The organism is Arsenicicoccus dermatophilus (assembly GCF_022568795.1).
In the GTDB taxonomy this organism is placed as follows: Bacteria; Actinomycetota; Actinomycetes; order Actinomycetales; family Dermatophilaceae; genus Arsenicicoccus; species Arsenicicoccus dermatophilus.
On sequence record NZ_JAKZHU010000005.1, the window covers coordinates 1 to 57311 of the forward strand.

Sequence of the window (57311 nt, forward strand, 5' to 3'; positions counted from 1 at the left end):
TCGGCGGCGGCATCCAAGGAAGCCGTCACCTCGTCGAGGACCAGGATCGCAGGATCCAGCAGCAGCGCCCGGGCCAGGCAGACCCGCGCTCGCTCGCCTCCGGACAAGGTTGCCGCCCTCACCCAGGAGGGTGTCCAGGCCGTCGGGGAAGGTCGCCCGCGTCAGGGGCAGGCCGGCTCGCGACAGGGCGTCGGTCAGCTCCTCCGGCGATGCCTGCCACGCGCCGAGGCGCAGGTTGTCGGCCAGGGTCCCGTGCACCAGGGGGGCGTCCTGCTCGACCAGCTGCACCACCCCGGCCGCTCGTCGTCCGGGATCCGGGCCGGGGGTCGCCCCGCGACGAGCACCAGGCCCTCGTCCTGCTCCCACAGGCCCACGAGCAGCCGCGCCAAGGTGGACTTCCCGATGCCCGACGGGCCCGCGATGCCCACATGCTCCCCCGCGCCCAGGTCGAGGTCGGGCACCCGCACCCGGGACCGGTCGCCGAGCCTGACGACCGCCCCACGCGTGACCACGGCTCGCCGGTCCGCCTCCGCCGGCACCTCTGGGACGTGGTCGTCCCCCACGGCGGGAGCAGACGCGTCGCAGCCCAGGTCGATGCCGTCGGCCACCCGGCGCGCACAGGCCCGGTGCGGCTGCAGACGGGCCGTGGTGGCGATCGCCTCTGCGACCGGCGCCAGCACCGTCAGGGCCCCTGCCAGCAGGCACGGCAGCCACACCGGGTCCGTCCCCGGCTGCGCCCAGGCGGCGAGGAGCAGCGCGACGGCGGTAGCCACCACGACGGCTTCCCGGGCCGTGGTCCCCAGCGCCTCCAGCAGGCGGATGCGGCGCGCCGGCACGTCCATGTGCTCCGCCAGGGCCGACAGGTCGGTCACAGCCTGCTCGCGCCGGCCGAGGACCAGGATCTCTCTCGTGCCCGCCAGGAGGTCGACGACCGTCGAGGACAGGTCCGCCAACCTCGCCTGCTGCGCCTCGCCCCACCGGTCCCCCCGGCCCTGGACCGCGACCGTCACCAGGGCCAGCAGGGAGGTCCCCAGCAGTAGGACCACCGCCATGGCGGGAGAGAGCAGAGCGAGCAGCGGCACCGCCACCAGCACCAGCACGGCGGCGGCCGCCAGCTGGGCGACGGTATGCGCGTAGAAGAACTCGAGCCGTTCGACGTCGGACATCGCCGTGGCCGCCAACCGCCCGGAGTGCACGGCGCGTCGTGACGGCACCCCGCGGGCGTAGCCGTCATACAGGGCCATCCGCAGCCGGGCCAGCACCCGGTAGGCCACGTCGTGAGAGATGTCCATCTCGTGCCAGGTCAGCACCGGCCGCACGAGGGCCAGCAGGACGGCAGCCACCCACCATCCCGGACCGTCGACCCGGCGGTCCACGACGGCGGTGGCGACGAGGTGGGCCGTGGCCACCGACAGGCCCACGAGAGAGACGGCCGCGGCCAGGTCCACCACCGTGGTCCAGGCCAGCGCTGCTCGCTCCGGACGCAGGTGGGGCAGCAGGCGGGCCATGTCCTGGACGGTCGATCGGCCCCCGGTCGTCCCGGGCCCCTCCAGCGCCCCCCGGCCCTGCTCGTCGTCACCGCCGACGGGTGCGAGGACGCCGGTCCCCGCAGGGGACGCCGGTCCCCGACCTCGACGAGCCCTCCTCGCGGGACGTCGGATCCGCTCGACTCCTCGGCCGGTACCTCGACGACCTTGCCCTCCTCGAGGCGCAGGACCAGGTCGGCGGCGGCCAGGGCCTCGGGGCGATGGGCGATCATCACCACGATCGCACTCCGGGACCGGGCCCGCAGCGTGGCGAGGACCTGACGCGAGGCCCCCTCGTCCAGGGCGCTGGTGGGCTCGTCCAGCAGCAGGAGGTCGGCCCGGGCGAGCAGGGCCCGGGCGACCGCCAGGCGCTGACGCTGCCCGCCCGACAGGTCGTGCCCTGCCTCCCCGATGCGGGTGGCCAGCCCGTCGGGCCAGCCTCGCACCGTCCCGGCAAGCCCCACGGACTCCAGCGCCTCCCACAGCTCCGCCTCCGGGGCGGAGGGGTTGCAGCGCAACGTCTGCGCCACCGTCCCGGGGAAGAGGTAGGAGCGCTGGGACACCACGGCGACGTGGTCCGGGCGCCGGACCGACCCCCGCTGGGGCTGGAGCAGACCGAGAGCCAGGTCGAGCAGCGTCGACTTGCCGGAGCCCGAGGGGCCCGTGAGGGCGACCAGCCGGCCGGGCCGCAGCGCGAGCGTGGCACCGCGCAGGACGGGGACTTCCGGGTCGTAGCTGAACTCCACGTCCGCCAGGACGAGCTCGCGGACCTCCTGGCCCGCCAGCGGGCTCGGCTCGGCGGCCGGCCGCCCGACGCCAGCCGTGGGCGACGCCACGGCGGGCGACCCGGGCCGCAGCGCGGCGTCCAGGCTGTCCAGGGCCGACAGCCCCAGGTAGCCGGCGTGCCAGGCCCGTGCCAGGTCACGCACGGGTCGGAAGGCCTCCGACGCCAGCAGCAGCACCAGGAAGGGCCGAGCCGTCTCGCCACCGCCGGGGCCGAGGCCGACCGCGTGCAGCGCTGCCAGACCTGAGGCCAGCAGCAGACCCGCCTGGATGCCGAGATCGATCAGCCCGGTGTCCAGCAGCGACAGCCGCATCGTCGAGACCGTGTCGCGGTGCAGTGCGTCCGAGCGCGCCGCGAGGGCCGCCCGACGACGGTGCACCGCGCCCAGCACCCGCAGCGTCGGCATGACCCGCAAGGACTCCAGGTGGTCTGCGCTCAGCGCCTCGTAGCTGTCCCAGTGGCTGCGCCCACGCCGCAGGAGAAGCCGGCGCCAGGCGCGCGGCCCCAGGACGGCCACCGCGATGCACGCCGCGAGAGCCGCCGCAGCCCAAGGATCCAGCACCGCGAGCACCACGAGGATCACCGGGCACAGGCACCAGACCTGCAGCGCCGCCGGGATGTAGGTGCTGGCGTAGGCATCGACCCCCTCCACCCCCTCGGTGAGCGCCAGCCGGCGGGCGCCCAGCCGGTCGGACGCGTCATACAGCCGAGCCGGGGTGAGCAAGGACCGCAGGACCTGCTCTCGCAGGCACCCACGCACCGCCGCACCCAGACGGGCCGCCGCGCACGCCTGCGTCAGGACCAGCAGGGCCCTCGTCATCAGGCAGGCCAGCACCCCGGCCACAGGTCCCCAGACGTCCTGCGCAGCCGTTGCCCCCCGCGCCGCGCCCGCGACCCGGGCCAGGGTCAGGGCCAGGCAGATCGCCTGGACCCAGTAGGTGACGGTGACCGCCAGCTGGAGCAGCACGGTCGCGCCGAGCCGTCGAGGATGCCGCGCAGCCAGCCGCCACAGGCGGACGTCGACGACGCGGGCGACGAGCCTGGTGATCGGCGGATCGGACCGCTCCTCTGCAGCGAGCGGAGCCGGAGCCTCGACGGCGGGGCTGATCATGCGTCCTCCAGGACGAGGGCGTGGCTGACGTGGCCGTGGACCGGGCCGTGGACCCACCCGGACACGGGGCGCCCGCCCCGTCCGGTGGCCAGGGCACGGGTCAGGTCGAGGGCGGCCTGGTGGTGGGCCTGCCACTGCTGGGCCGGGTCAGGCTCGGCGTGGTAGAGCCGGACCGTGCGGCAGCCGTCGATCCAGTGCTGCCCGGAGCACCACGGCCCCAGCGGTGGCCGACCGTGCGCGGTGCCAGCGCCGCCGGCTCGGGTGCGGTCGGTCAGGCTGCGGGGATCCGGGCTGCGCCGGGTGCGGAGCACGGCGTACGACAGGGGCGGTGGCGGCTCCTGCGGCAGCGGTGGAGGTCGGTCGACACCGAGGTCGACGATGCCGGGGATCCAGGAAGGGGCAGGTGCGTCCAGCCCGACGGGGAGGGCGATGCCCAGCGGGTCCGCATCGCCCTCGACTCCCGTGTCCGGGTCGGTGGTGCCGGCACGGATCTCGACCGCCAGCAGGGCGGTCTCCGGGGCGGATCCCGGCCACACGAGGGACCAGGTGTCCACGTCGGGCAGGCCGACGGCCCGCGCGAGGGCGGCGGCATCGGCACGGACGGTCTGCCAGGGCACGCCGGCGCCCGTCAGACCCGCCCTGAGCAAGGAGTAGGCATAGGCCGCGTCGCCGATGACGCATGGTGCTGCGCGATGGTGGTAGCGCGCCGCCGTGCGCCGCGGCAGCGCGGTCAGGGTCACCCTGGCCCGGCCCGGTGCGGTCGCACCCCGTTCCGGGCCGGAGGCGCGCCGGGTGAACGACCCGGTGTCGGGGTCGAGCACGTGGTGCCCGACGGGCAGGTCGAAGCCACGTCCGCACGCCACGTGCCACTGCACGGGCTGGCACGCGCCGGCGGAGGGGGCGCCCCGGCGCCTGAGGCGGGTGGGCCGGCCCGTCCCGGGCTCGAGGTGGTGGTCGGGTCCCCAGCCGAGGATCCGGACCAGCTGCCCGAGCGGGGCCTCGCATCCGCTGCCAGGGCGTACGGCGGGTCCGAGCCACCGGTTCGCGCGGGGACCGGGGTGCGTCATGGGTCCGGGAGAGAGCGCGGTGAAGGCCCGGTCGTCCGTGGGAGAGGTCATCGCATCCTCACATGTGCGGTGCAGGGGCCAGGGTCAGGTCGTCCGGCCCGGCGGGGACGGGACGGCCCCAGGACCGGGCCGCCTGCGCGAACCGCGGCATGCCGTAGTGGGCGAACGCGGCTGGGGCGTTGGGGACCAGGTCGCCCACGAGGACCCGGGCCACGCGCAGCCCCGTGGGGGCGATGTCCGGGGTCGTGAGGTCATGGACGACGACCCGGTGCCCGGCCTCTGCCAGCCGGCGGCGCAGGATGGAGGCCGGCACCGGGGACACCTCGGTCAACGACCCCGTCCCGAGCGACGGCTGCGTGAACCTGCCTGCGAGGTGGTGGAGCCGAGGGTCCTGCCACAGCTGGACGTGGGCGCCCAGGTCTCGGACCAGGCGCAGCTGGTCCCCTGCGCTGTCCAGGTAGCGTCGGTCGCTCCGGTGCTCCAGGTGCAGGCCTTTGGCCATGAGGCCCGCCTCGACGGCCTGGTAGACCCACCCGTCGGCCTCGACGGTGCCCAGCGTGTAGATCCAGGTGTGCACCGCCTCCAGAACCGCCTTGCGGGCGGCCTCGGCCGGGTCTGCCTTGGCCGAGAAGCCTGCGGCATACACGTCCGTGAGGGGGTCGTGGACCAGGGCCGCGAAGGCCGGTGCCAGGTCGGAGGGCATCACCACGACCCAGAACCGCAGGTCACATCCCTGCATGGCCTCGGTCAGCCCGGGCACGGTGGCTGGATCGATCCCGCGGGCAGGGCCGTCCAGGTGCCACCACAGCTCGAGGGCGTCCCTCTCGACGACCTCGAAGAGTGCCCGGTCGATCGCGTCGGCCAGACCCTGACCGGTCGCGATGCCGGCGTAGTTGAGATGGTGCACCCTGGGCAGGTGGCGATAGCGGCGCAGCCGCCAGTTCAGGTGCACCAGGCTGGACGGCGCCCACACCTGCGGGCCGGCACCCCGGGCAGCCAGGTCGGGATGGTCCTCGGCGCAGGGTACCCACAGGGTCGGGGTGTCCTGCGTGAGGTCGGTGTACTCGAACCCCGGGCGGGCGAGCTGCCAGTCCGCGAACCGTGGCAGCGTCTCGAGGTCGATCACCTCCAGGCCCTCGGCACGCAGCTCCCGTGCGGTCCCCTGGCGCAGACCCTCGCCCCCGGGAGGAAGGTGGTTGCCGCAGTACCTCTCGCAGGCCTCGCCGACCGCGGCCATCCAGGCGCCTTGGGCGTCGCCGAAGGTCGTTCCGAGCGATACCCGATCGGCGGGCCACTCGCCGAGGCGGCGTGCGTCGGACACCTCTGCGGTCAGGGACGTGTAGGCCTGTGGTGCCCGCTCGGGAGTGAGGACCTCACGCACTCGGCGGATGATCCCGCACTGCTCGTCGACGAGGGCGTCCAGGGGCCAGGCCGGGCGGTCGGTGATGCTCATGCAGCTCTCCTGGGGGAGGTGGGGATCCATCCGGAGCGGGGGTCCAGGCGCAGCCAGGCCTGCAGCCGCCGTGCCTGGAGGGTGGTGGGGTGGTACGCGGCTGCCGCCTCGGCCCAGGCCGTGACGACAGGCATCAGTCCGCCCCAGGTGCGCAGCGCGGCCCTGACCGGGTGGTCCTGGGCCAGCTCGGTGCCCATCCCATGGCCCCAGCCACCCGTGACCAGGGACGCCGGGCCGGGCCACGATCCGGCGAGCAGCCGCGCGTCCTCGGCGAAGAAGTCGTCGTCGCCGGTCACCACCAGGAGAGGCAGGTTCATCGGCGACCACCGGGCGACGGGGTCAGGCCGGGGTGCGTCCCAGAGCCGTCGCCACAGCACGGGCAGGTCCGCCTGCGCGGTGGCAGCCGCTGACCGGGGCAGGACGGCGAGGATCTCCGGCGGCAGGTCGTCCAGCACCGATCGGACGCCGCCCTGCTCGGCCCGGGCGCACAGCAGGTCGAGGGCGGCCGGGGGCACGGCCGGGCCGGAGACCCGTCCGCACCCGTGCTGCAGCCACCACCCGAGGCGGTCTCGCACGCGGGGGGTCCCGTCGGGGGCATGGGCGGTGTCCCAGAGCCCGAGGGCCGGCACCATGGCGACGATCCCGGCCGGGCGGGGGCCACCCGTGCGGGTCAGCACCCGCGTGGCCTCGAGGGCGGCGTAGGCGCCGTACGACGAGCCGCTCAGCAGCAACGGGCCGTGCACCCGCCCGGCCGTCGCAAGCGCGCGCACGGTGTCGGCGCCGTCGGGCCCCTCGTGCTCGTAGGGGATCCACCGGCCGCCGGATCCGTGGCGGCCTCTCACGTCCTGGACGTAGGCGTGGTATCCCGCGCGGGCCCAGCTCGACGCCTCGGAGACGAGCCTGGACGCGTCGTAGGGGGTCCGGATCAGCACGGTGCCGCGAGCCCGGGCAGGAGAGGCCGACACGTGGAGGGTGCGCAGCGTGGTGCCGTCGCCGGCGGCGACGGCGACGGGGGTCACGTCCACGCGGCGGGCGCTCATCTCAGCGGCTCCGTCTCGGGCACCCGCAGCACGGGGTGTTCGCTGAGACGCAGGGGGGTCATCTCCAGCCGGAACAGCAGGCTCGGTCCGCGGGCGGGAACCTGGTGGAGAAGGTCCAAGCAGGATTCCAGGACGTGCGCTGCCGCCAGCGCCGCGGCGACTGGTGGCAGGTCGAGGAGCGGGTCGCCGCCCACCTCGTGCCAGGTCCGTGCGAGGTGCTCGGGTGCGGGGCTGGCCGCCATCCTCCGGGCGCGCACGTCGACGGCCCGGACGGCGCGCGGATCTGACGGGTCGGCGAGCGGGTGGACGAAGAGCACATCGTCCTCGCGGTGCACCCGGACGACTGCGAACCCGGCTGCCAGGTCCGCGTCCGCGATGTCCTCGTCGTCCTGGTTGCGGATGGCGTGCAGGGCCAGGGTGAGCGAGGCGTCGGCAGGGGCGGCACAGGTGCGGTCGGTGACCTCCTGCGGGCTCCCCACCTGCGCAAGCGCGCTCAGGACGGGGCCGAAGATCTGCGGTGCGTCCCCACGGACGCGGATCCCGGCTCGCTGAGGACGCCGACGTGCGGCGCGCTGCGCGAGAACCTCGTCCACCTGAGCGGTCGAGGCTTGGGGGGCGATGCGAAGGAAGGCTCCGTCGGCCGCGCGGACGACACGCGACTCGGACGAGGGGGGACTCGTCGGCATGAAAGGTCCTCACAGCTCATGAGCACGGTCTCGGTCAGGGCTGCGGGCCCGCAGCGACGTGGCCACGGGCCCGCAGCGAACGCGTCAGACCTCGAAGGGGTTCTCCACGAGGGCGTTCGAGTGGGACGCAGACAGGTGGGCCAGGTGCTCGGTCTCCTGGATCTCCACGGCGATGTCGTTCTCCATGGTGTTCTCCTCTCATTTCAGTGATGCAACGTCACCGAGGGTCGATGACTATCCGACCCTAACTGTAATGAGTATCATTCTCAATACTATGGGTTGTTCACAGGATCCACACACGACGCTCCTGGTGGTTGCCGACCAGCGCGCCCAGACCGTCCATACCTTCGATCCGCAGTCGGCCCGGTGGGAGACCGTTCTGACGGATACCGCTCTCGCCGAGCACGCCGGGCTGCTCCAGCTCCCTGACGGGCGGATCGCCTTCGTCGACGACGCGGCGGGGGAGCTGGTGCTGCTCACCCCTGGCTCCGGCCGAACGTCGGTGGAGCGGGTCCCGGTCGCCATCCCCGGAGAGCACCTGGCGTGCAGCCCCGACGGGCGCTGGCTTGCCGTGAGCACCGGGGCGGGAGACTCCTTCGAACCGAGCAGCGATCAGCTCACGCTCGTGGACCTGGCTGCTCCCGGGCGACCACGAGCGCGGCGGGTCCGTACCCGGGTGGGTGAGCCGGGCATCGCGCTCACCGATCACGAGGTCCTGCTGCGTCATCGCGCGCCAGGGGCCGTCCAGGCGTTGGGGATCGTCGAGGTGGCTGCTGCAGGTCCGCACGTGCCCCACCTCGACGGACAGGTCATCCACGAGGTGGGAGACGCAGGCCACGGGGATGCCTGGGACCCGATCAGCCGCTGCCTGCTGATCGCCACCGAGCGCGGGCTGGAACGATTCGCGGTGGAGGACGGCTCGCCTCGCCCCCTGGGGGTCGTTCCCTGGGACGCTGGGCAGAGCGGGACCAGCAGCGACGTGGGCCGGGCCTATTACCTGCGGTGCTGCCCCCGCCGACGGCTCGTCGCAGCTACGCTGCGCCGCGGCGGTGAGGATCCCCTGCGGTGGGACGACTGGGACAACCACCTGTGGGTCCATCACCTGGACACCGGACGTACCCACCTTGCACCCATCGGCCCCGGTCTGGTGTTCCGATGTGCCCTGACCCCCACCGCTCTGGTCACCACCCGCGTGCACCCGGACGGGGACGAGCTGATCGCCCACGACCTGACCGACCTGAGATCGCGTGGGACATGGTCCCTGCCGCGACTGGCCCACGGCCCCCGCCGCGGGCACGAGCCCTGGGACGACGCAGACCGGCGATCGGTCGCTGCCTGTCCCGAGGCGGAGACCGTGCTCGTCACCCGCGGCGGCCACGGTCAGGTGCACCTGGTCGACGTCCACGCGCCGGGCACACCGCTACGTACCTTTGCCGCGCCGAGCCCGCTGCGCGACGGCGGCCACGTGGGATGGTTCGCCGCGCCGTCCGCCGGCGGCCTCGACGGGATCGGTCGATGACGGCGGTCGGCTCGGCGGAGTGGTTCCTCGAGCAGATCCGTGAGGTCGGCGCAGGCGCCAGGTGGTCCGTGCCGAGGCCGACGCCCTGGGGTCTGATGCACGTCCACCGCCCAGCACGAGACGGCCGCGAGGCAGACGTCGGCGTATGGCGCAGCACCCGGTATCAGCTGGTCCACCAGGACCCTGGCCGGCTGGACCTGCCGGTCACCGATCCCGTGTCCATCCTGTCGGGAGGTGGAGCCTGCGCCGTCCTGGAGCGCGAGCCCGGCAGCGAGCGACGCGCCCTGCGCTGGGTCTGCGGCCCCGGACACCCGCCGGGTGACGTGCTGGCCCAGGGGATCTCGCCCACGACGAGACCCCTGCTGACGACGCAGGGCCAGGTCCTGCTGTGCCCTGAGCACCCCGACGGCGCCGTCCGGTCCTTGGCCACGACGGTCCACGAGGGCCGGACGCGGGTCGTCCTGGTGGAACGCACGACACGGAGCACCCGCATCACGCTCGTCCGGGAGCCCGACGAGCGTCCCGGGCGTCCGGCACCGGTCGTGGCCGAGCCGGCCGGCAGCCCGCTTCTCGACATACCGAGCTCGATCCCCACACACCTGGTGAGCAGCGGTCCGTTGCTGCACGTCGACGACCACCTGACGACCCCCGCCGGGGACATCACCTGGCGCCTGCCCGCCGGGCGCGTGTCCGCCGTCGTCCAGGAAGACCATCATCGTCGTCCCGACGGGCCGCCCACCGCCTCACCCGGCCCCCTCCTCGCCGTGACCCGGCAGGACGGTGAGCTGCAGGTCAGGCGCCTGCAGCCGGGCGACGACCCGACACCCCCGCTGTGGCGGGCCCCGCTGGGGACCGACCTGCGAGGCATGACGGTGCACGACGACCGTTCCCTGTGGCTGGTCACCCGCCGGGCAGAGGACCCGAGCCGGTTGGAACGCCTCGACCTCACCGCCGACATACCCCCTGCCCCTGCCCAGGGCTCGCCGGGGCAGTGCCTCCATGAACGCCGTCGCACCCCGGGCGACGAGGACACATCCGTGCCCTATGTCGTCACCACCAGCCCTTGCGGCAGCAGGCGCGACGACCCGCCGGTGCTCCTGACCGTCTACGGCGGCTTCGGGGTCGAGCACTGGCCCGAGGCGGAACCCACCACAGCGGCCTGGACCAGAGCCGGTGGCCTCGTCGTCACGGCACAGGTCCGCGGCGGTGGCGAGCACGGCCCGGCCTGGCACACCGCCGGTCGCGGCGAGCGCAAGCGTCGGGCGGTCCAGGACCTGCTCGCGATCATCCGCCACGTGGTGGCTGACGGACTCACCCGACCTGGCCGGATCGCCCTGTGCGGCGCGTCCCACGGGGGCCTCGTCGCGCTGCTCGCCGCCCTGGACGAGGACACCCGGCACCCGGAGGTGGGCGGGGTCGCGGTGACCGCCCCGCTCCTCGACGTCCGCGATCTCTCCAGACACGGGAACGGTCGCTTCTGGGCCGACGAGTTCCCGCGCTCGGGTGCAGGCCGAGCAGCCGTGTCACCTCTGCACGTCGTGGCCTCCGCCGACACACCCCTGCCACCCCTGTGGCTCGCGTCCATGGGGCGCGACGAGCGAGTCGCCGACGACGCGAACGACTTCGCCCGCCGATGGGCCCGACGCGGTCACGTCACCCACATCCGCGAAGCGGATTCCGCCCACGTGACCCCCGACCTCGACCAGCTCGACAGCCGCGCGGCCCACATGCTCTCCTTCGCATGGAACTGCACCCGATAGCCAGGACAGCGAGATTCCCCCGCCGTCCATCCCAGGCAGCGGGAAGTGTCCGCCGGGCCTGTCACTCGTGTCTTCACCAGGACTGCCTGGAAGCCCGGGCCACAGCCGTCGTTGGGACCTAGGATGTCAACATGTCTACATCCGTGGTGAGCCTGCGCTTGGACGCCGCGACGAAGAACCGGCTGGACGCGCTGAGCGCGACCACCGGCCGCCCCGTGGCGTACTACGTGCGCGAGGCGCTCCTGGAGCACCTGGACCACCTCGAGTACGCCTACCAGCTGCGCGGCGAGGCCGAAGCCATCCGCCGTGGCGACGTCGCGACGATCTCCAGCGCAGACCTCGCCGCCGAGCTCTTCTGATGGGCTGGCAGGTCCGCTACTCCCCACGCGCCGCCAAAGCGATGCGCAAGCTCGACAAGCCCGTCGCACGCCGCGTCTTCGACGCCCTCGAGCGACTGGCCACGCTGGAAGACCCGACCGCGCCGTGCAAGGCCCTGTCCGGCCCCCTGACCGGCCTGTGGCGGCCGCGTATCGGTGACTACCGGGCCGTGCTCGACATCCGACGCGACGACGTCGTGATCATCGCCCTGGACCTCGGTCACCGATCGAGCGTCTACGACGACTGACCACCCCAGCCCGCACCGACGATGCCCCCGAGCAGAACACCCAGGACCCCAGGCCTGATGATCGCCGCGGGGCAAGTCGTCGTAAATCGAAGGCATCGACGACGCCACGGCCGAGGGCACCGACCTGACCACGCTGTCCGAAGGCGGCGGCTGGTGCGCGATCCTGCACGGCGACACCCGCCGCAGTGGCACCCGCTGGCAGGCCGGTGTGCCCCGCCCACACCGGCCACACCGCCGGGGAACCTGACACCCGACGAGCACGCCCGAGCCGGCCTTGTCCCCCGCCCATCGCCGCGCCCAGATTCTCGACGCCCTGCGCACCGGCCCCCCCACCACCGCTGACCTCGTCGCCGCCACCGGCATCCCTCGCAGCCCCATCCAGCGCCGCCTGACCGAGCTACGTGACGCCGGCCAGATCACCCGCGACGACCAGACCGGCGCCGAGGAAGCCGTACGACTCGCCGACACGCCACAGTTGCTAACAACGGAATATGGCGGATGTGGTTGTATGTCTCGCATGACCACAGATCCCAAGCCGAAGCGCGACAAGGTCTGCATGGTCCGTCTCACCACGGACGAGTGGGCCCGTCTCAACGACGAAGCCAGAGCCGAGGGCATCAGCCTTCAGGCGCTCGGCGAGCGGCGCCTGCTCGGCTACAAGAACGCGCAGGGCCGTCGTCGCCCCAACGGTGCGGTGTCGCGAAGGAAGAAGCAGGAGGAGGAGCTCCCTCTGACCGGATGACCTGACCCCAGACATGACGATGGCCCGCCCTTGGCGGGCGGGCCATCGTTCGTAAACCCAGCTCACGCGATCCCCGAAGCTTTGGCCGGCACTCGGGACCGTGTGGCTTCCTACGAAGGACTCGGACCTTGAGGGTTCGTGTCGATCGAGGTTTCGTACTCATGTTACGTATCGCCACCCCTGTCCTGGCAAGTGCAACACCCGGAGATACCGCTCTCCGGGTGAGAGTTGGGCGTTGCGTCATCACCTGTTTGCCAGGATCGCCGCAGGATCCCGCCCCCGCGCCGGTTGCCCGGACGGTGTCTGCGGACGGTCTGCGGGTCGCGGTACTGGCTCTGCGCGACCGGCCGCGACCGGCCTCGCTGCAGCGCACGGCGCCGTGCCCGCGCCGTCGGGGCCTGGCCGGCATCCCCGCCGCCGGCGCCTACGCCGGCGTGACGCCCTGGCGCCGCCGGGAGGTGTGGCTGGACGCCGTCGAGGCCATGGCCCGCGACCTCGGCGACGTGCTGCGGTCCCCGTCAGCGGCCGGCGGCCGCGGTGAGGCCATCGACGTCACCACGCTGATGCGGGTCCTACGCGCCATGGCCACCACCGGCGACCTGCGCACCGGCCGCGACATCGACGGCCACCACGGCACCATCGCCGCGCGCTGCGGCTGCTCCGAGGGCACCGTGGCCCGCGCCCTGCGGATCGCCGCCCGCGGCCTGGGGGTCCTGGTCGAGATCGCCGAAGGCCGCCGCCTGCGCCTGGCCGAGCGGCGCTGGTGCTGGGCCCGCGGCATACGCCAGCAAGGCCTGCCGAGCATCTGGGCCGCGCACTGCCCCCCCGAGCTGACCCCCTACCTCGAGCAGGCGGCCGCCCTCGGTGCTGTCCGTGCCCGCCTGACCGGCCGCAAAACCCCAGGTCACGCGCATCTTGTGGACTGCGGAGGCCATCTCGGAGAGTCCTCAACTGGAATAGAAAACTCACCTTTGACTCTCACTCACCTTGACGCGCCGCGAGCGGCGAGGCAGCCGAAGACCACGAGGGGACAGGCGAATCCGCGACGCGCGGCGGGCGTAACAAGCCCGGGAAGGGCCCTGGGGGCCGCTCTGGCGCGAGAAATCGCCTCCCGGGTGCCGTGGGGCCATCGGCTGCGTCCGCGGGCCGTAGCGGCGCACCTGGCGCCCTACGCGGCCGCCGGGTGGACCGCTGCTGCGTGGCTGGCCGCGGTCGAGCAGGGCTACCGCGACCGCGGCTGGACCCCACCAGCACAGGCCACCTCCCCTGGTGGGCTGGTCCACCACTGGTGCCAGACCCTCGACCCGGCTGCCCTCGACGTCGGCACGGGCGAGCTGCACCGTCCCCAGCCGTGCGGGCGTCCCGGATGCGACCACGGTTGGCTCACCACCACCGACGTCATGGGTCGGGTCGTGGCGGCGCCGTGCCCCGTCTGCCCGCCCATCGTGCGCACGAGTGCGTGGCAGGCCGAGACCGACCGCCTCGCCGAAGAGACCGCTGACGTGCAGGATCCTGCGGCCGCCGACGAGGTCTGCCCCACCGGTGACGACGGTGACGCCGTCCTCGAGGTGCAGGACGCCGAGGACGGGGACGTGGGTCTGCTCGAGCGGGTGGAGGCGGCCTGGACCGCAGTCCTGACCCAGCACGCCCCCCTCGCCACGTGGGAGCACAGCGACCCGGCCGTGTGGCGCGCCCTGCTCTCCGAGACCATCGCCTCCCGGCGGGCCCTGTACACCGCCGCCGGGTGGGGTCCCGAGCAGGTCGCCGCGGTCGACCCCGCAGCCGCCCACCGCACCCACGCCCTGGCCCGCCTCGCCGCCCGCGCAAAGCGCACCACGCGGGCCCGCCGCGGCTGACCCTGGGGTGCCAGGCCGGCCCCGGTCAGGGGGGGCCCAGACCCTCGGCCTCGCGCGCGCGTATACGCGCCCGCGCGCGGGCGCGCGTAGGGACGCTCTCTCGCTCTCGACTCTCGGTGCCGGTGGCCATCCCGGTGCCGGCGACATCCCCGCAGGTCAGGGCCGGTGGTCAAGGTGGCCATCGGGCCGGTGGCCGCCCGGTGGCCAGACCTGAGCCGGTGGCCACCCGGTGGCCACCGATCACGGGGTCCCGGTGGCCACCGGGTGAGCGGTGAGCCAGCACGCATCGTGGGGCCGTCGCACCCGTACGACAGCCACCAGACAAGCCCTGTGGACCGGGTGCGCACGCCCCATGACGATTACCGCGAGAGATGACCCTTCGGGGAGCTGAACCGGCGCCCTCAGCTCGCCTGAGGGCGCCCCCTCCCCCATGCCTGAGAACGTTGCCGTGTCGTCTTCGTAGGCTGCTGGGATGACCGTCCCTCCCCCGCCTCGTCGTCGTGGAGTCCCGCTGGGTGAGCGGCCCGCGGGCGGGGCCGGTGGGCCGCTGGAGGGCGGGGAGCTGAGGGCGCCGCGGCGGCGGATGGTGTGGGTGGCGGCGGTCGATGGGGCTCGGGGGCAGCAGCGGCATCCGGGGCTGGCGCACGCCTTCCGGCGTCGCGGCGACGGGGCGTGGCAGGTGCGGTGCACCTACCTGGTGGAGGACGGCAGCGTCGAGGGCGTGACCGTGACCCAGTGGCTCACCGCCGAGCTCGTCACACCCGCCACCGAGGTCTGAGCACCGCTCCTGGACGGGCGGGATCGTCCCTCTTCCCCGCGGACGCTTACGGCATACCTCGCGGCGTCTGCACCAGCCCGCCGTGGGCACTCTCCGTCACCACGACCCGGGGCCGGTCCCCCTCGATCCCGGGGGTGCGGGCCGGCACTACGGGTCCTGGCCACCGCCGCCGCCGTGCGCCGGTCCGGGCCCGGGCCCGCAAGGGGTCTGGGGGCAGCGTGCCCCCAGCTGGACGCCCCCAGCCATCGGGTGCGGGGCCTCTCCCCTGGCCGGGTCTGCCCACCGGCGCCCACCGGCCTCGCGCGCGCACGCGCCTACGCGCGTAGGCAGCGCTTTCGCCGGTTCCCGGTGGGCGCCGGTGGGCAGGCACGAAACCACAGGTCAGAACCGGTGGGTCAGTGGGCAGCCCCGGTGGGCGCCGATGGGCACGCCCCCGAGGCTGCCCACCGGCCTGATCAAGCTCACCGGACGGGTCCAGGACCCCTCGATCGGACCCGAGACCGGCACCGGTCCAGGCGCCTCGCACGCGGGAGCGGACCGGCCCACGGGGCCGTCGATCCCAGGACTAGGACGACCGCGCGAGGGCCCGATCAGCCGCGATGACGAGCCCACCGGTTCGATCTCCACCCCCCCGCTCTAGGTCACGGAAAGTAACTACCGGGGGTGGGGTGGGTCCTGGTCGTGGGGCCGGCGGCGGGGACTGCTGCTGGGGCACGCTGCCCCCAGACCCCCTGCGGCCCGACGGGCACGGCAGCCGCCGGAGATGTCACGCGCGGGTGTGGAGGTTGGCTGCCGCACCCGTCGGCTCGGGCTTCTGACAGGACATCCGGGGTGCGGGCTGAGGCTCGGTGGTGTTCCCGCGGAGGTCTGACCGGATGGGAATCCATGCGTCTATGACATAGATGGACCAGGTTTCTGCGATGAAGAGACTTGACTTATTTGAGGTTATTGACCATCTAGCGGTTACTGACAGTACTGCTAGACTGGACCAGTCCGAGGAGGGCGATGCGCGGGCATGGTCCTGCGAGAGGGCTGGGTCATCGAGTACGGGGTGCCGCGCGAGCAGGGCGTGGGGCGACCGGTGGTGGTCCTGTTCTTGACCTGTCTGGTCGGACCGCAGTCGATGTGTAAGACCTAGGAGATCCAGCATGACCGTGTATGCCGTTGCCTTGTCCAAGGGTGGTTCGACCAAGACCACCGTGGCTGCCGAGCTCGTGGTTGGGCTGGCGCGTCGGGGTCGCCGCGTGCTGGCGATAGACCTTGATCAGCAGGGCAATTTCACGACTCGCCTGGGCATTGGTGATGACACCGAGGTCCAGGCTGTGGCTGCCGATGTTCTGCTTGCTGAGGCTACGGCCGCGGAGGCGGCCGTAGCCTCCCCGAGCGTGAGTGGGGCGAGCGTGCTTGCCGGGACGCACGACCTGGCCACGTTGGACCAGCGTCCGGAGGTCATCACGTCCTTGCGTGACTACCTGCCGAGCCTGGCGGGGGAGTGGGACGACATCGTGATTGACACCCCACCCGCTCTTGGCCTGGTCACCCTGGCTGCTCTGGCAGCCGCTGACGTGGTGGTCTGTGCCGTGGCGTGCACGACCGAGGCCTATGACCAGATCGACCGGCTCGTGGAAGTCATCGCCCAGCGCATCGCGCCGCGCATGAATCCCGGTCAGCGCGTGCACTTCTTCGTCCCGACTCGTCACGACACCCGCCGACGGCTCGACCGTGAGGTCGTAGAAGCGCTGGAAGAAAACTATCCCGGCCTGGTGACCCCGCCCGTGTGCGAAGGAGTCGCGGCGAAGGATGCCTACACCGCCGGCCAGCCCGTGAGCATCTACGCCCCGCGGTCCAAGGTCGCTGTCGAGTACGCCCACGCCGTCGCTCACATCATCGACGCCCAGACGCCTGACCCAGGCTCTGGACCTACTTCACCCCGTATGCACTGAGGAGTGCCACGTATGCCGCAGCGCAAGAGCTTGAAGGATCGCAACCGGGCCAGCATCGCGGCCGACCCGACCCTTCGGGCAACCGACCCTGCTCCTGCCCCTGCAGCGAGCCGGCACTCGATGCCTCCCGCTACGAAGCAGCCCGCCGCGCCAGGTGAGGACGTCTTCGTGGAGCCCGAACCTGTCCGCTCTACCCGTAGCAGCACCACCGACACGATCCAGACAACCCGGATCGGCATCTACCTCACGCCCCAGCAGTTCGAGGGTGCTAAGGCCGCCTATCTGGTCGACTGGCAGAAAGGTGGGAACGCTGACACTTTCGCTCGCTGGATCGCGCAGGCCATCGAGACCCACGCGGCACGCACTCCTGAGCAACGCGCCACCACCAGCCAGCCCCGAGGCCGATCCGCCGTGCGAACCGGCTCATCACGATCATTTGCCATCCCGACACCGATCGTGGCCCTGATGCGTCAAGCAATCAACGCTGACCACGCCGCTGACCGCTGGCCCAGCGACTCCGCATGGTGTGCCGAGGCCATCGACCTGGCCACAGCCGCGGCACGCGCTAAGAACGGGGGCACACTGCCCACGCCACCACCGCGGCTACCCAACCGCCTCGTGCGCTAACCAACTCAACCAGAAACAGAGCATGACAACTCTGGACTTTATAGACTAAATAGACTGTACAACGATTCTGCCGATCTCAGCAGTGCTAGACTAACTAGCAATACTCGCGTAACAAGACCAGGCAAGTGATCCTGGGTGATGTGTATCGGATGCGCGGGTCGGCCGCCCATGCGGCGCGCTGAGCGCGTGCAAGGTCACGCTGGTGAGCCAGGAGGCACGCACGACACGGCACCGGCTCACGCGAGACCGGTGGGACCGGGGCTGGTGCGGAGCACGCCGGGCACCGGGGCCGGGGATACCGCGTCGCGCTCATACCCACCAGCATCCCAACACCCACCACGACGCCGGCGACCGTCCACAGGACCCTCACCCCGCCCACCGTCGCGGGCGCGGCATACCCCCGGCGCGCGAGAGGGGGTGGGGGAGGGCGCCCGGGGTATGCCGGTCTGGGTGGTCAGTGGGCGGCGTCGTAGAGGTCTTGCAGCTCGCGGGAGATTCGGCCGACCTGGCTGATCTGGTGGCCCTGCTCGCGCAGCCATGCCCGCATCTCCCCGTTACGGCGACGGTCTGCGCTGCTGGTGGTGCCGCGGCTGGCGCCGCGGGTGCTGGTCTTGCGGGTGGTGGTGCGCCGGCCGTGACCGATCCACGACGATAGGTCTTCGCGGAGCTTGGTGGCGTGCTCGGTGGTCAGGTCGATCTCGTACTCCACGCCGTCGAGCGCGAAGCGCACCGTCTCGTCGGCGGGGTCGCCGGTGATGTCGTCCTCGAGGATGACCTGAACGCGCTGTGCCATGAGGGATGGCCCCTTTCTGGTGGGGTGCGGGAATGCTCGGCGGCTACTGTGCCATATCTTCTGCCGAGAATCGTGGGTAACCCTGAGAGGTCTTTGCCTTCAGCAAAAAAATCCTGGTGGGTACGCCTCGGGAAATATTCCATGATGATGCTGGACGCATCACGGATGTCGCCGAGGGCAAGTCCGGTACGTAGCAGCACGAGGTGGGGCCGGTCACGTGGATCACGTGGCCGGACCCACCTCGTGCGCGCCCCCGGAGTGGCTTCCGCGCGGCGCGAGGCCCGGTATCGGCTCACCGGACGCGGTGGTGGGGTGGTGGGGTCGACCCCACCACCCCACCCGCGAAGCCAGTCGCGTGACGCCGGCCCACGAGCAGTTCGAGCCGTGCGAGCGTTTCGATGAGAGGGGGTGATGAACGTATTTTGCTTTTACTCCTCAGTCTTGTCTCTAAATTGAGAAACCTAATCCGAATGGGCGATGCGCGTAGTGCAATCTCCAATGTGGCATCTGGGATATACTGGCTCTTCGGACTTGAGCGTGGGTTGAGCACGGCGGTGGGGTGGGGGTAGGGGTCGAGGTCCCTGGCAGGATCGGAGGACTCTTACCTCGCACCGTTCCGCCGAAGGACCCCGACTGTGTCTGACTCTACGTTGTGCTGCTCTGCTGCTGGTTCGTGCTCGTCGTGTGACACGTGGCTCGGGTTGTCGGGGATGCGCGTTCTGGGCGCCGCCGACGATGGCCAGGGCCGGTTGGTGGTGCGGGTCGAGTCGGTCCTGGACGTAGCGGGCTGCCCGGTGTGCGGGGTCGTCGCCCACGCCCACGCCCATGACCGTGACGACGTGGCGCTGGTGGACGCGCCGTCGTTCGGTCGACCGGTGCGGTTGGTGTGGGTCAAGCGCCGCTACACCTGTCCCGAACCCGCCTGTGCGGGTGGAACTTTCGTCGAGCAGGACGACGACATCGCAGCCCCGCGGGCTCTCCTGACCACGCGGGCGGTGGGGTGGGCAGTCGCCCAGCTGCGTCGTGAGCACGCCTCCATCGCGGGACTGGCTCGCCAGCTCGGGGTGGACTGGAAGACCTTGTGGCGTGCCGTCCGGTCTCACCTGGAACGCCTCGACACCGACCCGGCCCGGTTCGATGGCGTGCGGATGCTCGGTGTCGACGAGCATGTGTGGCATCACGTGGACCAGCGCAAGCGTGGCCCGAAGATGCTCACCGGGATGGTCGATCTGACCCGTGACCAGGACGGACGCGTCCACGCGCGTCTGCTCGACCTCGTGCCCGGCAGGTCCGGGACCGTGTACGGGGACTGGCTCACTCAGCGCGGCGAGGCGTTCCGTGCCGGAATCGAGGTCGCGACGCTGGACCCGTTCCACGGGTACAAGAACGCCATCACCGAACACCTGCAGGATGCGACCGCAGTCGTCGACGCGTTCCACATCGTCAAGCTCGCCACCGCCTGTCGACGACGTGCGCCGCCGCGTCCAGCACGACACCCTCGGGCATCGCGGAAGGAAGGGCGACTCGCTGTACGGGATCCGCACCATCCTGCGCGCGTCCCGGGACCGGCTCACCGACAGGCAGAAGACTCGCCTGACCAGGGCGTTCACCGCCCATGAGGACCACCTGGAAGTCGAGGTCGCCTGGCACATCGCTCAAGACATCCGCGCTCTCTTCCACGCCGACACCCCCGCGACCGGGCGCGCCCGCGCCGAGCGGCTCCTGAAGATCCTGCCGACCTGCCCCATCCCCGAAGTACGGCGCCTCGGCCGAACACTGCGCCAGTGGGCCGATGCCCTGCTGGCGTACTTCACCACCGACGGCGCGTCTAACAGCGGCACCGAAGCCGTCAACAACCTCATCGAGCTCCACCGCCGCATCGCCCGCGGCTTCCGCAACCGCGACAACTACCGCCTACGCTGCCTCCTCGTCGGCGGCGGACTCACCCCATGACCCCACGCTCAAGTCCGAAGAGCCGGTCTTCTCGATCCAGGTGACGATGGCCAGGCGTAGCTGGTCACGGGTAGCCCACCGCTGCTGGTTGAGGACGTTCTTCTGCAGCAGGGCGAAGAACGACTCCATGGCGGCGTTGTCCGCGCTCGTCCCGACCCGCCCCATCGACCCGGTCAGGCCGAACGCCGCGAGTGCGGAAACGTAGGTGCGGGAACGGAATTGGGCGGGTTCAACCGGTCGATGCAACACCGGCTTGTTCCAGCGATCGTAAGTGCTCGCCGAGCACTTCTGCGGGTGTCTTCCATCCGAGGACCTTGCGGGGCCGGTTGTTCAGGGTGTACGCGATGGCCTGTAGGTCGGTCGCGGTCCAGCGGGACAGGTCGGTGCCCTTGGGGAAGTACTGGCGCAGCAGCCCGTTGGTGTTCTCGTTCGTGGGCCGCTGCCAGGGCGAGTGTGGGTCGGCGAAGAACACCCGGGTGCCGGTCGCCATCGTGAACGCGGCGTGCCCGGACAGCTCCTTGCCGCGGTCCCAGGTGATCGTCGTGCGCAGCTGCTGCGGCAGGTCGCTGATCGCGGCCGTGAGGGCCTGGTTCATCGCGACGGCGCCGTACCCGCCCAGTGAGGTGCCGTTCTTGGCCGGGGGCTGCTCGCCCCACCCTTCCAGCCGGGGTAGGTGGACCAGGATCGTGGCGCGACTGTGCCGCTCGACCAGCGTCCCGATCGCCGAGCGGCCCGTCCCGATGATCAGGTCGCCTTCCCAGTGCCCCGGCACGGCCCGGTCGGCGGCCTCAGGCGGCCGCTGGCTGAGGACGACGTCGGGGGTGACGTGTCCCTGGGCCTTGTTCCGGGACCGCTCGCGCGGGTGACGCAGCGCTCGGCCGGTACGCAGGCAGGCCACCAGCTCGCGTCTGAGCGCGCCACGACCCTCGATGTACAACGCCTGGTAGATCGCCTCGTGGCTGATGCGCATGCCTTCATCATCGGGGAAGTCGATCGACAACCGTTGGCTGATCTGCTCGGGGCTCCACGCCCTCGACCAGCGCCGGTCAGCGCGTCGGGGCTTGTTCAACCCTTTCCACTCGCCGGCGTCCGGGCCGGCCACGACCGTGCCGTCCGGGTGGCAGACCTGCCCGGCGAGCCGGTCCTGGACGTAGGCGCGCAGCCGCGGGTTCGTGACCATCTTCGCGACCTTCGGCCGCTTGGCCGCTTCCTGAGCCTTCCACTGCGCCACGACAGCCCGGTACTCCAACCGATGACCACGGGTAACGGCGTTGCGGCGCAGCTCACGACTGATCGTGCCCGGGTCGCGCTGAAGCTGTCGGGCGATCGAGCGCACCCCCGCCCCCTGGGCACGCAGGATCGCGATCTCCTCACGTTCCTCGAACGACAGATACCGCCCGGACGGGGCACCAAGACTCAGCGGTGGCATCCCCCCAGCGTGACGAAACCACCGCATCCCCACCGGCACGGACACGCCCACCACCAACGCGGCCTGCGCGGTCGTGACCCCGTCGTCGCGATCACCCGCCAGAACTCCCGCTGCACCGCCCGCGACGGCTGCGGACGGCCCGGGGAACGCATCGGCGGCCGCAACGCCCGATCAGCACGCCACTGCCGACGCACCCCCTCGGGCACATCGCCGGTCCTCATGCTCCAATGCCCGGTCGCCACGACCCGCACCACCCTCCTGCTCAGGGTGTTGCGACGACCAGTTGAATCCGCCTTGACTGCCCCTGTCGGAGTGGACCACGCACCCGGCCACCGCGGTCTTCCCGCCGCGGCGGGCCACGGCCATGGTCAGGGCGTCCACAGCGAGCCTGGCGCTCATGCGGTCGCTCATCGAGTACCCCACGATCCGCCGCGACCACACGTCCTTCACCGCGCACAGGTACACCCCAGACGCCACATGCTCGTTCGGGTAAACCTGCAGGTCGCGTCCGGCATCTAGGGTCGCTTGCGGGTTTGTTGCCGTCGTGTGTCGTAGGGTCTAGAGCCATGGCGCTCAATGGGCAGGTCGTGGGGTATGTGCGGGTGTCGAGCGCGGGTCAGCACGTGGATCGGCAGGTCGTGTCGGTGGGGGAGGTCGACCGCCTGTTCACCGAGACCGCGTCGGGTGCGCACGGTAGCGACCGTCCGCAGCTGCGGGCGCTGCTGTCGTATGTGCGGGAGGGGGACACGGTGCGGGTGGCGTCGATCGACCGGCTCGCGCGGTCGGTGGTCGACCTGGAGGCCCTCGTCGACGACCTGACCGGGCGGGGGGTGACGGTCGAGTTCGTGGACCGGCACCTGGTCTTCGCGCCCGGTCGGGAGGACGGGCATGCGGTGTTCCAGCGGCAGGTGATCGCCGCGGTCGCCCAGCTCGAACGCACCATCCTCAGAGAGCGCCAGCGCGAAGGTATCGAGGCCGCCAAGGCCAAGGGTGTGTACAAGGGCCGCAAGCCGGCCCTGACCTCCGACCAGGTGGTCCAGGTCCGGGCCCGGCATGCGGCGGGGGAGACCATGGTCGCCCTCGCCGCCGCGTACGGGTGCTCGCGCCGGGTCGTCTTCGACGCCGTCCACGCCCGCGGCATCTACGCGAGCGTGACCGGCGGCAAGACCCCCGTCTTCCACGCGCCTGCTGCGGCGGCCGCCGCAGCAGGCGCGGTGGGCCCGTGAACGATGTATGCGGCCGCGCGTGGTGTGCAGGAGAGTCGGTGGGTCATCTTCTACCTTCGGGGGCATGAGCATCTCTGACCAGGACGTGAGCGTGGACGAGTTCGATGTCGCGATGATCCTGGAGGGCCTGGCGGAGGTGCTCGAGCTCCCGCCGCCGGCGAATGATGGTCCGACTCGTCGCGACCAGGCTCACGTCGCAGCCGCCGCGCGAGCAGGTGCAGCGCTCATCGCGAAGCAGATCGACGCGCGAGAGGGTGAGCAGTCCTACGCCGCTGGCAAGCTATATGGCGAGAAGGAGTGGCATCACGCTGTCCTGCGCGCGGTCCTGGGGACTGATGGTGCGGTACGAGCGCTAGGGATGGACTGACCTCGTCTGTGCCGGCTCGACGCCCGAGGGGGAGCCTCTAAGCCACGACGGCTCGGGGGGTGGATACGCACTCTTGACCACGAGGGCCAGGCAGAAGGCCACGAAGACCAGGTGGCGGCGGGCCAGGGCCATCCGAAGGGACTGCGAGAGCACGGGACTCGGGTCCGTCATCCCCTCATCCTGCACCCCGCGCCGGACCGGGTCCCCGCGGCCTCGGCGTGTGCTGCCCCTGGCGGCGTCGGCCGCTCAGAGCTGGGTCGCGGTGCGCTCCTTGCGGCGCGGCGGGAACTGCGCGTCGAAGGCCTCGACGGCGGCCTCGTCCACCTCGAAGAGTCCGCTCTCGACGAGGCGCCCGCCCCGCCCGGCGAGCGCTCCAGGCTGGAGCTCCAGGCCCATGAAGGCCGGGAAGGTGTCGCCCGCGGCGGTGGTCACGCCGAGGGCGGACGCGTCGCGGAAGCCGAAGCGCGGGTAGTACGCCGGGTTGCCGTAGAGGAAGGCGGCCGGCCACCCGGCGGCCCGGGCGCGATCGAGCGTCTCGGTCATGAGCGCCGCCCCCATGCCCTGGCCCTGGTGGGCAGGCAGCACCGCCAGAGGCCCGGGCACGACGACGTCGAGGGAGGATCCCGCAGGCCCGACGACGCGGCCGCGGGTGCTCATGACGCACCCGGTGATCGTGCTGCCCGTGGTGGCCACGAGGCTCAGGTCCGGCTGGACGTCGGGGTGTCCCTGCATGGCGAGGTGTCAGAGGTGGTGCTCGTGGCAGCCGGGGCGATAGACGTTCCAGAAGGCCTCTCGGATCAGGCTCTCGCACGAGGCGGAATCGGCCGGGGTGAAGGGGGGATCGCGACGGCAGCCATGGGTCCAGCATCCTCGGGGCCACGGGCGGGGGCAACGCGGTTTGCGACGACCCGTGCGCCGCGTGCTCGACGTTGATGTCGACGAGGTCGCCTGATGGCCCCGATCTCGGCTCGACGCGCCGGTGCGCGCGGGCGGGACGCCCATCGGGCACATGTCTGTCGAGGACATCGAGAACTTCCGGCAGATCCGCGATATGTCCCGTTCCGGGGTTAGTGGAGGCTCGGTTCTGACGCCTCGACGGTAGCCGGGGCGGGGTTCTGGGCGTAGTAGATGGTCTCGTACTCGACGGGTGGGATCAGGCCGATCTGTCCGTGCAGGCGTCGGTGGTTGTACCAGTCGATGTACTCGGCGACGGCGATCTCTAGGTCATCGATGGTCTTCCAGGGTCCGCGGTTTCGGACGAGCTCGGCCTTGAAGATCGAGTTGAATGCTTCGGCCATGGCGTTGTCGTAGGAGTCGCCCGTCGATCCGACAGACGCGACGGCGCCGGCCTCGGCGAGGCGTTGGGTGTAGCGGATGGCGACGTATTGAGCTCCCTTGTCCGAGTGCGCGATCACGCCCGTCGTGTCCTGCCCGGCGCGGTCGCGGGTCCGCAACCCCATCTCGAGGGCGTCCAACGCGAGGTCGGTGCGCAGGCTGGTCGACAGCTGCCAGCCCACGACCCGCCGGGAGTACACGTCCAGCACGAATGCCGCGTACACCCACCCGGCGAACGTCCGGCAATAGGTGATGTCTGCGACCCACCCCACAGCACCAACCAACATGAAAAAGGCTCCAGGCCCGGCAGGGCCTGACGGTCATGGCGGACAAGGGGTACACCAGCATCGGGGCCGGCATCTGGACGCCGATCCGCGCCAGCCGCCGCAACCCGACCACCGGATGGTCCGAGTCCAAACCCCTCTCGCGCGACGAGCGGGCCGTCAACGCCGCTCACGCCAAGAACCGCGCTCCGGGGGAGCGAGGCAACGCCCAGCTCAAGACCTGGCGGGTCCTACGCCGCTACCACGGCTGCCCCACCGCCTCACCACCATCGTCACCGCGGTCTGGATCCTCATCACCGCAGGTCAGACCCACAAATGAAAAAGGCTCCAGGCTCGGTTTCACTCCTGCTCCCCTCGCACGAGCCGAGCCCCGCGTGCTGTTCTGTCAGTGTCACTCTGCCCGTTCCCCTTGCCGTCGCCCGTCGCGTGTCCGCATACCTGCAGGTTAAATCCCAAATAAAATAGGCCCGTGAGCGATCCGGATTGGCGAAACATCAACTTCTATCGGAGCTAATATTTGACCCTTTTAAGATGACAAAAAAGATCACTAGAAGAAGAACTGGTATCGCGCACAAATTCATCCTATGGGCAGGATTTTCACAAGTTATGCTGGATGGAGGGCAGGAAAGCGCAAACCCATACTTTTGAACTGCCCTCCACGATTGAAGCGCAAGATATGCCGGAGGTAGGGCAGTGCAAACCACGGGAAGGCGGCGATTTATCTTTGAGATCAACTTCAAGGCAGCCAGAATACCACCCAAAAACCCCGCAGCAACAGTATACTCAAGAATATTAAAGAGGAACTCTCCCCAGAGAACTTCTCCAACGCCGCCACTGGAATCCTGACTCCGGTTATAGACTCCGAACTTCAAGTCCGAGAGATAGTAGGAAATAACTGCAGGAAGGAGGAATTCCAGGGAGCGCAAGCCCGTGTTCTTTGCAGACTCCTCACCAGTCGTGACCATCCAAGCGGCAAATATCCAGCCTCCACTTACCCCGATGCAGTTAGACAAATACTCGGGCATTGGACCATAGCCGTGATTAACGAGTGATACTGTCGTGCCGAATAGTGCACCGCCAGCCATTAGGGGCGAAGAGAAAATTCTTGATGAGGTTTTATTAGTCATAATTTTACATGGCTCTTCCAACTTGAGCGTGGGGTGGCATGGCGGCGGTGGTTGGGAGTCGAGTTCCCTGGCAGAATCGGAAAACTTCTACCTCGCACCGTTCTGCCGAAGGACCTCAACTGCGCCTGACTCTACTTCGTTGTGCCCTGCTGCTGGTTCGTGCTCCTCATGTTGATGCCTGGAGCCTTTTTCATGTTGGTTGGTGCTGTGGGGTGGGTCGGCGTGGGGGTGTGGGATGGGGCGAAGCTCCTGGTAGGAGCGGGATTGTCTAGATCTCTGCTGCGCCAGGAGCTTCGCTGTGCTTGTCTACCGGGTCGGGCTGCCCGTGTCCACCACCGCCCACGACGTCCTGGGCCCGAGCATCGCCTCCGGCTGGGGACCTGGCGCAAGCTGTCCCCGGCTCGCCAGGCGCTGCTGGTCCTGGCGCACCTGCACGACAACCACACGTACACCGCCCTGGCGGCCGGGTTCGGTGTCGGTGTCGCCACCGTCTACCGGTACGTCGTGGAAGCCTGTCAGGTGCTGGCCGCGATGGCACCGACCCTGGACGAGGCCCTGCAGGTGGCCCGGTCGAAGGCCTACTTGGTCCTGGACGGCACCGTCACCGGGGACCGACCGGGTACGGACCCGCCCCAAGGGCGCCGACCGGTCTGACTACAGCGGCAAGATCGGCCGTCACGGCATGAACGTGCAGGTCGTCGCCTCGTGCAGGGGTGACGTGCTGTGGTGCTCACCCGCGGTCCCGGGGGCCCGTCACGACATCCGTGCCGCAGGCGAGCACAAGATCCCCGACGCCCTGGCGCCCCTGACCGCCGAGGGCGTTCTCGTACTCGCGGACAAGGGGTACACCGGCATCGGTGCCGGCGTCACCACTCCTGTCAGGGCTGTGCGTCGACGGCCAGGCACCGGACTGTTCGAACGCCGAGACCTCTCAGCCAACGAACGCGCCGTCAACGCCTCCCAAGCCCGACTACGGGCCCGCGGAGAACGAGCCAACGCCCAGCTCAAGACCTGGCGCGTCCTACGCCGCTACCACGGACTGTCCCCACCGCCTGACCACCATCACCACAGCCGTCTGGATGCTCATCACCGCAGGTCAAAGCCCCAAATGAAAAAGGCTCCAGGAGCCTTTTTCATATTGGCTGGCAGGGCGCTGGGCGGGCGGCGTGGTGGCGATGGATGGGGCGAAGCTCCTGGTAGGAGCGGGGATTGTCTAGATCACTGCTGTGCCAGGAGCTTCGTGCTTGTGGCCCGTTGGGCTGCCCGTGTCCACCACCGCCCACCAGATGCTCACGGCTGCGTTGGCTCAGGACCGTGCCCGCCGGGGCACCTGGCGGCGGCGGCCACCGGCCCGGCAAGCGCTGCTGGTCCTGGCCCACCTGCACCACAACCACACGTACACCGCGCTGGCGGCCGGCTTCGGTATCGGCACCGCCACGGTGTACCGCCGCCCGAGAGCACAAGATCCCCGACGCCCTGGCGCCCCTGACCGCCGAGGGCGTTCTCGTACTCGCGGACAAGGGGTACACCGGCATCGGTGCCGGCGTCACCACTCCTGTCAGGGCTGTGCGTCGACGGCCAGGCACCGGACTGTTCGAACGCCGAGACCTCTCGGTCAACGAACGCGCCGTCAACGCCTCCCAAGCCCGACTACGGGCCCGCGGAGAACGAGCCAACGCCCAGCTCAAGACCTGGCGCGTCCTACGCCGCTACCACGGACTGTCCCCACCGCCTGACCACCATCACCACAGCCGTCTGGATGCTCATCACCGCAGGTCAGAGCACCAAATGAAAAATGCTCCAGGGCCCCGGCATAGTCCGGTGTGGCTGGTCTGACCTGGGGTGATGTGGGGGCGTGGGGCAGGCCACAGCTCCAATCTTCGCCCCCACCAAAATCCGCCATCTCCAGAAATTCGATGCAGTGAGGTTTTCTCAGCAGAAGATGGCGACGGCAGAGGGGCAGGATCCTGACCTGCTGGGATGCGATATGGAGAACCCACGGCGCATCGCTCTGGTCCACAGCTCCTTGCCGAGCCAGCACAATGACCGTTCCTCCAGGTCACGACGCCAACTCGACGGCACCTCGATCGCCTGGTGAGAAAACCTCACTGACCGGATCAGTTTAGAGGATGCGAACTGTAGAACGCCTGACACTTGGAGGTGGTGTGACTGCTGACATGAGAGTAGGCCTCCTTCTTTGCATCCTGTGTATCCGTATTGTAGTTGTTATCAAGTTTAACACTGGCACTGTGGCGCCGATTAGGGTGATTATATGCGGAAAGGCATGTCTTGCGGCCAAGCGTGTCTCTGCTGGACCCAAAACGCCAGCGCCCTCCCTCAACATCCTCTTCATGGATCCAGGGAGCAGTCAGGGACGGAGAAGCCGAAAGAGCGCTTGAATCAACATCAATCTCCCCCTCTCCAATAAATTCTACCCAATGAGTCCCATTAGCAGTAATCCCGGAGTCGGTTATCGTAATACCCCCCAACTCATGTCCTGTGCCATCACTTTCAGAAAGCGTTCTCGCCAACCGTGAATCCAACCCCGAAGCCGACGCCTGCGAGGCGACCCCTGCAGAGCAGATGCCTAATGTCGCCACAATCGTCACCACAAAAGACGAATTCTTAATCATTTCTTCTCCAAGAAGGGATTTTTTATATAAATTGATCGATGCAATCAAGTCTCCACAAAGGATCTACAGATGCTAAATCTGTTTATTTAGCATCATGGAGACTCCTGTGGCCTAAGTTGCAACGTGATCTTGAGTATGACACTGACTACTGCTGTGAGCACTTCGAAGCGGTTTGCAAATCTGGATCTTCGGACTTGGGTGTGGGTTCATGGGGTGAGTCCGCCGGCGATGAGCAGGCAGCGTAGGCGGTAGTTGTCGCGGTTGCGGAGGCCGAAGCGATGCTCGACGGCGTCACGCTCGTCGACCATCCGACGGATCCTGACACTGGTGAGATCGTCCCGATCACGCTGGTCACCGACAACGGCGGACCGTTCCGCTCGTTCCGGTTCGAGCACTTCATCACGGCCCACCCCGAGCTGCGCCATGTCCGCACGCGCGTGCGGACGCCTGGGCAGAACGGTGTCCGCGAGCGGGCCTTCCAGTCGTTGAAGTACGAGAGGCTCTACCGCGAGCAGATCGACGACGCTCTCGACCTGGTCCGCGAGGCCGACGCCTTCCGTGTCGAGTTCAACACCGTCCGCCCGCACGAACACCTCGCGTGGAACCGGCCCGCAGAGGTCCACCACGGCCTGGCCGACCCGACCATCCCCACCTTTCCCGCACCCGAAATCCTGCCAACTACTTGACGCGGGACACATGGCCGCGTCGTAGGAGCAGGTGGTGGGCGTGGGTGCTGTCCTCGCCGGCCGGGTGGACGCGGTTGGGTGGGGGAAGCGGTCAGCGGGTGGGGGCGTGGTCCAGGAAGGTCATCATCGCGCTCTCGGCCTGGCGGTCGACCTCGTCCTTCACCGTGCGGGCCAGGGAGCGAATGGTGTGGAGGTACTTCTTGCTGTAGGAGGCTTGGGTGATCCCGTCTCCGTTGGAGAACTCGCCGAAGAAGAAGACCCGCAGCATGCCCTCGAGGTGGATCTTGTAGCGCAGGAGAGCTTCCACCCGGACGCGCACGTCTCGAGGTGCTCCCTGCTTGACCCAGCGCTGCATACCCTTGTCGATCAGCTCGTCGCTTCGAGCTCCTGCGCCGCCGGTCTTTCCGGATGCGACGAGGCGTGGTTGCTCCAGCGCCTGGAAGAACTCGTCGTCGAGCCAGTCGTAGTCGCCATCAGGGTCCAGCGTGTCCCGCAGGACGTAGTCCTTGACCACGTCAAGGCTGCCATTGACCGCCATCTCGATAGCCTCATCCGGGTTGGGCTGCTCGTTCAAGGCCTGCGCCCACGCGCCCTGTCCGCGAGGATCGAGGTCCAGCAGGGCCAGGTGTCCTCGCAGCACGTCGGCCTGGGCCTGGATCATCCTGGTGTCGACGCCTTGGGCCTTCAAGGGCGTCACCACCGCAGGTTCTGCCTGCGCGCCTTGATCTTGCACCCCGAACCTCTCGTCGATCAGGGCGTCCATCTGTGAGCTCCAGCTCAGGTGAGTGAGACGGATCGTCTCGGCCTTCTCCCGCCGCTGCTGAGCCCGATCGAGGCGCCCGACTACGAGCGCGACGCCCACCGTTGCTACCACCGACGCCGTGCTGGCTAACGCAGAGACAACATCGGTCCACGTCACATCGCTCATAGCCCCCACCCCTGGATCCTGTCGCTGATATCGGACAAGTCTGCGTCCGACCGGCCGACGACGTGCGCAAAATCAGCCGATCGAGCATCAGACGGCCGATCCTGGTCCTCTTCACCGGGGACGCAGTGCACGTGAGGGCGGACGCTGGGGTGGCCCCATCGCGGTGGGTGCGACGACTTCAGCCAGGTCCCCACAACCAACCGATGTCTTACGGTAGACATAACGTATTCGGTGAGACAATTGAGTGTGTAGGTAAGGAAGCGCGATGGCATCTATCACTGTTCGGGTCGATGACCGGGTCCGTGTCGAGCTGGAGGAGCTCGCGGTGTCGCGTGGGCAGACCTTGTCGGACTTGGTGCGGGACACGTTGGAGGAGTTGTTGCTTCCCGAGGATTCCAGGATCCGCTCGGAGGGGGCGGTGGTGCCGCGGAGCCTGAGTCCCTATGAGCGGCAGATGTTGGCGATGCAGCATCGAATCATGGCTCATGTCATTGCTGGGGTCGGAGCGGGTGAGACTGTCGTCTCTGCAGCGGCGGCTGAAGGAGGTCCGGAGGACCAGCGTCAGCGGGCGGAGATCCTTGAGCAGGGGTTCGTCAGTGAGTACCGGCGGGTGTTCTGCAACGTCGAGCCCGAGCTGTCGGCCGCGGAGTGCGGCTTCGTCATGGACCTGTTGGACATGTCCCGGGTGATCTCCTACAGCATCGAGCGTCTTCGCGGTGCAGGCGAGGATGTCGACCCTGAGCTGGAGTGGCTCAAGTTCGACGGTTTCGACCTGCGGGAGGCTGAAGAGGCTCGACTGCTGGAGTATGTGCATCACCTTGTCGACGAGGACCGGTGGGCTGAGGTGCTTCCCGTCCTCGGCGAGGATCACGACCATGGCAACACGCACTCCCCTCGGGTTGAGAGGTACCGGCGAGTCCTGACTGAGTACCAGGCCCTACGACGGGACCAGGGCCCCAGCTGGGCCGTCGAGGACTATCTGCTCAGCCTCGACCAGCTGCGGCGTCTGCGGCGTGCCAGTGTGCACCCCTCGAACCGATGCAGGCTCGGTCTCGAGTAAAGCCGGGTCAGGGCGCGACGGGCGGGAGCCAGGTGAACGCGAGGCACTACGAGACCTATGTGTCAGCGCCAGGTGGCAGACTCGACGAGATGACCTGTAGATGAGAGGACCAAGCGTGGGGCGAGGCAGTGCGTTCATCGACGAGAGCACCCAGGGGAACTATCTGGTCGTGTGCTCGGTGGTGCCCTCGCCCTCCATCACGGACGCCCGCCGGCAGATGCGGGGTCTGCTACGTCCGGGGCAGCGCAGCCTGCACATGAAGAGCGAGAGCAGGTCCTCCCAGGACAAGATCGTCCGAACGATCCGCGACCTGGGTCTGGCGGCCACCATCTACCTGGCCGACCCGCACATGCATGGTGGTCATGTCCAGGCCCGGGATGCCTGCCTGCGCCGGGCCGCGGCCGACGCCGTCGAGAAGCAGCTGGACCGGATCGTCCTGGACCACATCGAGAGCATGGTTGCCCGGGACCGCAAGTCGATCGTGACCGGCGCCAGACAAGCCGGCGCGGACACGGTCCCCTTCCGCTACGACCACCTGCGCCGCCACGCCGAGCCGTTGCTGTGGATCCCCGACGCCGTCGGCTGGCTGTACCAGCGCGGCAGCGAGCAGCGCCGCTCGGTCGAGAATCTGATCACCGTGATCCCGGTCTAGACAGCGCAAAACCCGAGACCACAGTCGTCCGGCCGGGTCTCGGGCTCACTTTCCAACCAGAACGGCTGGACACAGGACACCTTTACGCAACGACCTGAAGCGCAACAGAGAGCCGTGCCCAAGTTCACACTTAAGGGCTAACGCTGCCTGTAGCAGGCCCCTCGGCCTCATGACCCGCTGTCCGCTGATGGGTGGGTCAGGGCGGTGTTGATCTCGGTGTGCAGGGCGCGCAGATCGGTGCGGATCTGGCGCAGGTGGGCGCTCTTGCTGGTGGTGACCGGCAGCGCCAGCCGGGACCTTAGGCCCACGGCACGGTCGTGCCAGGCCTTGACCTGAGCCGCGTCGACCACGGTCCCGGTGTCCGGGTCGATCAGCATGTCGGTCAGCTGCAGGGTGGCGTCGATCTGGCGCGCCAGGCGGGTAGCAGGTGACGCCGGGACCAACGGCTTGAGGCGGTCCTGGAAGTCTTTGTCATTGACGAGCTTGTCCAGCAGCTTGAGCGCAGCCGGTGCCAGCGCGCTGGCAGCCGCTGCCCCGATCCCCGGGCCCGTGATCTTCGACGTGAGAGCCATGACCCCATCCTGACCCCCACATGGCCTCCTCGTCGTGCGCACCGACAAGTACCGGGGTCGTGGCCACCAGCAGGGGGAGCACGGTGGGCACATCGCTGGCTCCCCGGGTTCTCCTCGTCCCCCGAGGCCTTGATCCAGGAACCGTGCGGCCAGGGGTGTGCCGGGGCGTGCGTGCGGCTGGTCTTGGGTGGGCATGCTCCTTGCGGGGCTCCTGCGCGGGGTGCGGTCGGGAAGGAGCCGGCAGGGTGTCGCGGTGCCTGCCGCGGCCGCACGGCTGGTCCTGCTGCTGGTCAGGGGATTCGGGGCCGTCGCCCCGAAGCGTGGGTCTCGCCCTCGCGTGCGCGGGGCGGGCGCGAGGGCGAGCGGGTGGTGGTCAGCCGAGCATGGACGCCACCGCTGCGAGCTGCTGCATGAGCCCCATGCCGTGCTCGGCGATCCATGGGAGGGCGGCGTTCGCGGCCAGGGTCGCTGAGGCCTGCGTGACCGCGGTCTTGATGTCGTCGACCGTGTGGGTGGTCTGTGGGTCGGTGGTCTCGGCCAGGGCCGTGGAGACGGCCTCGCGGGCGACCTGCGGCGCGTCGGCGGGCAGCCCGTCCAGGATCTGCTGCAGCTCGTCGACCACGGCCTGCCGCTGCTCGGTGGTGACCGTGATGGTCGTCTGCGAGGCGTGCTGGCGGGTGTGGTGGCTACCGGTGGCGACGGCGACGCCGTTCATGTCACCGCCGACGGTGATATGGCTGGTGATCGAGGAGGACATCATCGGGACTCCGGTCAGCTGCTCGTCGAAGGGTCGCAGGTCGCGCAGGAACTGTCGTCCCCGCGAGGTGGCCTCGACACGGACCAGGCCACCGCTGGAGCCGGTTCCCGTGATCAGACCATGGTCGACGAGGTACTCCTCGGCCTGCTCGACCTCGTGCTCGGCGAAGCACACCCCGAAAGCGGTAGCAGCGGGGTCCTCGAGGAAGTCGCTGGACTGCGTCCGGCCGAGGGGGCTGCTGCTGATCCAGGTCAGCAGGCCGCGGGCGACGGCTTCGTGGCGGTCAGCCCCGTTCGGGCCCCGCGATTCCTGGATCAGCCTGGCGACCCGGTGTCCCAGCGCGGTCAGGCCCCGCTCTCCCGAGAGCACAGCGGGCCCGACGAGCCCGAGGTCGGCGAGCGTCGATCCTGCGTCGATGGCCTCGTCCTCGCTGCCGGCCAGGTGGGCAAGGTCCTGCTGGCTGGCGTTGCCGCCCATCTCGGCCATGCCGGCGACCACGTCCACCAGCCCCGCGTGCCGCACCTGAGCGAGCACCTGGTGCTCCCGTCCCATGAAAACCCCTCACATCAAACCCGTTTCAGGACCCCCGGCCGTGGACCCTCTCACCGTGACAGACGCCACCGCCCGCCCGCCGGTTCCACGTTCCGTAGACCGCCCGTGACGTAATGCCGAGCGCAGCCATGACCTATATGCCCTAGATGAACTATCTGCACCAGGTGACCTAAGTGACCTGAATGGCCAGGTGGAACGCCGCCCATCCGGCTGCCGTGCGTCGTCCGGTTCGCCGCGCCCGCCATCGGTGGCGGCCTCCTGATGGCCGCCAAGTTCGTCGGGCGCGGCTGCTACGTCGCTGCCCGGGACAGCATCGGGCCCTGCCCCGTGGGGGTCCTGCATCTGCGGTTCGGTCAGGCTCACGCCCACCAGTGTCTCGGCCATCATCGGCCCCTTCCTGCCCTACCGGGCAACGGGCCGCTTACACAGTTCCTGCGACAGTCCCGCCAGGATCCGGTGGCCAGGACTTCAGGCGGCCGGTCCTGGGTTGCCTACGGGTTTTGCCGATCATTCCTCGCTGCTTGAGCATCGTGATGAGTGGTTCGAGCTCGGCGTCGCTCTCGGCTTCCTGCTGGCCGAGCAGGCAGAGGGGTTCGCCTGCGGCGTCCAGGACAGTTCGGACTTGGAAGTCGTCGTACAGAGCGCCGGCCGCAACTAGTGCTTGCGCTACCAGGTCGGTCGACTTGGCGGTACGAGCCAGCGTGGCGAGGACTGATGAGGCAGGTGGGGTCGTGTCGTTTCGCACAGTCTTGAGGAGGGTCTGTGCGTCGTGGGCGCTCAAGGTGGCCAGGGTATCCGCGTCGAACTGGAGGAGTGCTCCGTGCAGGTCTTCTCGGTTGATCAGGACTCGCAGATCGGTCTCGGACAGAGTCAGCTGGCTCAGGTAGGTGGGGAGCTTCGGAGACGTCAACGAACTTCTCGAGGACGTCAGGTCCGCCTTGGCGCGCGGCTTCATAGGTCTGCGCCGAGTCAGGAAGCACCCCACGTTTGACCAGCAGGGGGATCATCTCGTGCGTTTCTTCGTCGAGGACGTCAACAGCCAACCTGACGCCTGCTTGAGACAACAGGTCGGCCCTGCGCTCGGGGGTGAGCGTCTTCAGCCGGAGGATGGCCACGTACACGCGATCGAAGGCGTCTGGATCGGGATCGACGTCTGTCGGGTCCAGCTGCAGCTTGGGGTCTGCCAGTCGCTTCACCCAGGACTTCATGGCGGGGTACTTCTGTTGGTACTCGGCCAGGCTGGTCAGGGTGAGAGGCGCTAGGCCGGTGCGGGCGGCAGCTGGCCACAGGAGAGAGTCGAGTTCGCTCAGTTCGAGCCGGTCCGTGGCGACGCGTTCGAACAGGATGTCGTGTCGCTGGGACTTTATGTCCTCCCGGTTTGCTTCGGCGACCATGTTCAGGACCGTCGGGACGTTCTCAACCTGGCTGATGGAGCGCGTGGCTGGATGTTCTCTCAGCACCTTCTCGTAGTCGACAAGGTGCTGGATGACGTGGGGGCGCGCATCCGCACGGATGCGGTCGAGAGCGAAGCGGTCTTGTGAGGACATGGTGACGTCGCCAGGACTTGTCGAGTAGCCGGTGAGGAACTCGAGGTTGGGCGTGGTCACGGTGTACCGGTTACGAGCGACCATGACATCGGCGAGGTTCTCAGGCAACTTCGTGAGGTCGTCCTCGTCATGGCCCAGCATGTCCAGCACCGCCGCGGTCTGGTCAACGTTCTCGTCTCCGAGGTGGTCGATGGCCTCAAGATTGTGCAGGTTCTTGCGCAGGAACTGCGTGACGGCGCTGTCCGTGCTGTAGGGAGTAGCCGGGGACGCATTCCTGAGGGCGATGTTCATCTGGTGCCGTCGGAGCGCGTCATCACCATCTTGAGCAGCCAGGGTCGTGAAGGCGGTGGTCCAGTGCGGGGCGGTCCAGGCGATGAACTCGTCCCGGTGAGCACCTTCGTGCAGGTAGAGATCACGGAAGCGTTGTGCCTCCTCGGTGGCTGATGCGGCCACCTTCGCCGGGCGGAGGGCATCCCAGTCGTGTTCCGGGTCGAGGATGTGATTGAAGATCTGGACGTTGAGCACGCGCTGGTCGTCGAGGAACGCCGGGCCGGCCTCGGCGAGCACTGCGGGCACGTCGCGGTCGGGTTCATCGAATCGGTAGCGAAGGTCCGGGGAGGCGTGTGGGTTGTCCACGACGACCATGACAAAGTTGAGCGCCGACGCGGTGAGACGGGTGGCCTGGTAGCGGGCGGCGTACAACGTGAAGTAGCGATCGATGAATCCCTGCCTCAGCAGGCTCATCGTGAGGTCGTCGAGCCGTAGACGCTCCACGGCCTCGTCCAAGCCATCCGCCCCGTCGAGGGCAGCGCGCACCTCTGGGTCGGTCGTCTGCTGTGCGGGCTCGTGGGCGAGTGCCTGGGCCAGCGTCGCCGACCGGAGCCGTTCCTTTGTCGTGTCCAGGCTGGTGCGCTGGTTCTCGATGCGTTTCCGGTGTTCGGTGGTCCAGGTGCTCTCGTCGTCAGGCAGGCCGAGGAGGGCTGCGAGCTCGCCTGGCGAGATCCGCGCGTCGCTTAGCCCGGTGCGCTGCAGGGTCACTCCCTCTTCCACGGCCTTCGCCCAGAAACCAGGGTCGGCGGGCTTGTCCGCCGAGAAGACCATGTCCCCCGCTGAGGCCTGGGTCCCTCCGGTGTACCGAAAGTCATAGGAGACCTTGAGGGTTAGCGTGAGCGCGCGGCCGAGGTGCTCGCGCTGTTCGGCAGGAAGATCGAGAACCTTCTGCGGGTGGTCCAGCGTGGCGGCGAGGTCGTCGAGGGCGGCGGCTTGCTTGTCGATGACCTTCCGGTGGGCGGTGTACAGGTGGTTGAGCTTGCTGTCGCCGGCGAGGATCTTCTCGAAGTCCGCGGGCTGGGTGTTCTTGTAGGCGACGAGGGCGAAGAGGTTGTCGGCGCGGAGTTCGAGGTTGCTCTCGTGGAGGACGAGCTGGTGGAAGACCTGGTAGTCGTTGACGACGGAGGTGATGAGTCGATAGTCGGTGATGTGCTTGCTGACCAGACTCACGACCTGGTCGCCGGGCACGGCACCCTGCGGCAGCCCGGCACCGGTCAGGAGCTCGGTGAAGTGGTCACGGGACGAGCGGGGGGTCACGAAGGGGACGACCGACAGGATGTAGTCGAAGTACTTCACTCGCCGGGCCGCTGGGGACGAGGCGTCCCCCAGCGGCCCGGGAGTCTGCGCGTTGTCCGCGTCGGATGAATCGTCGGCTGCCGGGACAGGTGCTGGTGTGAAGACGCTGTCGCGGATGGCATACAGGAACCTGATGGGGCTCTTGTCTGGTCGCTTGAGCTGGTCCGCGTTGTTGAGCAGGGTGTTGAGGTCGCGGAGGGTGTCGAAGATACGGGCGTCCTCGAAGCGGTCGATGTCCTCGAAGATCACCAGCCTGCAGTCGGAGCTGTCGAAGAAGTACATGATCTCGGCGAGGTGCTCGTCGAACCAGGTGGCCTGGTTGGTCAGTGCCAGGCTCCCGGATCCGGTGCCTGCTTTGAGCTCGCTGAGCAGGAACCGTCCGCTGAGGTGGGTGCGGTAGAACCACAGCACGAACCCTGCCACCAGGGCCGCAGCGATCACGGGCGTCCACGACCAAGTGAGCGGACCCTTCTTGAGGATTGCAGCCGAGACGAGCGCTGTTGTCGAGGCCATGAGCAGGACCTGCAGTACAAGGTGCCAGACACGAGGTCGACTGGCCCGCCGGTAGCGCGACAAGGGTGCACGGGCTGGGTGTTGCACGTGGAGAAGCTGCTTGACCACTTCTTTCTGGATCAGGTTGGTGACGTCCCCGGGGGATGCCTCCTTTGGGGCGTCGGGGCGTTCGCTGGCCGTTGTCGCGTCGATCGTGGCCAGTGACACGGTCACAGGCTTGAGCTTTGTGAACTGCGGACGGTCTTTGAGGCCCTTGAGGATGCTGCTCTTGCCCGTCCCGTACTGGCCTGTCAGGGCGATGCGGCGGACGTCGCCTCGTTGGAGGGCGGCGATGAGCTGCTCGACGTAGACCGAGTGCTGGGCTTCCTGGTACTCGGGCGTCAGTGGCCGCAGGTCCAACGGCGCCTCACCGTTGGGCCTGGGGCCGTCGGAGACGGCCTCGTCTGCTACCGACGTCTGCTTGGCCATGTCCGCCTCCGCGTGATGCTCGCTACAAGTCCTTGTTCATCTTGCCGCGACCACCCGCCGAAGGCGGCGTCTTTTGGCTATGTCAAACCCAAGTAGATCCACCATGACGGGGCGCATTCTGGTGGTTGTTGTGTCGTGCTGGCGTACCTATCGGGTGCGTGGGGGTCTGGGGGCGGTGTAGCCCCCAGGGCGACGCCCCCAGGTGTGACCGTCTTTCAGTGCAGCGGCTGCGGCTGCGGCTGGGGCTGGGGGGCTGGCGTGTCAGCGGTGGGGGCGTCGGGTCGCCCAGCGTTGGTGGTCTCGGGGTTGGTGGTGGTCTTGCGGGTGTGGGTGCGTCGGCGGGTGCGGGTGTGTTTGGTGGGTTCGTCGATGCCGAGCTTGCGGAGTTCGTCGGGTGTCCAGCCGTCGGCGAGGGCAGCCCGGTAGGCCTTGGCGTCTTCGGTCTCGGCGGCGGCGACTTGCGCGCGGAGGTGGTCGAGTTCGGCGCGCTTGGTCACGAGGGCGCGTACTGACGTGATGCGGCTTTCGAGGAGTTCGCGGGCTTTCTGCTCGGCGGTGTGTGTGTCCAGTGTTGGTCCCATGTGCGGGAGCGTAGCGTGCCCGACTTTGCGATAAGTGGGAGGAAGGTGGTGAGGGAAGGTTACGGAGCAAGCTATGTGATCCGGTGCCCGGATCGGCTTGGTGGTCTACACTGGGGTGTAGACGGTCCCGCGGTGGCGGGTCGCTGCGCTGGCGGAGGGGGGTGACGTCGTGGGTGGTGGTGAGCCGGTGCGTCGTCGTCGTCGTGTGGAGGGTGGTCGTCAGCATCGGCATGTCGTGCGGGTGACGCCGCAGGAGGAGGCGCAGTTGTTGCGTCTGGCTCTGCGGTACCGGGTGAGCGTGCCCAAGCTGCTGGTGGACTCGGCTCTTGCTGGGGGGAGTGAGGCGGCGGCGGGGAACGCGTCGGTTCGTGAGGCGGTGGTGACGGAGTTGTTCGCGGTTCACCGGTTGTTGGGGAACATCGCGAACAACGTGAACCAGGTGGCGAGGGTGGCGAACAGCACCGGTGAGGTGGTGCCGCAGGTGCCGGAGGTGTTGGCGGCGGTGCGCCGGGTTGCGGAGCGCATCGACCGGGTCGTGGACGGGTTGTCGTCATGATGCCGAACATCACCCGGGGGGACCGGATGGGTGGGTTGCTGGTGTACCTGGCTGGTCCGGGCCGGCGTAACGAGCACACCGAGCCGCACCTGGTCGCGGGTGACCCGGCGTTGATGGCGTGGTACGACGACAACGAGCTCGGACATGAGGATGCCTTGGCGATCGCGCGGCACCTGGACCGTCCGCGCCGGGCGTTCGATGTCGAGGTCAGGGGCGGGCATGTGTGGCACTGCTCGTTGTCGCTGCGGGCCGAGGAGGGGCGGCTGACGGACGAGCGGTGGCGTGAGATCAGTGAGTCGTTCGTGCGGAGGATGGGTCTGGATGACCAGGAAGGAACCAAGGCGCCGACGCGGTGGATCGCGTTCCGGCACGGGGTGTCGTCGGCGGGTAATGATCACGTGCACCTGGTGGTGAACCTGGTGCGTGAGGACGGTACGAAGGCGGACGTGTGGGGTGACTTCCGGGACGCGCAGAGGGCGTGCCGCGGGCTGGAGGTCGAGTTCGGTTTGCAGCGTCTGGAGAGCGCGCAGCACGACCGGGCGAGTCGTGGCTATCACCCGGCCGAGATCGAGGCGGACGCGCGTCGTCGTGCGCGGGGGAAGTTCGAGGCGGCGCGCCGGGCGGGTACCGAGTCGCGTACGTGGTGGAGCCTGGGCAAGGACGAGCGCGAGGACTTGGTGAGCGCGCAGCGCGCCGCGGATCAGCCTCGGTGGGCGTTGGCTCGGGTGGTGCGGGCGTGCGCGACGGCGTCTGCGGATGAGGCGGAGTTCGTGCGCCGGATGCGTCGTCAGGGGGTGCTGGTGCGTGCTCGGTACGCGGAGGGCACCCGGGACGTGGTGACGGGGTACAGCGTGGCTGCCCGGCCTGAGCCGGGGCAGCGTCCGATCTGGTACGGAGGCGGGCACCTGGCGCGTGACCTGACGCTGCCGCGGCTGCGCGCTGAGTGGCCCGACACACCGCAAGGTGCGTCGGCGGCGGCCGCGGAGTGGGGCGCGGCCCGGCGGGGTCGGCGGCCGGTCGCGCCGGGCCGGGAGGCCCGTGAACCGGACCCGGCCTTGTGGCGTGAGGTCGGGGCGGATCTGGACCGGTTGCGTGATCAGCTGCGGTCGGTGCCGGTTGATGACCGGGAGGTGTGGGCGCGGGTGGCGCGTCAGACGGCGGGGGCGTTCGCGGCGTGGTCGGTGCGTGTCGAGGTGGTCCCTGGACCGCTCGCTGCGACGGCTGACGTGTTGGCGAGGTCGGCCGAGCTGCGCCGCAAGCCGGGCGGCGCGCCGCGTGCGGGCCTGGCGTCCGCGTCGGGTGCTGCGACGCTGCTCGGGGCGCGCACTGCGAGGGGTCGGGAGAAAGCCGTTCAAGCGGTGATGCTGCGGCAGCTGGCGAACCTGTCCCGGGCCTTGTTCGATGCGCACCGGGCGATGGAGGACGCGCAGCGGGCAGCGGCGATCGAGCGGGCTATCCGTCGTGATCTGGCCGTGATGGCTGCTCGCCTGCCAGACCCCAGCCCCAGCCCCGGTCCGGTGTCGGTGTCGGCGGGTCACGCGGACGCGAAGGCGGTCGAGGCGGTGCGTCTGGCACGGCAGGCCCACGGCGCGCCGCTGCGCCAGGTGGGGTCACCCGTGCCGCGGGATCTCGACGGCGGGCGGGCACGACCAGTGGCACCCGCAGGTGCCGGCCGCGACCAGGGCCGGGACACAGGAATCAACCGATAGCAGCACGGGGAGCGGGACACGATGAGCCAGTACCACGGGGACGACGACGGCATGGACGAGGCCCTGGGAACGGTGACCCAGGTCGCTATGACGGTCGCCGCGCGGGTCGGTGAGCGTCGTGCCCGCGACATGGAGCGCCGTGCCCGCCTGGCGCAGGCGAGCAGCGAGCAGGAGGCCGCCGAGACGGCGCAGCGGTCGCGTGCCGAGCAGGCCGCGGCACGCGCTGCGCTGGCGCCGGTCCACCAGGACGGCTGGTGGGAGGGCGCGACCGTGCGGGAGATCACGAAGGCCTACGAGACCGCGAAGGCATGGCGTGACGTGGACCCCGCCGCGGTGCGCGCCGAGGAACGCATCACCGAGCAGGTACGCCGACGGTATGGCGTGGACGTGGCCGAGGACAGCGACCCGGCCGCCGTGGCGGAAGCGATCGAGCACAAGGAGCGGGCCCGCGCGAGAGCAGACGATGACCGCTCGGACGCGACGGAGAAGACCGGCAAAGCGGTCGGGCTCGTCGCGGACGCGGACGTGTTGGACCGTCGCGTCCGGGAAGAGACCGACCGGATGCACCAAGCCCTGGCTCGGGGTCGTCTGCAGGAGGCCGGTCGCCACGGCGCGCAGGCTGACCACGCACAAGATCAGGCGCAGGGGAAGCGTGACCAGGCCGGGCACCTGTACGACTCGGCCGAACGCCGCCAGGCGACCGCGAAGAGCCTGGACCACGTCGAGAACCGCACAGCGGTCCAGGCGCGGATGACCGCCGACGTCGCCCAGGCACGCCCCGCGACCGATGCCGTCACCCACCAACCCCGTCAGGCCCCCAGTCCCCGCCCGAACCGGCAGGCGCCGGCCCTCACGCGGCAGACGCAACGGGGCATGACCGGACGCTGACGAGCAGCATCCTCGAGATGGCCCCTCTTCTGGCGAGAAAACCTCACTCTCAACTGTGAAGAGTCAGTTATCAATGATTTTTGCGAAAAATGACAGACCCGGGAGTCATTTCACCCATGAGTTGTGGAACGGTGACAAGAGTGAATCCCTTGTTCTTCAGGGCCTTCACGATGCCGGGGATGGCCTTGACGGTGGAGGGGTGGATGTCGTGCATGAGGATGATCGAGCCCGCTCTGGCGCCTTCGACCGCTCGTCGGGTCGTCTCCGCGACGTCCCGGTTCTTCCAGTCCTCGGTGTCTACGTCCCACAGGATCAGCGGGTGGCCGAGGGTTTTGGTGGTGGCGTCGAAGGAGCCGTACGGCGGTCGGACCAACGTGGGCCCGGTCGACCCAGTGATCGGCCGCAATACTCGTTCGGTGTCGTCGAGTTCTCGCTGCTGTTGCTTCTTGCTGAGTCGTCGCAGATCGCGGTGGTCCCAGGTGTGGTTGCCGATGGCCATCCCCATAGCTGCCGCCCGGCGAACGACCTCGGGTTGCGCTTGCACGTTCTGACCAAGCGTGAAGAAGGTTGCGCGGACATTCGCGGCTGACAGCTCGTCCAGCAGGTGCGAGGTGTATGGCCCGGGGCCGTCATCGAAGGTGAGAGCGACGCACCGTCGGGCCTGGCAGTCCACGGACTCAGGCGAAGGAAGTGCAGGGGCGGTCGCTGCCTCGGTGGAGGGTTCGTCGCCAGCTGCGTCGCTAGACGACTCATTGGAGGCTGCGCTGGGTTCTGGGCCTGTTTGGGCGGCAGCCACTACCGCGCGTCCTCGGTCGGAGAGGAACGCAGCGGCCTGATCAGCCGGGATCTCTGTGGCGAGGTTCTTTACTGTCAGTGGTGCGGCGATGCCTTGGTCGATGATGACCCGTAGCCCGCCTCGTGGGGTGATCGTGATGTCGGTCAGGGCGTCCTTCGCGGTGACGCCATCGCCCACGCCGTCTTCGCCTGCCTGGGAGGAGACTCGTGTGAGTACGGTCTTGAGGAAGTCATCACGTCGAGCTGGGTCGATCAGGTCCAGCGAAGGCGCCGCCCAGGTGCCTTCGCGGTCACCGTAGAATGTCTTGTGGGTGATCGCGCCTTTAGCGCCTTGCGGGACTAGGGCGGTCAGGCGCACGGCGGCGATCTGAGGCGACCACAGCACAACGACTCCGCTGACGTGCAACTCCGCCTGGTCGTCAACCTGAGCCAGATGCTCTTTGAGCAGCCGTGTCGTCTGTGCTCGCATCGTCTCGTTCAGAGCGGTCGCGGCTGGCACCTCGGGCCAGCGCATGACATATCTGTGGTCAGTTCCCTCACTTGAGTCCTGGCCGAAACTGAGCCCAGGAACTAGAACCTCTGGGACCTGTGGACTGTCGTCCCACGATGCTGATGCAGGCCGGATCGTGACCGATGGGTTGGCAGGACGAGTGTCAGGCGAGGACGCCTTCTCCGCTGCTACGGGATGACTTCCCTCGCTGTGGGTGGCAGGGGTGCTGCTGCACCCGGACATGACAAGACAGGCGGCAACGAGGAACGATGCCAGAGTGGTGGGCGCTGCTTGGCGTGGTCGAGGCATACGTAGCTCCTGCTATAAGGGGCGTAAACAGTCGGGCACGCCATGGCGGGCCCGACTGCTTACGTGGGATAGATGTTTTCTGGTCAGAAGATGGGCTTGGCGTCTTTGCAGACCAGGCCAGATGCCGGGAGTGCGCCGGTGAGAAGGTAGTTCTGCATGGCCTTGGTCACGCAGACGCTCTTACCGCCAGCTGCGTGGCCGAAGGCGTCGAGGGTCAGCAGCCGCGCACCGGGTGACATGGCAGCGACGGCCTTGGCGTTGGCCAGGGGCGTCGCAGGGTCATGGGTGTTGCCGATCACGAGCAGAGGGTGGGCAGGCTTGACGTTGAAAGGCCCCCAGTAGGCCCCGGAGTGAGCGCCGGGCCATCCGGCACACAGCGAGCTCTGCCAGGTCCACAGAGGCGTGAACCATGACGTCTTGGCGGATTGGGTGGCGTAGGTGTGCCAGGCCATGGGGTCCTTCGGGTTCACGCCATCGGCGCAGATGACACCCGCCTGCCGGAATGTATCGATCCACTTGGCGTGATCCGCGTATCCAGTGACGGGAGAGACCACGGGGCCGGGCTTGACTACCGCCAGGCCCGGTGGGACGAGCCCGGTGGTCTTGGGCCTGTTGACAGCACGAGGAGTCTTCTTGACCACAGTGAGGTACTCGTCGTGGATCCAGTCCATGAACGATGTCGCCTGATCAGGTGAGTAGAGGTTCTCCATGGCGGAGCTGATGGTCTCCGCCTTGGTGAAAGTGTGTTCCTTTGTCTTGACCGGCCCCTTCGCCAGGCGTGTCATGAGCTGGTTCCACTCGCTGGCGATGCTGGCCCCGTGCTTGCACTTCTTGGGCCCGGCAGCCTTGCATGCCGCAAAGAGAGCTCGCAACGACTCGTCCGCGCCCCTGCCTGAGCCGGTTCGGGCACTGCTGGGGATGCGGTCACTCTCGCCCGGCTTCCCGGTGGTCCAGTCGACTGGGTCAACCACGCCATCCAGGATCAGCGCCCGCACCTTGCTGGGGAACATCGCTGCGTAGGTAGAGCCGAGAACGGTGCCGTACGAGACGCCGTAGTAAGAAAGCTGCGGGTCCCCGACGGCCTGACGCATCAGCTCCATGTCCCGGGCGACGTCGCCGGTGGACATGTGGTCGATGATCGGGTGCCCGACCTTGTCGCAGGCCTTGCGCTCGAAAGTGTCACGCACGATCTGCTGCTTGGCCTCAGCTGCAGACAGCGGAAAACCGTCAGGCTTGCCGGGCGCGTCCTGCTTGCTCCAGCACGAGGCCTGGCTGTCGACGCCGATGCCGCGTGGGTCCATACCCACGACGTCGAACTGAGACGTGATGGGCTTGCCGAGAGCCTCCATAAACATCTCCATGCGCGAGCTCGCGCTGGTGCCCGGACCGCCCGGGTTGACGAACACCGACCCCTTGGCCTTCTTGGCCTTCGCCTTGTGCCGAACCACGTTGAGCAAGATGCTCGCCCTGCCCGGTCGCGCATAGTCCAGCGGCACCTTCACCGTCGCGCACTGCAGATGCAACTTGTCGAAGTCAGGCTCGTCGCACTTCGTCCACCGCAGAGTCGGGGTTGCCGGGACCTGCGCCCCCGGCTGCGGCCAAACCGGAGCAGTGCTCTTCAACGTCGCCGGAGCAGACGTGGGGGTCGGGGCTTCAGCTGCCGCAGGTACAGGTGCAGCTGCTGCGGCCGGGAGCAAACCAGCAGCCACCACAGCGGCGCTTGAGATGCCCAGCGCACGCCTATGACGAGTGGCGCGCGCCGAGACGGCGTGGTGTCCAAAGATCATGATCTCAGTCAATCTTTGCTGTTTGTGAGGGACAAGACGGGTCAGGGAGCGAGACGGTCAGCGCCGCACGGCGGAGCCCGAGCCTCCTGCCACGTGGATGGTGCGCCAGGTGCGGCCGCGGTCCGTGTTTCGCAAAAGACCCCGGAGACTGCAGGAATAGCAGTCAGTTTGTCTTCTTCGGCGCGCAGCGCCTGCCAGCCGGTGGCGGACCTCGGCGCCCCGGGCACCTCGGTGACACCGGATGCTGTTCGACGCAGCACCTTCAACTGACCAGACGAATCGGCAGCGGCGAGGACCAGGCCGTCGTCAAGGGCAGCGACGAGCTGACGCCCATCGCTGGCACCCACACTTCGTCCGGCAGGAGGTGTCGGCACGCCGCTGAAGTCCCAGGTCCGCCCCCCATCGCCACTGACTATGAGCGACACTTGGTCGATCGGCTGAGCACCCGCAGATAGAGCGCACCGGGCATACAACCAGCGCCCAGTAGGCGAGGCCGCCCACATGGTCGGGCTTGCACAACCCGTCACCCGCTTCGAGGGGACGATGGCGCGGTAACGCCCCTGGACATCGACGACCCCCCCGCTCGCGCCGGAGCTGCCCCCGTCGAGGGTGGGCAGCACGACGATGTCGTCGCCGCGCCGGACGATCCTGGGCCCGATCGGGGCCGGCGTCTTAGCCGACCAGGGCACCACGGCATCGAGCGTCACACGGGAGCCGTCCAGGTCGCTCCGGCGGATCCTCACGACAGGTTCCCCTCGGCTGCTCGAGAGGTCCAGCGTGGCGAGAGCCAGAGGATCGGGCGCGGACGGGGTGACCGACAGGTCGGTCACCCTCCCCTCGGGATGATCCAGGGGACGCCAGGTCCGGCCCCCATCGGTGGTACCCAGGAGAGCTCCACCGAAGGCCCAACCACGCTCGGCATCGACGAAGGTGACAGTGGTGACGGTGGTCCGATCGGCGCTCGTCGCCTCCAAAGGAGCAGGGCGGTCGATGAGCACCGACCGAACCTGCCATCGGCCGCCATCCGAGCCTGCGGCCACGACGGGGCATCGAGCCCCGGAGTCCGAGCACACGGCATCGCCGAGGGCATAGGTCGTACCGCCAGGAGGACGACTCACCGAAGTGATGACGAAATCGGGCGGTGGCGCCTGCCCGACCCGGGCCCGGTCGGTGACCGCGGCGCTCCGAGCAGTCTCCAGGGGCTCGCGGTGCAGGAGAACGCCACCGGTCACCGCGACCGCCACGGCCGCCGCGGTGGACACTGCCACCATCCAGGGATTCAACCAACTGAAGCGGTCGCGGCGTCTGGCATCTACGATGCGTCGCCACCGCAGGTCATCGCTCGGCAGCGGGACAATTTGGTCGCGTTGGTTGCGGAAGAACATCGCGACCGGGTCGTCGTCGCGGGGGTCGGGACCGGTTCCGCCAGAGTCAGACGTCATCGCACACCGTCCAGGAGAGAGGCCAGACGTCCGCGGGCCTCGTAGAGATCGCGCTTGACAGCACCGGTGGACTTCCCGAGCTGCTGGGCAACGACGGCCACGGGCAGGTCCGCGAAGTAGTACAGCAAAACCACCATGCGCAGGCGGTCGGGAAGCGATAGAACAGCCTCCCTCACGGTGAGCACGGACGCAGAGTCCGCCGGGAGAGCCCCTCGATCGTGGTGGACCTTCGCGTAAGCCATAGCCTCTCGACCACGCTTGCGCCAGTGGTCACGGACCAGATTGCCGGTAGTGGTGTACAACCAGGCCCGCGGCTCCGACACCGAGTCGACGTGGTGAAGCAGCCGCACAAAGGCCTCGGTCGCCAAGTCGTGGCCCAGGTCCCGATCGCCCACCAGGCTTGCCGCCCACCCGGCAAGCCTGCCGTAGTACACCTGATAGATGTCGCGCACCGCAGCCTCGGCCGTGGCGCCGCCACGGTACGACACAGACATACACCCCCTCCACACTCGATGCTCGGGGGCGAGACTAACTGCTGTCATGCCCCCTAAGACGCCGCAGGAGCGGCCTTGGTTGGAGCAACTAGCCAGCTGGTGTCCCGCGTCATCCTTTCTGGCAGACCGGTTGTGAGGGCATGATCGGCGTCTGAGAGCAGGAGGGTCAGGACCCGCGTTCGCCGCGCCACCCACGGGGCCGAACCAGGTCTGGCAGCTCGACTTCTCCGAGTGCGAGACCACGGGCGGTGGGACCTGGCGCGTGGCCGGGGTCGTGGACTACTTCAGCAAGTACGAGTTCGGCTGGCACTGGTCACCCACCGCGAACCAGCACGACGCGATCGCCGGGGTCGAGCTGGCCCTGGCGGAGGCCGAAGCGATGCTCGACGGCGTCACGCTCGTGGGTCCTGCCCCCGGTTCTTGGACACGCTGAATCCAGCATCTGCTGGGGAAGCGAGATGATCTGAGGATCATGGCCAGGAAGAACTACTCCGATGAGTTCCGTCGGCAGGCCGTCGACTTGTACGAGTCCACGCCCGGGGCCACGGTCCGGGGCATCGCCGAGGACCTGGGCATCGTGCGAGGCACGCTGCGTCAGTGGCTGCAGGTGTACGGGACCGGTAAGAAGACCGCGGCGGACGGGACGTTGACCGCCAGCCCGTTGCAGTCGCCCGTCCCGCGAGGGGCGGTGTCGGTGGCAGCGTCGGGCCCGCTGGGTGAGACGGCTAAGCAGAAGGTCGTCCGGCTCGAGGCTCGGGTGCGTGAGCTGGAGGTCGAGACGACCAAGCTGGCCACCGAGCGGGAGATCCTTCAGCGGGCGGCCAAGTATTTCGCCGGGGAGACGCGCTGGTGAGTCGCTTCCAGTTCGTCGCCGACCACCAGGACGCCTTCGAGGTGAAGCGAGTGTGCGAGCTGGTGCAGGTCCACCGCTCGTCGTACTACGCGTGGCGCGCTGCCGCCGGCGCGCGGGCCGAGCGTGCTGAGGCCGACACCGCGTTGGCCGGGCGGATCCGGGCGATTCACGACGAGGACAACACCATGGGTGCGCCCAGAGTGACCGCCGAGCTCAACGATGGCGCCCCGGTGGGCGAGAGGGTGAACCACAAGCGGGTCGCGCGCGTGATGCGGGACCACCAGATCGTCGGGTACGTCAAGAAGCGGCGCGTGCGCACCACCGTGCCCGACCAGAGCGACCAGAAGTACCCCGACCTGCTGGGGCGTGACTTCACCGCGCCCGCGGCGAACCAGCGGTGCGTCGGCGACATCACCTACCTGCCGCTGTCGTGCGGGCGCAACCTGTACCTGGCCACCGTCATCGACTGCTACTCGCGTCGTCTGGTCGGGTGGGCGATCGCCGACCACATGCGCACCGCCCTGGTCATCGACGCGCTGCAGGCCGCCGCCGCGACCCGAGGAACTCTGCAAGGAGGCATCTTTCACTCCGACCACGGGTCGGTCGGCGGATTCAACTGGTCGTCGCAACACCCTGAGCAGGAGGGTGGTGCGGGTCGTGGCGACCGGGCATTGGAGCATGAGGACCGGCGATGTGCCCGAGGGGGTGCGTCGGCAGTGGCGTGCTGATCGGGCGTTGCGGCCGCCGATGCGTTCCCCGGGCCGTCCGCAGCCGTCGCGGGCGGTGCAGCGGGAGTTCTGGCGGGTGATCGCGACGGGGGTCACGACCGCGCAGGCCGCGTTGGTGGTGGGCGTGTCCGTGCCGGTGGGGATGCGGTGGTTTCGTCACGCTGGGGGGATGCCACCGCTGAGTCTTGGTGCCCCGTCCGGGCGGTATCTGTCGTTCGAGGAACGTGAGGAGATCGCGATCCTGCGTGCCCAGGGGGCGGGGGTGCGCTCGATCGCCCGACAGCTTCAGCGCGACCCGGGCACGATCAGTCGTGAGCTGCGCCGCAACGCCGTTACCCGTGGTCATCGGTTGGAGTACCGGGCTGTCGTGGCGCAGTGGAAGGCTCAGGAAGCGGCCAAGCGGCCGAAGGTCGCGAAGATGGTCACGAACCCGCGGCTGCGCGCCTACGTCCAGGACCGGCTCGCCGGGCAGGTCTGCCACCCGGACGGCACGGTCGTGGCCGGCCCGGACGCCGGCGAGTGGAAAGGGTTGAACAAGCCCCGACGCGCTGACCGGCGCTGGTCGAGGGCGTGGAGCCCCGAGCAGATCAGCCAACGGTTGTCGATCGACTTCCCCGATGATGAAGGCATGCGCATCAGCCACGAGGCGATCTACCAGGCGTTGTACATCGAGGGTCGTGGCGCGCTCAGACGCGAGCTGGTGGCCTGCCTGCGTACCGGCCGAGCGCTGCGTCACCCGCGCGAGCGGTCCCGGAACAAGGCCCAGGGACACGTCACCCCCGACGTCGTCCTCAGCCAGCGGCCGCCTGAGGCCGCCGACCGGGCCGTGCCGGGGCACTGGGAAGGCGACCTGATCATCGGGACGGGCCGCTCGGCGATCGGGACGCTGGTCGAGCGGCACAGTCGCGCCACGATCCTGGTCCACCTACCCCGGCTGGAAGGGTGGGGCGAGCAGCCCCCGGCCAAGAACGGCACCTCACTGGGCGGGTACGGCGCCGTCGCGATGAACCAGGCCCTCACGGCCGCGATCAGCGACCTGCCGCAGCAGCTGCGCACGACGATCACCTGGGACCGCGGCAAGGAGCTGTCCGGGCACGCCGCGTTCACGATGGCGACCGGCACCCGGGTGTTCTTCGCCGACCCACACTCGCCCTGGCAGCGGCCCACGAACGAGAACACCAACGGGCTGCTGCGCCAGTACTTCCCCAAGGGCACCGACCTGTCCCGCTGGACCGCGACCGACCTACAGGCCATCGCGTACACCCTGAACAACCGGCCCCGCAAGGTCCTCGGATGGAAGACACCCGCAGAAGTGCTCGGCGAGCACTTACGATCGCTGGAACAAGCCGGTGTTGCATCGACCGGTTGAACCCGCCGTCTACACGAGCAAGGACTACGCCGCCGTGTGCCGGCGGCTGGGAGTGACCCAGTCCATGGGCGCGGTCGGCACGAGCGCTGACAACAGCCTCGCCGAGGCGTTCAACGCGGCCGTCAAACGTGAAGTTCTCCAAGGACGAGCGCGCCTGGCCCGACGAGGCCACCTGCCGCCGCCAGCTGTTCCGCTGGCTGACCCGCTACAACACCAAGCGCCGCCACTCCTGGTGCGGCTCACCTGCCCCAACGACTAGGAGACCACCACCGCTACGCTGGCGCCCGCCGCGTAATCAACCCCCGTGTCCAAGAACCGGGGGCAGGGCCCCGTCGACCATCCGACGGATCCTGACACTGGTGAGATCGTCCCGATCACGCTGGTCACCGACAACGGCGGACCGTTCCGCTCGTTCCGGTTCGAGCACTTCATCACGGCCCACCCCGAGCTGCGCCATGTCCGCACGCGCGTGCGCACGCCTGGGCAGAACGGTGTCCGCGAGCGGGCCTTTCAGTCGTTGAAGTACGAGAGGCTCTACCGCGAGCAGATCGACGACGCTCTCGACCTGGTCCGCGAGGCCGACGCCTTCCGTGTCGAGTTCAACACCGTCCGCCCGCACGAACACCTCGCGTGGAACCGGCCCGCAGAGGTCCACCACGGCCTGGCCGACCCGACCATCCCCACCTTTCCCGCACCCGAAATCCTGCCAACTACTTGACGCGGGACAGGGGTGAGCAGCAGGCATAGTGACATCCTTCCAGCAGGACCCAAAGGCCCCACAAGTCAGTGTCAACTAGATCTTCAGCAGTCCCCTCCGTCAGATGGCACGAGACAGGTCAGGGGATGACGGGCTCGGTCCAGTTAACCTTGTGGCCGGTGGCTTTCTCGCTGAGGGTCACGAGGCCAGAGGCAATAGTCTTCGCGAAAGAGTGGGCGCCAGCGGTCGTCGGGTGCGTCTTGTCGGGCTGCAGGATGTCGGGGTGCGCCTTGGCGACGGCGTTCCACTCAGTGACTATGACGTTGGGGTGTTCGGCAGCGACCTTGCGTAGGACGTCGTTCGACTGGTCGATCCAGTCGCTGCGCCCATAGATCGTCATGAGCACGACCATGCGCCTGGGCCCGATGACATCGAGCGCCTGGCGCAGGTCGTCCTCCTTCACCGAGCCATTGGTGCCGACATCGATGACGACGGCACGTCGAAGTCCGCTGCTGCGTTCGCGGATAATTCCGAGCGCCTCGTCCCACTGGCGGTTGGAGCGGCCATCCAGGTCAACGCCAGGGTAGTACCACTCGAGCGCGGCGGCGGTGGTGGCGACCATGGAGTCGCCGATGATGGTGATCTCGTCGCCGCGAGGCATGGTGAAGGTAGAGTTAGGAGCGATGTGGCCCAGACCAGTGGGGCGAGGAACAGCAGGTGGATACTTCGCGCCTTTCTTCTCTTGGATGCCGTTGAAGTCGCCGGTCAAGGTGGGGGTGGGCGCTGCTGGCGCAATGCTGGTCGACGTCACAGCGGCAGTGGTGAGGCTGGGCGTCGAGGTGGGCATTGGGGTTGCCGCTCGACGGGCCTTGATCTGGGCGAGGAGGGTGGCGTTGTCTGCGGCCATTCGCTCGGCGGCGGTCTGGGTGGGTGCGATGGCGAGGCCGATGCCAGACATAACCAAGCAGAGAGCGCCGAGGGCTGTGGCGACTCGCACGGGTAGGACAGTGCGTCCCTCGCCGCGCAGGGCAGTTCCCCAGCGGGCGAGAGTGGCGCGGAAACCGTCGCGGCGAATGGGCATCTCGATGAAGACGTAGGAGGCTTCGGTGATGAGCAGCGTCAGGGCGACAGCCAGCAGCCGCACGAGCGTGTACCGGGTGGTTCCGGGGGTGCTAGGGAGGGCGGAGTCGGTGAGAAGGATCAATGGCCAGTGCCACAGGTAGAGCCCGTAGGAGCGTTCGCCGATCCACCGCAGTGGTGGCAGGTCCATGACTGCGGCCCACCATTGGGGGCCAGCGAGTAGAGACGCGATGAGCGCAGCGGATGACAGGGACGCGAGGAAGAGGCCGCCACGAAAGGTGAAAGCTGTCGTCTCCGAGAGGGTCAGCAGCAGTATGGCGAGAACGGAGAGGCCTCCGAGCAGGATGGCGCCGCGGGCCCGCTGCCATGGGTCGCTCCACAGGACGGAGTGACCGGGCGAGCACCAGGTGAGGGCGAGGACGACGCCGATCATCAGGCCGAACAGATGGGTGTCGGTGCCGTAGTAGACGCGGGTGGCGGCAGCGGGGTCAAGCATCACGCTCATGAGGACGGCGGACGCGATGGCCACGGCGGCGACGATGGTGACGCGCGGGCGCAGGGTCCTGGTAGTGGCAAGCAGCAGGATGAGAAGCACCGGCCAGAACAGGTAAAACTGCTCCTCGACGGCGAGGGACCAGAAGTTCATGAGCAGCAGCGGCTGCGTGGCGGCGAAGTAGTCGGAACCGGCGGCAATCTCGAGCCAGTTGGTGGAGAAAGTCCCGGCGCCGAGAGTCTGCCGACCCATGTCGAGTAGCAGCTCCCGGTCGACGACGAACGCGAGGCTGATGGCTCCGACGACGACGAACACGAGGGCGGGCAGCAGGCGGCGGGCACGGCGGAGGTAGAAGTCGGTGAGCGAGACCCGGCCGGTGCGTTCAAGCTCGCGCATGAGCAGAGTGCTGATAAGGAACCCGGAGACGACGAAAAACACATCCACGCCGATGAACCCACCGGGCAGCCAGTGCCGGTCGAGATGGAATACGAGCACGGATATAATAGCGATGGCGCGCAGCCCGTCGAGCCCATTGACGCGGCCCCTGCCGGCGCGGAGACCGACAAAGTGCGACCGTGCCGGTGGCGTGCCAGTGCTCACGACTCCTCCATTCTCGGTATTCGACCTCACGGTAGGTGGCGAGATAAGCGGCTCTTCCTACCTGAGCGTGGGTTCATGGGGTGAGTCCGCCGGCGATGAGCAGGCAGCGTAGGCGGTAGTTGTCGCGGTTTCGGAAGCCTCGGGCGATGCGGCGGTGGAGCTCGATGAGGCCGTTGACGGCTTCGGTGCCGCCGTTGGACGCGCCGCCCGTGTCGAAGTACGCGAGCAGGGGTTCGGCCCACTGCTTCAAGGTCTTGCCGAGGCGTCTGACTTCGGGGATGGGGCAGGTCGGCAGCACGCCGAGGAGGCGTTGCGCGGCTGCGCGGCCGGTCGCGGGCGCGTCTGCGTGGAACAGTGCTCGCACGTCCTGGGCGACCTGCCAGGCGATCTGGACCTCGACGTGGGCGTCGTTCGCGGCGAACGCGCTGGTCAAGCGCGTCTTCTGCTTGTCGGTGAGGTTCTCGACCCCGGCGCGCAGGATCGTCCGCACCCGGTACAAGGGGTCACCCTTGCGGCCGCGGTGCCCGAGAGTGGCCTGTTGGACGCGGCGGCGGACGTCGTCGACGCAGCTCGTGGCGAGCTTGACGACATGGAACGCGTCCACGACGGCGGTCGCGTCGGCCAGGTGCTCGCTGGTCGCGTTCTTGTACCCGTGGAAGGGATCCAACGTCGCGACCTCGACTCCCGCGCGGAAGGCATCGCCGCGCTGGGTCAGCCAGTCGCCGTACACGGTCCCGGACCGCCCAGGGACCAGGTCGAGCAGCCGGGCCCGGACTCGTCCGTGCTCGTCACGGGTCAGGTCGACCATCCCGGTGAGCATCTTCGGGCCCCGCTTGCGCTGGTCAACGTGGTGCCACACATGCTCGTCGACACCCAGCATCGTGACCCCGTCGAACCGGGCCGGGTCCGCATCAAGCTGCTCGAGCCGGGCACGAACGGCGTGCCACACCGTGTTCCACTGCACGCCCAGCTGCCTGGCCAGGCCGGCGATGGAGGCGTGCTCGCGGCGGACCTGCTCGACTGCCCAGGCCACGGCCCGGGTCGTGAGCAACGCCCGCGGCGCCGCCACAGCCTCGTCCTGCTCGCTGAAAGTCCCACCCGCACAAGCCGGTTCGGGGCAGACATACCGTCGCTTGACCCACACCAACCGGACCGGCCGCCCGAACGAGGGCACGTCCACCAGCCTCACGTCGTCACGGTCGTGCGCGTGCGCGACGACCCCGCACACCGGGCACCCCGTCACGTCCGGCACCGACTCGACCCGCACCACCAACCGGTCTGGATCCTCGTCGCAGGCGACGTCCAGGACCCTCATCCCCGACAGGCCCAACCAGGCATCACACGACGAGCACGAACCAACGGCAAGGCAGGGCGAAGTAGAGTCAGGCACAGTCGAGGTCCTTCGGCGATCGGTGCGAGGTAGAAGTCCTCCGATCCTGCCAGGGACCTCGACCCCTACCCCCACCCCACCACCGAGCCCGCCGCCGTGCTCAACCCACGCTCAGGTAGGAAGAGCCAGATAAGCGGAACCCGTCACCTACTCTCGTCGGCGCGGCGAAATCCGTGCGATATCCAGCCCTTGCCGGGCCGTTTGCTCGATGCAGCTTACGGACCGTCCATCGTGATGGTTGAGTTCGAGAGCGCACTGAGAGGGCCTTACCGACTCTTCGGACTTGAGCGTGGATTGAGCACGGCAGCCGGGTTGGTGGTGGGTCGGGGTTAGGGGTCGAGGTCCCTGGCAGGATCAGAGGACTTCTACCCCCCTCTGATCCTGCCAGGGACCTCGGCTGTGCCTGACTCTACTTCGCTGTGCCCTGCTTCTGGTTCGTGCTCGGCGTGCGACGCGTGGTTGGGCCTGTCCGGGATGCGCGTGCTCGGCGTTGACGACGACGAGGGCCAGGGCTGGCTGGTGGTCAGGGTGGAATCGGTCCCGGACCTGGTCGGCTGCCTGGTGTGTGGCGTCGTGGTCCACGCCCACGACCGTGACGAGGTCCACCTGGTCGACGCCCCGTCGTTCGGTCGCCCGGTGGCCTTGGTGTGGGTCAAGCGACGGTACGTCTGCCCCGAGCCGACTTGCGCGGGTGGGACCTTCGTCGAGCAGGACGAGCAGGTCGCGGCGCCGCGGGCACTGCTGACGACCCGCGCAGTCGCCTGGGCGGTGCAGCTGTCCCGTGCCGGGTGTGTCTGAGTCGCCCCGGGAGTCGTGGAGGGTCCTCTCTGCCGAGAGGATGCAATACGGGGTGACCTCGTATGCTGCTCACCAGCCCTACCCGAAGCTCGTCACGACGTGCGCGTCGCCCGAGAACACAAGATCCCCGACGCCCTCGCGCCCCTGATCGCCGCCGGCGCCCTGGCCGACAAGGGATACATCGGCATCGGGCCACCGGGCTGTTCGCGCGTCGGGGCCTGTCGGTGAATGAGAAGGCTGTCATCAGCGCTTCCCAAACACGACTCCGTGCCCGAGGCGAACGCGCCAACGCCCAACTCAAGTCCTGCGGGCCCTCCGCCGCTACCCTGGTTGCTCACTCCGCCTGAGCACCATCATCACCGCCTGCATGCTCATCAGCGCAGTTCAGAGCACCGAATGAAGAAGACTCCAGAGTCACTGGGTGGTCTTGGTGCGTGTGATGGTCACGCGGGCGTCCTTGGCGCCGGGCTCGAGGTGCAGTCGCACCACCGCATCACCGGGCTGGGAGGTCACCTTCGCCCCGGTCGCCTCGACGGTGTAGCCCGCGGCCCGGATCCGCTCGGGCACCACCACGGTGGTCTCGTCGTCCGGTCCGGCGAGGGTCTCGTCGGGCCGGACCGCTGACCAGGCCATCGTGAAGATCCCCTTGTCGCGGTCGTAGCCGTAGGCCGAGGGGCGCCCGGCGACCCGGTCGGGGTGGATGACGGCGATGGCGTCGAGCTTCTTCCAGTCGACGTTGTCCCCGGTCGGGTCCTTGCGCGGGTCGAAGACGAGGGCCTGCTCGTTGCCCGGGCCTGCGGTGGTGGGGTCGCTGCCGGTGTAGGCCCAGTACTGCCAGCCGACGAGGTTCTTCGCGGCGAGGTCGGTCTGGGCCCGCAGCACGTCCTGGGCCGTGATCGCGCCGAACTCGGTCATGAGCAGGCCGGACCCGGTGGCCGTGGCGTGGTCCTCGGCGTTGGCGAAGACCGTGGCGTCCGGGCCGGCGCAGCCCGTGTAGCGGTGCATCGTGGCCTGGTTGACGCAGTAGTCGTGGAAGGACAGGGCCAGGTTGGTGCCCTTGAGTCGCACGTGGGTGGGCTTGGCGATGTTGAAGAACTGCATCGGCTCGTAGTAGACGGTGGTGCGCGGGTCGACGGCCCGGATCGCGTCGACCGCCTTCTGCTGCACCACGGACAGGCGCCCGTCGGCCTTGGGGCAACCGTTGGCCCCCAGGCACTCGAGGTAGCCGTGGCCCGGGAAGGGCTCGTTGTAGAGGTCGTAGCCCATGACCCCCGGGACATCCTTGAAGTGAGCAGCCGTGTGGCCCCAGGCCTTGGCGTAGTGCGTGGCGATCCCGACCCCGTCGGAGGCAGGAGCATCGTCGTAGAACGAGTCGTAGGAGTTCTTGACGCCCTCGTTGAGGAAGTAGTTCCCGGGGAAGCCTGCCTTGACGATGTTGGGTGCGCCCTTGTCGAGCACGGCCCAGTCCGGCCACCCGTTGCCCTGGAACTTCGGGTTGACCATGTCCTGGTGGAAGTCGAGCAGGCTGCTGATGCCGTGGGCGTGCAGCAGGGCGACGGTGCGCTCGATCCGCTGCAGGTAGGCGTCGTCGTACTTCCCCGGCGACGGCTCGACGCCGGACCAGATCACGCCGAGGCGCACGCTCGTGAAGCCCTGCTGCTGCAGGAAGGCCGCGTCCTCCTCGCCGAAGCCCACGGCGTCGGGGGCGTAGGGCGCGTTCTTCTCCACCTCGTTGACGCCGTGGGTGATCACGACCCGACCCTGACCGTCGACGATCCAGCGGCCGTGGGACTGCCAGCGCTCCACCTCGCGGGCGCGGGTGGTGACCGTGGGCCTGGCGGTCCCGGTCGGGGTCTGCGGGGTGTGGGTCTGCGCGGGGGCGGCCAGGGCCGGGAGAGCCGGAGCAGCAAGTGCGAGACCCAGAGCGAGGAGGGTTGCCGGGCGTGTCATAGGGGGACCCTACTCAGTCATGACTGAGGTTCTCTCGCCGGCTCATGGTGATCAGCCTGGCGGGGCGTAGCCTGTGGCAGTCTTGGCTGGCCACCGTGAGCCGGTAGGAGAACCTGACCGGCGAGAGATCAGGGGCGGGGGAGCTTGCAGGCGGGGCCGGGGTTGAAGGCGCTCGCCTTGAAGCAACCTGCGGCCCACCAGGTCTGCTGCCCATAGGTGGTGCCTGCGGGTGCGGTGACGCCGTTGCGGCCTTCGCAGGGGTTGTTCTCCGAGCAGG

The 57311-nt window shown here is 68.8% G+C and carries 48 protein-coding genes and 9 pseudogenes (1 of these 57 running past the window's edge); 28 read left to right on the forward strand and 29 right to left on the reverse strand.

Annotated features, from left to right (window positions below; genetic code table 11):
* The 8 genes from MM438_RS17040 to amiA form a co-directional block, all read right to left on the reverse strand.
* The coding region (locus tag MM438_RS17040) for an ATP-binding cassette domain-containing protein (RefSeq protein ID WP_420914045.1) at positions 1-122 on the reverse strand (122 nt) is incomplete at its 3' end.
* 72 nt (positions 123-194) lie between these two features.
* On the reverse strand, positions 195-1343 hold the full coding sequence (locus MM438_RS15405; RefSeq protein ID WP_241454340.1) for an ATP-binding cassette domain-containing protein: 1149 nt from the start codon (positions 1341-1343) through the stop codon (positions 195-197).
* Entirely contained in the window at positions 1304-3421 is a 2118-nt protein-coding gene (locus MM438_RS15410; protein ID WP_241454346.1) for an ATP-binding cassette domain-containing protein, read from the reverse strand. Before MM438_RS15410 ends, MM438_RS15405 begins: the two co-directional genes overlap by 40 nt.
* Positions 3418-4539, reverse strand: coding sequence for a hypothetical protein (locus tag MM438_RS15415; RefSeq protein WP_241454347.1), 1122 nt, complete (start codon positions 4537-4539; stop codon positions 3418-3420). Before MM438_RS15415 ends, MM438_RS15410 begins: the two co-directional genes overlap by 4 nt.
* A 7-nt stretch (positions 4540-4546) precedes the next feature.
* Positions 4547-5941 (reverse strand): YcaO-like family protein, encoded by a 1395-nt coding sequence (locus MM438_RS15420; protein ID WP_241454352.1) that lies wholly within the window; start codon positions 5939-5941, stop codon positions 4547-4549.
* Positions 5938-6981 (reverse strand): CocE/NonD family hydrolase, encoded by a 1044-nt coding sequence (locus MM438_RS15425; protein ID WP_241454359.1) that lies wholly within the window; start codon positions 6979-6981, stop codon positions 5938-5940. Before MM438_RS15425 ends, MM438_RS15420 begins: the two co-directional genes overlap by 4 nt.
* Positions 6978-7667, reverse strand: coding sequence for a hypothetical protein (locus tag MM438_RS15430; protein WP_241454361.1), 690 nt, complete (start codon positions 7665-7667; stop codon positions 6978-6980). Before MM438_RS15430 ends, MM438_RS15425 begins: the two co-directional genes overlap by 4 nt.
* Before the next feature lie 84 nt (positions 7668-7751).
* Complete coding sequence (gene amiA, locus MM438_RS15435; protein ID WP_241449209.1) at positions 7752-7853, reverse strand: streptamidine family RiPP; 102 nt, start codon at positions 7851-7853, stop codon at positions 7752-7754.
* A gap of 124 nt (positions 7854-7977) precedes the next feature.
* Between amiA and MM438_RS15440 the strand changes: the two genes are divergently transcribed.
* From MM438_RS15440 to MM438_RS15480, 9 genes are all read left to right on the forward strand, one after another.
* Positions 7978-9186 (forward strand): NHL repeat-containing protein, encoded by a 1209-nt coding sequence (locus MM438_RS15440; RefSeq protein ID WP_241454363.1) that lies wholly within the window; start codon positions 7978-7980, stop codon positions 9184-9186.
* Positions 9183-10946, forward strand: coding sequence for a prolyl oligopeptidase family serine peptidase (locus MM438_RS15445; protein WP_241454364.1), 1764 nt, complete (start codon positions 9183-9185; stop codon positions 10944-10946). The genes MM438_RS15440 and MM438_RS15445 overlap by 4 nt, the downstream gene beginning before the upstream one ends.
* A 131-nt stretch (positions 10947-11077) precedes the next feature.
* The gene (gene relB / locus MM438_RS15450) at positions 11078-11305 is read left to right on the forward strand and encodes a type II toxin-antitoxin system RelB family antitoxin (RefSeq protein WP_241454365.1); all 228 of its coding nucleotides are present in this window, start codon (positions 11078-11080) and stop codon (positions 11303-11305) included.
* Positions 11305-11571 (forward strand): type II toxin-antitoxin system RelE family toxin, encoded by a 267-nt coding sequence (locus MM438_RS15455; protein WP_241454367.1) that lies wholly within the window; start codon positions 11305-11307, stop codon positions 11569-11571. Before relB ends, MM438_RS15455 begins: the two co-directional genes overlap by 1 nt.
* A 274-nt stretch (positions 11572-11845) precedes the next feature.
* Complete coding sequence (locus MM438_RS15460; protein ID WP_241454368.1) at positions 11846-12313, forward strand: helix-turn-helix domain-containing protein; 468 nt, start codon at positions 11846-11848, stop codon at positions 12311-12313.
* Between the two features lie 299 nt (positions 12314-12612).
* Positions 12613-14169 (forward strand): hypothetical protein, encoded by a 1557-nt coding sequence (locus tag MM438_RS15465; protein ID WP_241454372.1) that lies wholly within the window; start codon positions 12613-12615, stop codon positions 14167-14169.
* A 472-nt stretch (positions 14170-14641) separates the two neighbouring features.
* Entirely contained in the window at positions 14642-14947 is a 306-nt protein-coding gene (locus MM438_RS15470) for a hypothetical protein (protein WP_241454374.1), read from the forward strand.
* Between the two features lie 1148 nt (positions 14948-16095).
* Positions 16096-16890 carry a ParA family protein gene (locus MM438_RS15475; RefSeq protein WP_241454376.1) on the forward strand — a complete coding sequence of 265 codons (795 nt, stop codon included), beginning with the start codon at positions 16096-16098 and terminating at the stop codon, positions 16888-16890.
* A gap of 12 nt (positions 16891-16902) precedes the next feature.
* Positions 16903-17517, forward strand: coding sequence for a hypothetical protein (locus tag MM438_RS15480; protein WP_241454377.1), 615 nt, complete (start codon positions 16903-16905; stop codon positions 17515-17517).
* A 454-nt stretch (positions 17518-17971) separates the two neighbouring features.
* Here MM438_RS15480 and MM438_RS15485 read toward each other — a convergent pair whose 3' ends face one another.
* Positions 17972-18310, reverse strand: a complete 339-nt coding sequence (locus MM438_RS15485; RefSeq protein ID WP_241454378.1) for a histone-like nucleoid-structuring protein Lsr2 — start codon at positions 18308-18310, stop codon at positions 17972-17974.
* A 635-nt stretch (positions 18311-18945) separates the two neighbouring features.
* Here MM438_RS15485 and MM438_RS15490 point away from each other — a divergent pair.
* Positions 18946-20263, forward strand: a pseudogene (locus MM438_RS15490) (ISL3 family transposase).
* Positions 20264-20287: 24 nt separating this feature from the next.
* Here the strand turns inward: MM438_RS15490 and MM438_RS15495 are convergent.
* The 3 pseudogenes from MM438_RS15495 to MM438_RS15505 form a co-directional block, all read right to left on the reverse strand.
* Positions 20288-20488, reverse strand: a pseudogene (locus MM438_RS15495) (integrase core domain-containing protein); the annotation flags it as partial.
* 4 nt (positions 20489-20492) lie between these two features.
* Positions 20493-21913, reverse strand: a pseudogene (locus MM438_RS15500) (IS30 family transposase).
* 73 nt (positions 21914-21986) lie between these two features.
* Positions 21987-22196 (reverse strand): annotated as a pseudogene (locus MM438_RS15505) (DDE-type integrase/transposase/recombinase); the annotation flags it as partial.
* A 62-nt stretch (positions 22197-22258) separates the two neighbouring features.
* On the opposite strand from MM438_RS15505, the gene MM438_RS15510 reads away from it, so the two are divergent.
* Together MM438_RS15510 and MM438_RS15515 are read left to right on the forward strand one after the other, a co-directional pair.
* Entirely contained in the window at positions 22259-22918 is a 660-nt protein-coding gene (locus tag MM438_RS15510; RefSeq protein ID WP_241454380.1) for a recombinase family protein, read from the forward strand.
* A 64-nt stretch (positions 22919-22982) separates the two neighbouring features.
* Positions 22983-23285, forward strand: a complete 303-nt coding sequence (locus MM438_RS15515; RefSeq protein WP_241454382.1) for a hypothetical protein — start codon at positions 22983-22985, stop codon at positions 23283-23285.
* Positions 23286-23531: 246 nt separating this feature from the next.
* Here the strand turns inward: MM438_RS15515 and MM438_RS15520 are convergent, their stop codons facing one another.
* On the reverse strand, positions 23532-24017 hold the full coding sequence (locus tag MM438_RS15520; protein WP_241454384.1) for a GNAT family N-acetyltransferase: 486 nt from the start codon (positions 24015-24017) through the stop codon (positions 23532-23534).
* Positions 24018-24352: 335 nt separating this feature from the next.
* A complete protein-coding gene (locus MM438_RS15525) occupies positions 24353-24907 on the reverse strand; it encodes an IS3 family transposase (RefSeq protein WP_407568324.1) in 555 nt (184 codons plus the stop codon).
* Between the two features lie 26 nt (positions 24908-24933).
* Between MM438_RS15525 and MM438_RS17045 the strand changes: the two genes are divergently transcribed.
* Positions 24934-25353 carry a transposase family protein gene (locus tag MM438_RS17045; RefSeq protein ID WP_407568329.1) on the forward strand — a complete coding sequence of 140 codons (420 nt, stop codon included), beginning with the start codon at positions 24934-24936 and terminating at the stop codon, positions 25351-25353.
* A 45-nt stretch (positions 25354-25398) separates the two neighbouring features.
* On the opposite strand, the gene MM438_RS15535 is transcribed toward MM438_RS17045, so the two are convergent.
* Positions 25399-25929, reverse strand: coding sequence for a hypothetical protein (locus MM438_RS15535; RefSeq protein ID WP_241454385.1), 531 nt, complete (start codon positions 25927-25929; stop codon positions 25399-25401).
* Positions 25930-26388: 459 nt separating this feature from the next.
* Between MM438_RS15535 and MM438_RS17050 the strand changes: the two are divergent.
* The 3 pseudogenes from MM438_RS17050 to MM438_RS17060 form a co-directional block, all read left to right on the forward strand.
* Positions 26389-27061: pseudogene (locus tag MM438_RS17050) on the forward strand (transposase family protein); the annotation flags it as partial.
* 256 nt (positions 27062-27317) lie between these two features.
* Positions 27318-27470, forward strand: a pseudogene (locus MM438_RS17055) (transposase family protein); the annotation flags it as partial.
* Positions 27471-27492: 22 nt separating this feature from the next.
* Positions 27493-27867 (forward strand): annotated as a pseudogene (locus MM438_RS17060) (transposase family protein); the annotation flags it as partial.
* 281 nt (positions 27868-28148) lie between these two features.
* Here MM438_RS17060 and MM438_RS15540 read toward each other — a convergent pair.
* The gene (locus MM438_RS15540) at positions 28149-28712 is read right to left on the reverse strand and encodes a lactococcin 972 family bacteriocin (protein ID WP_241454386.1); all 564 of its coding nucleotides are present in this window, start codon (positions 28710-28712) and stop codon (positions 28149-28151) included.
* A 230-nt stretch (positions 28713-28942) separates the two neighbouring features.
* Here MM438_RS15540 and MM438_RS15545 point away from each other — a divergent pair, with 230 nt between their 5' ends.
* Positions 28943-29350 carry an integrase core domain-containing protein gene (locus MM438_RS15545; protein ID WP_241454387.1) on the forward strand — a complete coding sequence of 136 codons (408 nt, stop codon included), beginning with the start codon at positions 28943-28945 and terminating at the stop codon, positions 29348-29350.
* Positions 29351-29441: 91 nt separating this feature from the next.
* On the opposite strand, the gene MM438_RS15550 is transcribed toward MM438_RS15545, so the two are convergent.
* Positions 29442-30278: a hypothetical protein gene (locus MM438_RS15550; RefSeq protein WP_241454388.1), complete on the reverse strand. Its 837-nt coding sequence runs from the start codon at positions 30276-30278 to the stop codon at positions 29442-29444.
* 265 nt (positions 30279-30543) lie between these two features.
* On the opposite strand from MM438_RS15550, the gene MM438_RS15555 reads away from it, so the two are divergent.
* A complete protein-coding gene (locus MM438_RS15555) occupies positions 30544-31338 on the forward strand; it encodes a YfbU family protein (RefSeq protein ID WP_241454389.1) in 795 nt (264 codons plus the stop codon).
* 115 nt (positions 31339-31453) lie between these two features.
* The gene (locus MM438_RS15560) at positions 31454-31990 is read left to right on the forward strand and encodes a hypothetical protein (RefSeq protein ID WP_241454390.1); all 537 of its coding nucleotides are present in this window, start codon (positions 31454-31456) and stop codon (positions 31988-31990) included.
* Between the two features lie 167 nt (positions 31991-32157).
* Here MM438_RS15560 and MM438_RS15565 read toward each other — a convergent pair whose 3' ends face one another.
* From MM438_RS15565 to MM438_RS15580, 4 genes are all read right to left on the reverse strand, one after another.
* Complete coding sequence (locus MM438_RS15565; protein WP_241454392.1) at positions 32158-32562, reverse strand: hypothetical protein; 405 nt, start codon at positions 32560-32562, stop codon at positions 32158-32160.
* Positions 32563-32935: 373 nt separating this feature from the next.
* Positions 32936-33871 carry a hypothetical protein gene (locus MM438_RS15570; RefSeq protein ID WP_241454394.1) on the reverse strand — a complete coding sequence of 312 codons (936 nt, stop codon included), beginning with the start codon at positions 33869-33871 and terminating at the stop codon, positions 32936-32938.
* Positions 33872-34362: 491 nt separating this feature from the next.
* Complete coding sequence (locus MM438_RS15575; RefSeq protein ID WP_241454396.1) at positions 34363-38025, reverse strand: YobI family P-loop NTPase; 3663 nt, start codon at positions 38023-38025, stop codon at positions 34363-34365.
* Between the two features lie 215 nt (positions 38026-38240).
* Positions 38241-38606: a hypothetical protein gene (locus MM438_RS15580; protein ID WP_241454398.1), complete on the reverse strand. Its 366-nt coding sequence runs from the start codon at positions 38604-38606 to the stop codon at positions 38241-38243.
* Positions 38607-39075: 469 nt separating this feature from the next.
* Here MM438_RS15580 and MM438_RS15585 point away from each other — a divergent pair, with 469 nt between their 5' ends.
* Genes MM438_RS15585 through MM438_RS15595 form a run of 3 tightly spaced genes read left to right on the forward strand, consistent with a single transcriptional unit; the run spans position 39076 to position 41759 of the window.
* Positions 39076-39162, forward strand: a complete 87-nt coding sequence (locus MM438_RS15585) for a hypothetical protein (RefSeq protein WP_407568327.1) — start codon at positions 39076-39078, stop codon at positions 39160-39162.
* Positions 39159-40871 carry a relaxase/mobilization nuclease domain-containing protein gene (locus tag MM438_RS15590; RefSeq protein ID WP_241454400.1) on the forward strand — a complete coding sequence of 571 codons (1713 nt, stop codon included), beginning with the start codon at positions 39159-39161 and terminating at the stop codon, positions 40869-40871. The genes MM438_RS15585 and MM438_RS15590 overlap by 4 nt, the downstream gene beginning before the upstream one ends.
* A 21-nt stretch (positions 40872-40892) precedes the next feature.
* Entirely contained in the window at positions 40893-41759 is an 867-nt protein-coding gene (locus MM438_RS15595) for a hypothetical protein (protein ID WP_241454402.1), read from the forward strand.
* Between the two features lie 70 nt (positions 41760-41829).
* Here MM438_RS15595 and MM438_RS15600 read toward each other — a convergent pair whose 3' ends face one another.
* The 4 genes from MM438_RS15600 to MM438_RS15615 form a co-directional block, all read right to left on the reverse strand.
* Entirely contained in the window at positions 41830-43068 is a 1239-nt protein-coding gene (locus MM438_RS15600) for a polysaccharide deacetylase family protein (protein WP_241454403.1), read from the reverse strand.
* Between the two features lie 368 nt (positions 43069-43436).
* The gene (locus MM438_RS15605; protein WP_241454404.1) at positions 43437-44855 is read right to left on the reverse strand and encodes an alpha/beta hydrolase; all 1419 of its coding nucleotides are present in this window, start codon (positions 44853-44855) and stop codon (positions 43437-43439) included.
* 326 nt (positions 44856-45181) lie between these two features.
* On the reverse strand, positions 45182-46525 hold the full coding sequence (locus MM438_RS15610; RefSeq protein ID WP_241454405.1) for a hypothetical protein: 1344 nt from the start codon (positions 46523-46525) through the stop codon (positions 45182-45184).
* Positions 46526-46578: 53 nt separating this feature from the next.
* A complete protein-coding gene (locus MM438_RS15615; RefSeq protein WP_241454406.1) occupies positions 46579-47076 on the reverse strand; it encodes an RNA polymerase sigma factor in 498 nt (165 codons plus the stop codon).
* A 151-nt stretch (positions 47077-47227) separates the two neighbouring features.
* On the opposite strand from MM438_RS15615, the gene MM438_RS16870 reads away from it, so the two are divergent.
* The 5 genes and pseudogenes from MM438_RS16870 (at position 47228) to MM438_RS15640 (ending at position 50744) form a co-directional block, all read left to right on the forward strand.
* Entirely contained in the window at positions 47228-47509 is a 282-nt protein-coding gene (locus MM438_RS16870) for an integrase catalytic domain-containing protein (protein WP_338155568.1), read from the forward strand.
* A 39-nt stretch (positions 47510-47548) separates the two neighbouring features.
* Positions 47549-48534: pseudogene (locus tag MM438_RS15625) on the forward strand (IS3 family transposase); the annotation flags it as partial.
* A gap of 73 nt (positions 48535-48607) precedes the next feature.
* Positions 48608-50026, forward strand: a complete 1419-nt coding sequence (locus tag MM438_RS15630; protein ID WP_241450126.1) for an IS30 family transposase — start codon at positions 48608-48610, stop codon at positions 50024-50026.
* Positions 50027-50033: 7 nt separating this feature from the next.
* Positions 50034-50283: pseudogene (locus MM438_RS15635) on the forward strand (integrase core domain-containing protein); the annotation flags it as partial.
* Positions 50284-50330: 47 nt separating this feature from the next.
* Positions 50331-50744 carry an integrase core domain-containing protein gene (locus tag MM438_RS15640; protein ID WP_241454408.1) on the forward strand — a complete coding sequence of 138 codons (414 nt, stop codon included), beginning with the start codon at positions 50331-50333 and terminating at the stop codon, positions 50742-50744.
* 118 nt (positions 50745-50862) lie between these two features.
* Here MM438_RS15640 and MM438_RS15645 read toward each other — a convergent pair whose 3' ends face one another.
* Positions 50863-52896 (reverse strand): acyltransferase family protein, encoded by a 2034-nt coding sequence (locus MM438_RS15645; protein ID WP_241454409.1) that lies wholly within the window; start codon positions 52894-52896, stop codon positions 50863-50865.
* Positions 52897-52969: 73 nt separating this feature from the next.
* Complete coding sequence (locus tag MM438_RS15650) at positions 52970-54286, reverse strand: ISL3 family transposase (protein WP_420914044.1); 1317 nt, start codon at positions 54284-54286, stop codon at positions 52970-52972.
* A gap of 480 nt (positions 54287-54766) precedes the next feature.
* On the opposite strand from MM438_RS15650, the gene MM438_RS15655 reads away from it, so the two are divergent.
* Positions 54767-55084: a transposase family protein gene (locus MM438_RS15655; RefSeq protein ID WP_241454414.1), complete on the forward strand. Its 318-nt coding sequence runs from the start codon at positions 54767-54769 to the stop codon at positions 55082-55084.
* A 414-nt stretch (positions 55085-55498) separates the two neighbouring features.
* Here MM438_RS15655 and MM438_RS15665 read toward each other — a convergent pair whose 3' ends face one another.
* Positions 55499-57034, reverse strand: coding sequence for a cellulase family glycosylhydrolase (locus MM438_RS15665; RefSeq protein WP_241454416.1), 1536 nt, complete (start codon positions 57032-57034; stop codon positions 55499-55501).
* Positions 57035-57162: 128 nt separating this feature from the next.
* Positions 57163-57311 carry the 3' portion of a trypsin-like peptidase domain-containing protein gene (locus tag MM438_RS15670; RefSeq protein WP_241454418.1) on the reverse strand. 691 nt of this gene lie beyond the right edge of the window, so the window shows 149 of its 840 coding nt (coding positions 692-840); its start codon lies off the right edge, out of view; it ends in the stop codon at positions 57163-57165.

Bases quoted from the DNA above. Each gene is read 5' to 3' on its own strand.
- MM438_RS15410 (WP_241454346.1), bottom strand. From the start codon at position 3,421: ATGATCAGCCCCGCCGTCGAGGCTCCGGCTCCGCTCGCTGCAGAGGAG.
- MM438_RS15415 (WP_241454347.1), bottom strand. From the start codon at position 4,539: ATGACCTCTCCCACGGACGACCGGGCCTTCACCGCGCTCTCTCCCGGA.
- MM438_RS15420 (WP_241454352.1), bottom strand. From the start codon at position 5,941: ATGAGCATCACCGACCGCCCGGCCTGGCCCCTGGACGCCCTCGTCGAC.
- MM438_RS15425 (WP_241454359.1), bottom strand. From the start codon at position 6,981: ATGAGCGCCCGCCGCGTGGACGTGACCCCCGTCGCCGTCGCCGCCGGC.
- MM438_RS15430 (WP_241454361.1), bottom strand. From the start codon at position 7,667: ATGCCGACGAGTCCCCCCTCGTCCGAGTCGCGTGTCGTCCGCGCGGCC.
- amiA (WP_241449209.1), bottom strand. From the start codon at position 7,853: ATGGAGAACGACATCGCCGTGGAGATCCAGGAGACCGAGCACCTGGCC.
- MM438_RS15445 (WP_241454364.1), top strand. From the start codon at position 9,183: ATGACGGCGGTCGGCTCGGCGGAGTGGTTCCTCGAGCAGATCCGTGAG.
- relB (WP_241454365.1), top strand. From the start codon at position 11,078: ATGTCTACATCCGTGGTGAGCCTGCGCTTGGACGCCGCGACGAAGAAC.
- MM438_RS15455 (WP_241454367.1), top strand. From the start codon at position 11,305: ATGGGCTGGCAGGTCCGCTACTCCCCACGCGCCGCCAAAGCGATGCGC.
- MM438_RS15470 (WP_241454374.1), top strand. From the start codon at position 14,642: ATGACCGTCCCTCCCCCGCCTCGTCGTCGTGGAGTCCCGCTGGGTGAG.
- MM438_RS15475 (WP_241454376.1), top strand. From the start codon at position 16,096: ATGACCGTGTATGCCGTTGCCTTGTCCAAGGGTGGTTCGACCAAGACC.
- MM438_RS15480 (WP_241454377.1), top strand. From the start codon at position 16,903: ATGCCGCAGCGCAAGAGCTTGAAGGATCGCAACCGGGCCAGCATCGCG.
- MM438_RS15485 (WP_241454378.1), bottom strand. From the start codon at position 18,310: ATGGCACAGCGCGTTCAGGTCATCCTCGAGGACGACATCACCGGCGAC.
- MM438_RS15510 (WP_241454380.1), top strand. From the start codon at position 22,259: ATGGCGCTCAATGGGCAGGTCGTGGGGTATGTGCGGGTGTCGAGCGCG.
- MM438_RS15515 (WP_241454382.1), top strand. From the start codon at position 22,983: ATGAGCATCTCTGACCAGGACGTGAGCGTGGACGAGTTCGATGTCGCG.
- MM438_RS15520 (WP_241454384.1), bottom strand. From the start codon at position 24,017: ATGCAGGGACACCCCGACGTCCAGCCGGACCTGAGCCTCGTGGCCACC.
- MM438_RS15525 (WP_407568324.1), bottom strand. From the start codon at position 24,907: ATGTTGGTTGGTGCTGTGGGGTGGGTCGCAGACATCACCTATTGCCGG.
- MM438_RS15535 (WP_241454385.1), bottom strand. From the start codon at position 25,929: ATGCCCGAGTATTTGTCTAACTGCATCGGGGTAAGTGGAGGCTGGATA.
- MM438_RS15545 (WP_241454387.1), top strand. From the start codon at position 28,943: ATGCTCGACGGCGTCACGCTCGTCGACCATCCGACGGATCCTGACACT.
- MM438_RS15550 (WP_241454388.1), bottom strand. From the start codon at position 30,278: ATGAGCGATGTGACGTGGACCGATGTTGTCTCTGCGTTAGCCAGCACG.
- MM438_RS15555 (WP_241454389.1), top strand. From the start codon at position 30,544: ATGGCATCTATCACTGTTCGGGTCGATGACCGGGTCCGTGTCGAGCTG.
- MM438_RS15565 (WP_241454392.1), bottom strand. From the start codon at position 32,562: ATGGCTCTCACGTCGAAGATCACGGGCCCGGGGATCGGGGCAGCGGCT.
- MM438_RS15570 (WP_241454394.1), bottom strand. From the start codon at position 33,871: ATGGGACGGGAGCACCAGGTGCTCGCTCAGGTGCGGCACGCGGGGCTG.
- MM438_RS15575 (WP_241454396.1), bottom strand. From the start codon at position 38,025: ATGGCCAAGCAGACGTCGGTAGCAGACGAGGCCGTCTCCGACGGCCCC.
- MM438_RS15580 (WP_241454398.1), bottom strand. From the start codon at position 38,606: ATGGGACCAACACTGGACACACACACCGCCGAGCAGAAAGCCCGCGAA.
- MM438_RS15590 (WP_241454400.1), top strand. From the start codon at position 39,159: ATGATGCCGAACATCACCCGGGGGGACCGGATGGGTGGGTTGCTGGTG.
- MM438_RS15595 (WP_241454402.1), top strand. From the start codon at position 40,893: ATGAGCCAGTACCACGGGGACGACGACGGCATGGACGAGGCCCTGGGA.
- MM438_RS15600 (WP_241454403.1), bottom strand. From the start codon at position 43,068: ATGCGCTGGCCCGAGGTGCCAGCCGCGACCGCTCTGAACGAGACGATG.
- MM438_RS15610 (WP_241454405.1), bottom strand. From the start codon at position 46,525: ATGTTCTTCCGCAACCAACGCGACCAAATTGTCCCGCTGCCGAGCGAT.
- MM438_RS15615 (WP_241454406.1), bottom strand. From the start codon at position 47,076: ATGTCTGTGTCGTACCGTGGCGGCGCCACGGCCGAGGCTGCGGTGCGC.
- MM438_RS15630 (WP_241450126.1), top strand. From the start codon at position 48,608: ATGAGGACCGGCGATGTGCCCGAGGGGGTGCGTCGGCAGTGGCGTGCT.
- MM438_RS15665 (WP_241454416.1), bottom strand. From the start codon at position 57,034: ATGACACGCCCGGCAACCCTCCTCGCTCTGGGTCTCGCACTTGCTGCT.